Origin of the sequence: Amycolatopsis anabasis (assembly GCF_009765355.1) — a bacterium.
Classification (GTDB): domain Bacteria; phylum Actinomycetota; class Actinomycetes; order Mycobacteriales; family Pseudonocardiaceae; genus Amycolatopsis; species Amycolatopsis anabasis.
This window is the reverse complement of the sequence record NZ_VTHK01000012.1, coordinates 1-55,940: the sequence shown is the minus strand read 5'-3', so window position 1 is coordinate 55,940 and position 55,940 is coordinate 1. Positions and strand designations below refer to the sequence as shown.

Here is a 55,940-nt window from a genome sequence, read left to right as displayed (position 1 = left end):
TCGAAACCTGGGCGTCAGTCGGCGTGCTCGACCGAGGTGGGATCGAAGTAGGCCGTCACAGCCTCGTCGCCTTCAGCGAACCGGCGGCGAAGCTCCGCCAGCGCGGACTCGAACAGGGTGTTCAGGGTGCCCCGGTTCAACCGGCTGGCATCTTGCTGGTGGAGGAGCACCCTGCGCCGCGTCTGACTGATGTTCGGCCGCTCGCTCGTGATCCCGACACGGCCGCGCATCTCGACCTTCTCGCGCCCCACGACCAGCTCGGCCTCGTACCGCCGGGTGTGCATCGAGTGGTCCACCACCAGGCGAGCCTGTCGATACCAGCCGTCCGCGTCGGGCTGGCCGACGTTCCACTTCGCGGTGATGTGCCGATCGCCCGTCTTCACCACCGGATCCTCCGCCGGGCTGACGGTCGTGGGCGTGCTGTTTTCGCTCAAGGATTGCTCCCTTTTGATGCGGGTCCTACGGGTGGGATTCGGTGGCCAACGCTCTCGGCCCCACAACAAACATACCCACCGGGGGTATATGCCAGAAGTGATCAGGTCCGGCTGATCGAATCCGTGAGCATTTTGCTTATGCGGAAGTCATGGGTCGGCAGCAGATGTATTTCCTACTGCTGCAATCGAGAACGGGGCGGGGTCCTTCAGGGCCTGAGCGCGGCGCGGAGATCGTGCACGTTCCGGATCACACCGTTGTCGATGACGTAGTCGCAAGGGCGCGGATCCAGCCCGGCGGCATCCATGTCGACGTTGCGCGGGCGGACAAAGTGGAGCTTGCGAGGGTCGGTGACGGTCTCGATCGTGGTGGTGATGCTGCGACCGTGGTCTTGGCTGCGGGTCTGGCTCACGGTCACGTAGGAGTGGTCGCGGCTGGAGCGGAGCTGCTCGGCGTTGCCCAGATGAATGGTGCAGACGATCCAGCGACCGGGCAGACCGTCCACGGTCACGGTGTCGTCAACTGCGATAATCGGTGTCATGATCATGCGTTCCTCTCCTGCGGTGAGTTGGTGGCTGGTAATGCGGCTGAGTTCTGACGATGGTCACTTTGGCCCGCGAGGATCGCGAGGATGCTTGCCGTGGTGCCCGCCCGGTGTTCACCCGCGCTGAATCAGGCGTGTTCGCGGTAGAGGCTGCGAACACGTTCGCGCAGGATCGACACGTGCACGTCATGCTCGACAGCGAGTGGCTTCCAGGCCAGCGAACGTCGATCGAAGTAACCGATCATCAGGTTGTACTCGTCGCGCGGGTTGAGCTGCACGATGATCCGGCGTTTCGGTCGATGCGCACCGAGAACATCGAACTGCACGTAGTCCCGGTCGAACGCACGCGCGTGTGCGCCCATGTCAGCCAGCAGCCATCGACCGAGCTGGGCCCATGTCAAGTTCACGTCGATGTCGCTGCCGGTGCCCAGATCGAGCGGCTCGGGCTTGACGGAGGCGGGCATGGTGGACTCCTTTTCCTTGAGAAATGGTGGATTGCGCATCAATCTGCCGGGCGTGTTCACCGGCTTCGGACACTCCCGAATCTACCCCTAGGGGGTACTTTGGTGCGGTTTCACGGGATCAGGTTCAGTTCTGGGGAACAGATTCGCGCCGTAGTCCGGTCTCGACCGGCTTCGCCCCTCGCCAGCAACGCGGTCGCCCGCGGCTGCCTCGTTGGACATCACTCGCACCTCGCGCAGTTCCACCAGGGGTGGAGGTGAGGTCCTCGCTCGCGTCGCGACACGGGCAACTGGCGGTGAGCAAGTAGTTGTGCGGGCACTCGGCGACCTCGGCGACCTCGGCGGCCGCCCGGCCAGCGCGGCAAATCCAGTGACCGGGGGATGGGCGGCGACGTCGGCGACGATCGGAGACGATAGATCGCCCGGGGCCCTGCGCGCGGGACGCGGTCGGGTGTGCTCATCGGAGTTCGTCGCTCTCGAGGGAGCGCCATCCTCAGCCCGGTCTCGATCCCGGGGACACCGCGCTCGACGGTGTTTCGACCCAGGAGCACACCCGGTCACGGAGCGGCCGAGTTGCAGGTGCAGCCCTGGCACTGTGCGTGGTAGTCCCGGTAGCAGTAGCCGCGTTCGTGCGCTCCGCACCCGCACATCTCGGCGGTTTCGCCGGTCCGGGTCACGTGCCCGGGGTGCACGTCGCGTATCCCGAATCGCGGGTATTCGCGGTTCTGGAGCCGTAGCCGGGCGCCGACCTCGATGATCAGGAACTGCTCGCAGTGCTCGGCGGTGATCGTTCCGTGGTAGTCGACCACCGTGCCGATCGTGAGCAGTGGCGCCTTGGTGCCTGCTCCCGGCTGGGGTCCGTGCGTGGTGCTGTCCATCGTTTCTCCTTGCGGTTGCGCGGTGTGTAGCCCGGTGATCTGGTTCAGCCGGCGCCGAGCATGAGCTGGTAGCTGGTGGCCGATACTTCCTCCAGGCCCCAGGGCAGGTTGGTGTCGCGCCACTCGTCGAAACCGGTGCCGTCGATGGAGTCGACGCACTCGAGCGCGAGCAGATGGCGAATCCGCTTGCGGCTGTTCACGCGGCCGCAGTGGATGTGCAGGCCGCGGCGCTTGCCCTCGCGGCAGATCTCGGCCATCTCATCGGACAGCTTGTATTCGGTGGAGCCCGCCATGAACAGGGCGCGCAGGTTCGGCCAGCCCCAGGGGATTCCGACGGCTTTCGCGCCGTCCTGCACGCACAACGCCAGCGGGAGATGTGACATGAATAGCGCCCAGTCTGCGAATCGGCGCGCCGTTGCCTCCGCGTCGAACGGCACGTCCGGGACGGTCACGAACAGCAGGTTCTTGTGCCACGGCGGGAGCGGCTTGGGCGGTGTCAGCCCCATCGCCGCCGCGTCCAGGCCGAGCGGCGCGAGCGGCGCGAGCCGTTCGACCTGCCGGAGCACCCTGCCCCACAGGGCCAGTTCGATGCGCTGGATCTGCTCAACGAACGCGGGAAGGCTCCATTTGGAGAACGCGTCGTTGTCGATACCCACGCGGAAGTCGGCATCGAGCGTCTCGCGCAGCTGGCCGATGTGACGCGGTCGCGCGAGCCTGCCCAGGTGCGTCGCACCCGCCGGGTACTGCTCCCGGCAGCGCAGCAACGTTGGCAAACCACCGCCATTGAGCAGGTCCATACCACTCACCACTCCGCAAAGTCCGTGCGATCGAGGGCGAACGCGGACCCGGAAACTCGGCGGCTTGCGGGTTGGATCGCGCAGGGGGATCGCTGTCCGAATGTGTGCCGTCGGCTGCGATTCGCGGGAACGGGCGCTGGCGCTGGCGGAATTGTGTGCAGCTTGACCGCACGGGAGCGGTCCGGCCTTTCCCTTGCCGACACCTCAAACATATACCCCGCCCGGGTATAGGGAGGTGTTGGAAGGCCGGTGAGATTGTCCGCTGAGCATTTCTTCTTCTGCTGTGTCACAACGAATTCGGTCGTGCGCACCTGACTGCGCTCGGCACCGCGCAGGCACCGGCTCCACGGGTTGATCCGTCCAGGTCCATCGTCCGCGGGCTGCTCGGGCAAACGGTCATGGGCGCCGGACATGGCGACGCCCCCGCGACGTCGAGGCGCTGCGGGGGGCGTTCGCACCGTCCGGGGACGAAGCGATCAGGACGCCGCGGGCTCGCCGTCCGATCCGTCGCGTCCGCTGGACACGAAGGCGACAAACTGTCCGGGGCGGCCGGTCATCCGCCTGACGACCTCGATCGCTCGGGCCCGGCAACCGAAACGATGGCAGACCCACCCTGAAGCATGTGGCTTGGTCAGCCCGGCGCGCAGGTCCACATGCGAGGACACCCTGCCGACGTGGTCGTCGCGGTGCGGGCAGCCGACCGCGTCGGCGTAGGCGTACCCGGCTGTGTCGTGGTCTTCGGCGAACGGTTCGGTCAGCTGGGCGACTACGGTGGTGCCGTGCCAGAAGTAGCGGGCCGAGCCGTTGCGGAACCTCCATCGGACCACCTGGAAAATGGCTTCCGGTGGTCCGTCGAGCACGTGGACTCCCTCGATTCGCTCGTGCGGTTGCCCGCCGGCGGCGCGGATCTCGTCGGCGGCCAGTTCGGCTTCGAGGATGCTCACTTCGGTCAGCGTGCGCGAGGCTTCGTGGCCGGGCGGTGTCGGCCAGACCTGCTGTCCGGGTGACGCTTCCTCCGCGCGCACGGGAGTCATCTCCCCGCGAGCTGGGGCCGATGCGTTGTCGTCGTGCTCGGCGGTGATCGGGCGGAACCAGAAGACACAGCTCGGACGTCGCGAATCGACTGACCTCGCGGCCATCTCGTCGAAGGTGATGCCGCCCATGTCGTCCCGGGTGAAGGCGTAGCCAAGACCGACTGTGTGGTAGAGCTCGTTCCCCACGGCGACGTGCAGGCCGTGGTCGTAGCGTCGGCGCGCTTCACGTTTGGTGCACGGCACAAGTTGCGCGGTCATGCCCATTGCATAATCTCTTTTCTGCTGGTTGGCGGATTTCTTCAATGCGCCTTGGCTGCGGGGGTGGTCGCCCGCTTCAACGGCGTTCCTCGCCGGACACGAACCAAGGATCACCCTGACCGTATACCCCGCCGGGGTATACGGTCAGGGTGATCGGGCAGCGAGATCGAACGCGTTGCAGATCGGCCTGGACCTGGACCACCTACCGCCGGGGGTGATGGACCGGGGCCGCGCCGCTGGCGTCGTGGTCGAACGCGGCGCTGCCGTCAGCGAAGCTGAGTCACCAGTTCACCGTCGCCGGTCTTCTCCCGCGGTGCGGCCGACGGCCCCGATGGTGGGCATGGGCAAGTCCACCACAACCGACCGCCGGGTCTCCTCGTCGGTGTGCCCGGCGTCGTGCGGGTCGTCGATCTGGGGAAGCTCGGGAGGGTCGATGAGGCGGTCGCTGATCCAGACCTGTTTGATGACCGCAATTTCCTCGGGGCTGATCAGCTGGTGACCGACGTCGGCCTGGAGGTCGAGCAGCCGATCGAGCACCTGTGCCCGGACGTCGAGGGTGAGTGGTCCGTTTCCGGGCCGTCCGTTGCGGCGTATCGGTTCGCGATAGCGCTTCGGGTTGTCCCGCAGTTCGCAGAGCCAGTCGCGGAACGCGGCCAGTCCGGCGTAGTCGTCGTGGCCGGAGCCAATGAATCCTTCGATGGATTTGTCCCGCTTGACCACGGTGCAGGTCCAGCAGCCGAACCGGCTGTTGCCGCACGGCTGCGTGGTCTCGTCGAGGGCAACCGCGCACTCTCCCGAGTTGGCTTCCTTGTAGAGGTTCTGGAGTCTGCGGTGGTGGCCGCCCCACGGTGCGGGTGTGAGTGCGAGATATTCCCAGACCTGCTCGGTGGTGAAATGCCGGATGACTGGCCAGAGGTAGGCGCCCTTGATGGTGCTGTGCGGGTTGACCACAGACTGCGCGGTGTGCTTGCGCAGTGACGCCGCCCGCGCGCCGGACTCGGCGAACCGGCTGCCGGTGAGCACCAGCGCGCCGCCGTGTCGGCTGATGAGCTGGCGCAGGAACGTGTTCGAGGGCCGGATCTTGAGCCGATCGGTGCACCACCTGAAGTTTCGGGTGGGTGCGGCATAGCCGTAGCCGATCAGCCGCACCCAGAACGTTTCGTGCAATTCAGGCCGCACCAGGTGGGAGGTGATCGGTAGGTTGACTGCCCGGGATCCGGTCTGGATCGCGTCCAGTTGCTCGGCGACGAACTGTTCGATCGCCGGGGTCTCCACCTGCGTGTCCGAGGACAAGATGAGCACCGGTCTGGTCCGCCGGGACGGCCGGACTCGCTTGATGGCCTCGCACACCAGGTGCGCGACCAGGGTCGAGTCCTTGCCGCCGGAGAAGGCGACCACCCAGGGCCGCTCGTCGGCGGCGTCCTGGTAGCGCGCCGCCAGTTCGGCCACCACTGAGCGCGCCAACTCGGCTGTCTCGACCTTGACCGCGGGTACCTCCAGCAGCGACTCCGTGGCCGCGTTGTCGACCTGTCCATGCTGGTCAAATGGTCGGTGGGGCACCGCGGGGATCGGGTCCGGGCCGCTGGTGTTCGGCGTGTTCATCGGATGAGCTGCTCCTTGCTTGCCATGGGTCGCTCGGCAGCCGGCCACGAGCCGGGGCACGTCTTGCGAGGTGGTTGCGGCGCGTGACCTGGTGTCGGGACCGGATGGGGCCGCCGACCCGCGCGATGGCGGGTTCCTGCGCGGAGCGGCGGCCAGATCACTGGGGAGTGAGTTGGTCAGCGTCGGGTCTTGTAGATCGCGCGCAGATCGCATATCGCGGTGATGAACATGACCAGTCCGACGATGTTGAGGCAGATCCGTAGTGTGAGGAAGCTGTCCGGGTCGCTGACCGTGAACAGCATGCCGGTCAGCAGCATGTGGATCGGGAACAGCAGGGCCAGAAGCATGCCGCACACCCGCTTGGTGCGCTCGGGCAAACGAGGGGAACGACGTTTCATCGAGGCGTGCTCCTTGAGCGTGGATTGGCTGGATAGGTCGCGGGGCGGTGGGCTCGCCCGCCGGATCGGCCAGGCGATTGGTCAGTGGCCGTGACGAGAAACGCGGGGGGAAGCCCAGATCAGGCCGATGAGGCTGGCCACCCTCTTCAGCTGTGCCGGTGTCGCGGCGGCGTCCAGCAGAACGCGCAGGCGTTCATCGCGGCCGCCCGCGGTCACGTGGTTGAACAGCGCCTGCTGTTCGTCGCTGGTGTAGGTCGCGGGGTCACGCCCGGATGCCAGCAGCGCCAGCGCCACGCGGCTGTCCGGTGACAGGGGATCGAGCCTGTCGTCCTGGTCGATATCGGCCGGGTCGGCTTGGGACCACTGCCAGAGGTCCGCGATGCGGTACAGCCCGCGCTCGTCCGGCCTGATCAGCTCCGGCTCGTAGTCGGCGTCGTCTTCGTACTCGCACTCGAAGATCAGGATCGTGTCGCCGCGCCATTCGGCCCGCCGGAGCGGGTTGGTGCCGCGCAGCCAGGTCAGGTTGAGTTCAGCGATGACCCACTCGGCGACGACCCGCCGGAACCCGGGGGTCAGCAGGGTGTTGTTCGGCTTGCCGAGTACGGCGGGGAAGTAGGGCGAGTCGTTGATGTAGACCAGGGTTTCCCCCGGTCGCAGGATCGGTGTGTGTGTTTGGGGTGCGCTCATGGCTCGGGTACGTCTCTCCGGTTTGGGTTTCGTTCGATCTATGGCGGCTGCGTCCGGGGCGTCACTCCCGTCGCTCAACCACTGCTGTAACCCTACGTCCACAAAGGTCAGATAGAGCCGTTTCTGTTGCCACGAAACCAAGTTTGGTACGTTTCTCGCGGACGGGTGGCGTGTGGTTTGGTCGGTAGCGGCACCCGGGCCCGGCGTCCGCTACGGCACGCAGGGCCCGGGTGTGGATGTGCGTGGGTGTAACTTGGAATCAGTATTCGACCTTGTCGTAGTCCCAGACGCATCCGTCGTGCTGGGACCAGAACTCGTCCTTCTCAGCTTCGTTTCCGGCGAAGATCACCGTGTTGCAGGGGCCGCACATTTCCACGGTTTTCCCTTGTGTGGCGAGCAGTTCGCGGATCTGCTCGCTTCGTTTCGCGCTGGATAACAGGTATTCGCCTTCGGCGTCGCTGGGTGCGCAGTAGCACAGTTCGTCGCATTCGCCGGAGACGAAAACACGGTGTTTCAATGGGAACTGCTCGGCGACGTCGAAATGAGGGACGTAGTCGGACAGGCGGGTGGGCAGCGGGAACGGGGTCGGCAGGGCGTTGGTGTCGCTCATGGGCGTTACCTCCTGGGGGTTCTTGCGAGCTGGGAAGCGGCGTGTGGCCGGACGGGCACCGTGCCGGGTGCCCGTCCGGGCCTGGAGCGTGCTCAGCGGATGCTGAGGGTTCCGTTCACGTCGCGGAACTGGGTGACCGGGCCGCCGACATTGCCGCTGACGGAGTTCCGCACTCCTGGTCGCAAACCCTTTTTGATCAGTGCGAGTGCCGCGTTCTCGCGGGGGAGTCCGTAGGTCCGGGCGAAGTCGTCGACTTCTTCGGTGACCGTGTCGAGGTCGACGGGAACCGTGGTGGCGGCCGTTGTCTCGCCGGTGAACGTGTCCCAGAGAACCTGCGAGGTCGTGCGGAGCACCGCGGGCAGGATCGTTTCCTGGTAGGCGGTGTCGAGTGCTTCCCAAATCGTGGCGAGCAGTTCCCGCAGTCCTGCGTCGAGTTCGGTACGCACGTCGTTGAAAGTTTCCTTGTCCCGGACGGTCCAGTTGTCGCCGTCGGGCTCGACAACGAGGACCGTTCCATCGGTCGTTTCGAACTGAAAGGTCGGTCCGGCCTGGTTCGGGTAGTAGGTCTCGTGGTTGTAGGCGACCTGCGTGATCCGGCCGCGGCCGCTGGCGGCCAAGGCACGCAGGCGTTCGACGTCGAGTGCGAAGGTGATGGCCGGTAGGGTCATCTGGGTCGTCATGAAGGTGCGTCCCTTTCGGAATGGCTTTCAAGGGGATGAATTTCGTTCGATCTGTGTAGCCGCTTCCGGGGCGTCACTTCCGTTCGTCGGCCACTGCATTCATGCTATGTCCCATTGAGACACAACTGGTCGTTTTTCGCCGTGGCAAACGGAATCGTGCGCATTTTCGTGTGGGCAAATGAAAGCCCGGTGTGCCGGGACAGAGGTTCCGACACACCGGGCGGGATGATCGCGCTGGTGTTAGGGGAGGCGAGCGACGGCGGTGAACTCCGCAGCCAAGTCTGTGAGCGTGGCGCTCAGCGCTGTGCGCCACGCAGTGGTGACCCCGGCCCAGAGCTGGTCGAGCGCGGCTTCCAACTCCTCGGTGTGTTCCTCGGTGAGACCGAGGTCTTCCAGGTCGACGGTCGATGCGGCGCGGGGATCGTCCAGGGTGAAGGGCTGATCGGTGGTGAGATGCCAGATGTCGTAGCTGGGAACGTACGGGTCGCTGTCGGCGCGCAGCACCAGGCGCTTGCCGGTCGCTGTGGTGAGTTCGATCTCTGGGTAGATCAGTCCTGTTCGGGTGGTGATGCTGGGATCCCGTTCGGTGGTTCGGCGGATGTGGTTGACCGTGCCGTAGTCCCGGAAGCCGGCCAGGATCCGCAGGTCCACCTCGGCCTTGGCGGCTGGTAGAGAGACGGTCCTGGTCGTCCCGGTCAGCACGATCGGCCCGTCATCGCGCAGGTCCTCCTCGTCTGCGTCCACTTCTTCGGCCTCCTTGTCCTTGAGTTCGTGGTAGCCGCGGAGGGTGAGCGGGCTTCCAGGTAGCTGAAGGAGCTCCTCGGCGGCGTCGGTCTGTCCGGCCTGCCAGGCGCGGAGATAGGCGGTCAGGTTGTCCCGGAGTAGGAAGGCGCTACCTCCGACGTAGAGCATCTGCTGGTCCCATGCGCCGTCCAGGCGGCGGTGCGAGGTTCCCTGCCGGTCCGCGGTGTCGAGGGTCTTCCGTGCGTCCGTGGCGCTCTCGCCGTTGGCGCGCAGGCGGTCGATGATTTCTTGGCGCGTTCCGGTCGCCAGCGGGATGCCGTCATTTCCGGACCACAGGGCGTAGAGGGTGCCGTCGCGCTCGGCAGCGATGACGTAGTCGGACATCAGCGCACCCCCTGGTACGGGCGGGCGAGCGTAACCTCGTACCGCGTGAACGCGGCTGCGTGGCCGGTGGCATCGGTGTAGCCGAGGGCGACCATCGCGGCCTGCCACGTGGTGAAGACGTCCTCGCGCTGCTCGGTGGCGCTCGGGCCGTCAGGCGCACCGCAAAACATGTCGAAGTCGGGGAGTTCCATGGGTTCGCTGACCCGCCTTTCTGGTGATGGATTTCGTTCGATCCGGCCGGATGCCCAGGGGCGTCACTCCCTGCCCGCCCGACGCCAATAACTATACCGGCCGAGGGTGGTTTTACCTGCTCATGAGTGGTGTCGTCGTGGTTTGATGTGCATCGGCACTACCATCGGGATCATGGGGGACAAGGAGGCGCTCAAACGCGCGGAAGACGAAGCGGACAGGATCTTGGCTTGGCGACGGCAGGCGATGGTCGCGCTGGCGCTGGCCTCCGAAGCGGCCCGGGACGACTCGGTGGTCACCAAGGCGGACGAGAAGGCCGCCGCCGAGCTGGCCCAGGCGAAACAACGCGCTGCGGAGATCGTGGCCAAGGCGGAGGAGGAGGGCGCGAAGCTGCGCGATGCGGCTCGCGCTGAGAGGGCCACCCGCGCTGACACCTGGCGGGAGATGTACGACCGCGCCCGGGCTGCGGGGTGGACGGCCAGGGAAATCCGCGACAACGGGCACGCCCCGCCGCCGCGAGCGCCGGCGCGGCGGCGCCACTCGGGGTCACGCCGCACTCGCGGCCCCGAGCCGCCTCTGGATGCGGGCGCGGCATCGATGGCCGCGCACACCAGCGCTGATCCGCTCCCGAGCAACCTGAGGACGCCGTAGGGGGTTGCCTCGCCCGGCCTGACCGCGTCGGTCTCGGGCTTGACGGCCGTATCCCTGGTGGTCGCTGTTCGAAAGTGTCTGGAACATGGCGAGGGGGCCGATCCCGGGCAGGCTCGGGGCCTGCCTGGGATCGGCCCCCTCGTGGGAACGTGCGGGTGATTAGAACGGGTCGTCCAGGTAGGAAAACTCTCGGTCGCCGTCGTCGAGCAGGTCCGCAAGCTCCTCCAGTTCGTCGGACTCTTCGGTGCCGATCACGCCGTTCTCCTTGTCGGCGCGCAGCATCTCCTCGAGGCGCCGGGCAGTGGCCAGGTCGTTGGTCAGGTCGGTGATCTCGTACTCACGCAGTTGGACCGGCTGGCCGTGGTTCTCGCTGCACACCCGGATTTGCGCCTGCAAGTGGCTCTCGATGCCGGGGCACTGGCCGGACTCGCCCAGTTCGGCGCACTGGGCGCATTTACCGTCCGGGGTGAACAGGGTGGGGTTGCTGATCCAGACCACCATGTACGGGCGCTGCTTGTAGTCCGCTTCGCCGGGGAACCGATTGACGTAGAGGACCGCCACGCGCTGGGTGTTGTCCGGGGCCTGCGCGTCGGCGGTATCGGACGTCTGCTCGGTGTCGGCCGGGGCGGAAACGGCAAGGGAAGACATGCTCATTCTTTCTCCTGTGATGAATTCGTTCGATCTATGGCGGGTGATTTCCGGGGTGTCACTCCCGCTTTCAACCGTTGCCATAACTCTATCTCAGTAAAGGCTGCGCTACCCCGTTTGTCGGTGTGTGAATTGTTTTTGTGTGCATTTTTGCCACGTGGGACCGGCGGCGGTGTCCGGCCCGGCGCTCCTTATCACGGCGCCGGGCCGGACACCCGAAGCGCTAGCCGCAAAGGTTGCAGATCGCAAGGTCGCCGGAGGCAACGAGGTTGGCCGTGTTCAGGATCGCCTGGCGCGCGGCGTGCTCGAACGTGGCCGGGGCCTGCGGGGTGTCGGACGGCACGGGGAAAGCACCGATCACGACTGCGCTGGCCAAGGTGTCCAGGTGACGCGCCAGACGGCTCGCCTTCCAGCCAGGGCAGCACGGTTTCATCGGCGCAGCCCCGGTGTGCTGGCAGGTGGACGTGGCGAGCGGGCCGCGCGGGAAGACGCCGAGCACCTCGGGACGCCGCCACGGCTGGCCCGGTTTCGCGGTCACCGCGACCGTCCAGCACAGCTGTCCCCGCGGGGACGCCAGTTCGGGAACCTGCCAGCGCAGGTGCCACGCCACGATTCGGGCCTCGTCCATACCCGCCGGGTTCTTCAGGTGCCAGAGGGTCCCGTCGGTGCGGGTGATGAGCGTCGCCGAATGCAGGTCGATGGGCAAGCAGATCTGTACGGTGCCGTGGGAGGTCTTGGCCAGCACCAGGTTCTTGTGAGCATCGGCGTAGGCGTCGACGCGGAGCCCGCGCAGCGCGGCGGCCAACGCCAGCAGCTTCCACCGGCGCGCGAGGACCGTGTGCCGCGCGGCCCGGCGGGGCGCTCCTCCCGCCGCCAGGGCGCGGTTGGCCTTCTCCAGGTGTTCCTCGGCGCGCAGGTCCAGGTAGGTGATCCGGTCCACCAGGCACCGGCACGGGGTCGCGAGGATGAGGTCGGCCTGGTCGCGGCCGCCGCCCTGGCACCGGCCGCAGTGCTTGACCGCGTACCTGCCGCCTTCCACGGGGACGAGGTCGGCCGTGCCGACAACACCGACATCATCCACGGTGCAGAACGGACGGCACACCTCGCCGTATTCGGCACCGCAATAGAAACAGCGGGACATGACAAGAAGCATGGGAAACTCCTGTGATGAATTCGTTCGATCTATGCTGCGGCGTGATTCCCGGGACGTCACCCCCGGGAATCACCCGATACTTTGACTCTATGCGCACCGCGCGCGAGGTGAGAGTCTTTGCGCTTCGTCGATTTGTTTCGCGTGCATTTTTTTCCGGACGGTTCGCAGACGTCCTGTGCCGGGGCGCGCTACCGATCTCGGGGTGAGGTGGCCGCTTCACCCGAAAACGGCCACCCCACCCCGCTGGGGTCATGCCGCGGTCAGCGTGGGATCGGTGAACTCGCCCCACTTCACTTCGAAATTCTTGCGCTGTTTGTTGATCGCGCCGGGCTTGCTGATGACGTAGAAGTGCTCGGTCATCGGATAGCGTTTCTCAGCCGGGAACTTGCGGATCCACGCTCGTTCGATGCCCAACCGCCCATCGATGCCCTCGCCCTTGGCGGGCACGGGACCGAACTCACGCAGCGCGGTGCGGGCATCGTCGAGCGTCCCGGTCGCCACCGCCCGCACGCTGCGCCACGGCGTCCCTTTCCGAGTCGAGTCCACCCTTTTGGGCCTGCGGCTGATCTGCTTGGCGGCGAAGGCGCGGCGCACCTCGTACACCGTCCACCTCGGAGTGTCCTCGATTGCGGCCGCAGCCAAGTCCAGTGCGTCGGTCAGGTCGTACTCGCGCGCCAGGTCATAGGCGCTGGTCGAGCTGCCCAGCACCATGCGCTGGTTGAGCGCCACCGAGTGCCGCTCGATCGCCAGGGCCTCGGCGCCCGCCTCGGGTTCGGCACGCCACCGGGCCACCAGTTCGGCCCGACTTCCCTTGGACAGCTGGAAGGGACAGAACCGACAGCACGACCTCGGGTACGGGAACCCCAGGCGCTCGGTGATGCCGTCCTCGTCCAGCAGTGCCGCGCAGTCGGATCTGTCGTAGTCCCACGTAATCAGGGGGTAGTCCGGTCTGCGGGAGTTCGTGCCGTAGTGCTGATCGCGCAGCATCCGGTACTGCTCGTCGGCCGAGAACCCGATGATGTGGCGGAAATCCGGCGCCAGACGTCCGGCCTTGATCTCATCAGCCAGGAACCAATCCAGCACGTCACCCTTCGCACGCGCGGAACACTTGCGCTCTTTGTGAGCGACCTGCGGCACGGTCCCGGCGCGCAGCAGTTCATCGGCCAGCGTCCAGTGATTCCCGCGCATGATCATCCGCTGCGGCGCGGTCGAGTCGTCCAGGATCTCGTAGCCGGAGCTTTTGAGCTGGCCTGCTCGGGCGATCTGCACGTACCGCAATCCGACTTCGCGGAACCAGGGCAACATGATCTTGTTCATGGCCTGTTCGGTGGAGTCGTACTCGTTGCCGGTCATGGCCGTGACGGCCAGGCAGTCCGACCAGTCGAAATCCCGTCTGGCCGGGTCGGTGACGTACTCGTGCACGATCTTGGCGCAGTCCAAGCCCAGGCCGATGCCGAGCGCCACCGTCGCGGGCCGACGGGTCATCGCCCACCTCCGGCCGCGTGCTCGTCGACGGACAGCCCGTGCTCGATCAGCCAAGCGCTGAAACGCTCGGCGACCTCGTAGGCGTTCCAGCGCCCGTTCGCGTCGGTGGTGATGTCCGCGACCAGGTCGCGCACCGCGGCCGCCGCCGCGCTCGTGTCGTCCGCCAAGTTCACCGGCTCAGCGCCCGAGTCCTGCGGCTGCGGAACGAGATCCAGCTCGTGGCCGGACGCGTCGTTGTCCGCAACCTCTTCCTCGGCAGCCGCTTCGGCGGCGGAACGGATCTCGGCTTCGATCTCGGCCACGCCGAGTTCGCTCAGCAGATACCCAATCTGGCTGTACAGACCACCGTTGTTGATATCGCTGGCGATCTGGCTGGCCACATCGTGGACAACCTCGTCGAGATCAATGGACTCGACGTCCAGGCTGAGGGCGAGGTCTACCAGGCGCTTTTCGTCGGCCGCTTTCTCGGCAGGGTCGGTGAAGGTCACCATGTTCTCCTTGGGAATAACAACAAAAGGGGAGAGGTTCAGCGGGTGGCGGGCGGGCCGGTTCCGTCCGGCCGGCCCGCCACCGACGCGGGTCAGGCGCGCGACGCCGCAGGCGAGAAGGGCGTGCCCGGCACAGCCCCGGACCGGTCGTTGGTGCTGCGGGCATCTGCGGGGTCTGCCCACATGTCCTCGGCCCGGAGCACGGCGACCGCGGCGGCGCGCACGTCGCCGTCGAACGCGGTGGCCAGTTCGCCCAGCGTGATGTCGTGCCGGTCGAGAGCGTCCTGGGAAACCGGGATGCGCTGGCGGAACGGACGCGTGACACCGAGGCGTCGCTGGTTTTCCACCTGCTCGAGCACGCCGTCGGCGAGACCGTGCGGCACACCGATACCGGTCTTCCAGGCGACCGCGCTCATCTCGATGCCGCCGGGGCCCACCAGTGCCTGACGGCCGTGGGGAACGGCGTAGCCGAGGACTGCGGGAACCTGGTGCCAGTGCGTGAGCGAGGTCAAGGGCCGGTACCGGCCTTCGACCAGGCCCCGGGCGTACTCCCGGGCGGCGAGCGCGACCTCGCGGTGCCAGTAGGTGAGCACCTCGCGCAGCAGCGCGGGAATCGTCGCCGGGATGACCGCCACCCGGTTGAGGTCCAGCGCGGCCGGAACGGCGGTCATGTCGACGTCGAACACGCCGGAGTCGCGGCGCGTCTCCTCCCAGCCGGGCAGGAGGAAGGCGGGACGGTGCTGGAGCACGCGCTCCAGCAACTCGCTGGCCTCCTCGATCACCTCTTCGGGATGGTCACGCGCGAAATCCGCGTGCCACAGTTCGCCGATCCGGCCGTCGTCGTGGATGCCGGTGATCCGGCAGACGTTCTCGGGCCGCTCGGAATCGTCGACCACCAGCCGGACGGCGGTGGGGAACCGATCGCGGATCACCGCGTAGGAGTGCTGAAGACCCCAGTGGGCATGCTCCCGGGCCGCGTTCAGCACGTTGTCGTAGGCAACGGCGGCGCGCTGCGCGACATCGAGCAGCGGAACCGTCGACGTGTAGTCACTTCGTCGAGCAGGAATAGGCATGACAGGAATTCACTTTCCACGGGTATGGATTCGTTCGATCTAGTGCCGGTACTCCGGGGCGTCACTCCCATTTCCCTGACACCAATTACTTTACTTAACAACACCCATGGGGAGGGAATATTATGCCTAGTCAACCCAATTTGAGAGCAGATTTCGTGAAGCTGTCCGGGCAATGGAGAAGCACTGTCATACGACCCGCGTGACACCGGGGCATTTCTTCGCAACAGGACAGCATTGGCCGGCCCCCGCGTGTGCGGGACCGGCCAATGCGACAGAGGGCGCCGATCGAGGTGGCGCGTGCGGGGTCAGCGACGACCCGGCTTGCTGGGATGCGGGCCGTGGAGCGACATCCGCGCCACCGACACCACCGTGGCCTCGCGGGCAACGGTCCGGCGGCGGCCGACGACGTACAGGGCCTCGTTGCTGCGCCCGCGGCGGGCCGTTTGACTCCGGCTGGTGGCACGCACCACGACCTCGTCGCGGTGGCCTGCCTGGTCGTCCAGCGTCACGCGGTGGTTGTCACCCTCGGTGTAGCTGCGCAGCCGCTCCATCGTGCGCCGGAGCGCGGCGGCGCGTTCCCAGTCGTTCGTGGTTTCGTAGCTCAGCTCGATCCGGCGGAGCACCGCGTCCAACCGCGTGATCGCGCTGAGCTTCGGTGTGGCCCTGGGCGGCGGCGCTCGCATATTTTCGGATCTCAGAAATGGGCATGTCCGGCCCCGCGTACGCGGGGCCGGACATGGGGTGGGTGTGTTGCTGGGTCAGTCCTCGGAGGCGTTGAGTAGCCAGCAGGGCCGTTGCTGCTGCGGTGTGAAGCCGAGGGCGTCGAGGGCCGCCGAGAGTTCGGCGTTCCAATGCTTCCGTGCGGTCTCGTCACCCAGATCGGCGTTACTCAAGTCCATGGTTTCGTTCCAGTCCTCCAGGCAGAAGGACTCGGCGCTGAGAATCCAACCTTCGACCCCGGATTCCCCGTAAGTGGTCAGCACGACACCGGTGCGTATCAGGGCCTCCATGCGCCGGGCTTGGTAGTCCGCTGCGTCGATGTCGGTGTCGGTGAAGCCCGCCACGGTGGTCAGCAGCCGATGTTCGACCAGGGCACGGAAGTCATCGTCGGTCGTGATCTCGTGGTCGAGCCAGGGGGCGGTCGGCGCGCCGTGTTCGGTCAGTTCGCGCACTTTCCAGTTCATGGGCCAGCCGCCCAGGTCGTAGCCGTAGTCGAATTGTACGTATGCCTGCATTGTGCGGTTTCTCCGTTCTTCGAGTGAGGGGCCAAGATGTGTTGTGCCTCGGCACGAGCAGCGCTGGGCCTGGAAGTCCAAGGGCGCCCGGGTGTCTCAGTTGGGGGCAAGTCACCCGCGGTCGGTGGCGGGGGTGGCAGGACTCCACGGCTCGAAGTCCGGCGGCTTCACATACTGTGGACCCTCACCGAAGTCGGCCGTCCAGCCTTCACTGTGGTGTGCGAGCACAACACCGATACCGCCGGAGACCAGATGCCGTACATGACTCGGCAAGGTTGAGTCCGCGTCGGTCGCGACAGGTGAACGCCTATCCCGAATCTCGTGGAACTCGAACAATTTGTCTGTGACCTGTTCGGCGAGGTACGAGGTCAGGCTGCCGAGATGCTCCAACACGACGTGTTCGACCGCGTCGCGACTCGATTCGGATAACACGATCGCGTTGACGGCTGCCTCGTCGCGCTCCGGCAGTCGGTCCGTGATTCCGCTCAGGTCGGCCAGGTTCCGTTCCAACGCCTCGACCTGCTTGCGAAGCCGGGCCAGTTCTTCGCCGCGCAACTGCGCAAGAAGGTTTGCCAACGCTGCCGTATCGCCTTGGCAGACGAAGCACCATCCGTCGTACTCATGGTTCGCGTGCTTGCGGAAGCGGTCCACGTCAGCGTTGCCAGACGGCTCGAATGCCGCATTGTCGAGGGCCTGCTTGTACTGCTCCCGCAGGTTCCCACCCGGCCCGGGGTTGTCGCCGCCGCCTGTCACAGAGGCAACGTGGCGACGGTGCGCCCGGCCAGCTTCCGCAGAACTGGACAGCATGGCCCACCAGTCGCCGCAGGAACAGCCTCCGGAATAGCTTCCGTAGTGTGGTCCGGAAATTGTCAGCCGATGCTCGGGGGTTTCGTCCAGGATCTCGACGATGCCGGGAGCCAGCACGCGTAAGCCCTGAGGCGTCTCCACTGCTTCCAGCACGGAGAGCATGATGGCGAAATTCTCCTCGATGGTTCCATTGGGTTTGTCGCGGTTCCTCCCACGCACTTGCTGGCAGGGTTTCGGGGCTGGGGTGGTCATGCTGCACTCGCCTCCGTGGCTCGGTGAGGTATTGGGCTGGCGGTTCTCCGTGAGCAGGGCCCGGGGTTTCGTTCGATCTGCCGTCGGCGCTTCCAGGGGCCGTCACCCCCGGCCGCGACCACTACCCACCGTATGTCCATAGAGGACGACTCAGCATCTTTTTCCTTGTGATGGCCGATTCCGTGAGCATTTTTCCCGTGGCTGATGGCGGGCCGAATGTTGGGAATTGCTGGCTGTGTGCCCGCGTGGTGCTTCCGCGGGTACACAGCCAGCGAGGGGGGAGATCTTCAGCCGCATCCGGTGCAGGCCAGGCACCCCGGGTCGGTGGTGTGGGCGGTGCTGGCCTTGAGCTTGACGGGCTGGTCGAGGTGCCTGCGGACGCGGGCCTCCAGGGCATCGAATTCCGGGTTCTGTTCGTCGAGCACCACACCGGGGTCCGGGCCACCGGGCTGGGCAGCCAGTTTCAGCAGGCGGCTCATCGGCAGGTCGAGCTTGAACAAGTGCCCGGTGCGCTGCTCGACTTCGTGGTAGAGCGCGGCCAGGCGGGGCCGTCGGCGGACCGCGAGGATGCTGTCCCCTTTGCTGCCGAGAATGCACAGCGAGCAGGACAGGCGGCTGGCGCCGGCGCGGTCGCCGCGGCCGGGCGCGGAGTCGTACCACCAGTGGTAGGGCACTCCGCTGTCCTCGATGGCCCGCCAGACCTGCGCGGTGGAGAAGTGGTGACAGGGAAGGTGCTCGTCGACATGACGGTGTTGATTTGACGTCGTGCACTGGTAGGTGGGGCGTTCGGCGCGGTGGGTACTCTCATCCGCGCGCAAGCCGAGCACGTTTAAGATGCGCACCGGACGATCGAGTTGCTTGCGCAGATGCCGCACGAGCGGGGTCAGAGCCGCCTTGATTTTCGTAGATTTTAGGTCGCTGGTGCACCAGCGACGGGCCGCGTCCGGAAACATTCCCTTCATCGCGACGTACTCGATCAAGGTCTGGTCTCGCCAGGTCGTGCCATCCAGCACGGTGCGGTGCGTCTCGATGTGACGGCTGGCAGGCACACCGAAATAGGTGCTTTGCAGGGCCACCAGTTCCCGGTTGCTGGGGTAGTACCGTCCTTCAAAATGAACGCCCGGAGCTTCCATCAAGCCGAGGTCTGCATGCACGGTCCACAGGCGGTCGAAGACTCCGGCGGCGCGGCACCGTGCCGCCATTTCCATGAGCGCGGTGACTCCGTCCTTGCCGGACAAGCCGACCACGACGATGTCGTAATCGCACAGGTCAGGCTCGGGCGCTGGAGTGATGGTGTGTTGAGGCAATTCGAGCAGGGGGAGCTGAGACATGGCAGCGGGCGCCTTCCTGTAAAGAGGCCGGGGGATTTCGCCCGTGATCGCGCGCTGAGGCCGGTGGGAGGAGTCCTCCCTGTATCTGGCTCTTCCCGTCGCCGGATTCCGGGATGTGCGCTCTCTGTGGCCGGAGATTGACCAGAACAGGAGTCCGAATGTGTGCGGAGTTCCGACTAGGCTCGGCTCGTCACGGTGTTTTCCACGCTATACGTAAATCCCGCCCAGGTCGTCTAATCCCGCTAAAGAAGTGAACTGGCGAACGTTTTTGATGGACGCGAAAGTGCAGGCCCGTTACGCGGTCACCGTGCGGGATTCCCTTGAGGCGGTGGCGGGTCGTACTGGTTGCGGGTAGCGGTAGACCCACAGACCCCGCGCGCCGTCGTCGATGGCGTTCGCGACGCTGGGCCGCTGGTGCCCGCCGCCTTTGGCGCCCCGCGAGACCCGGATGCGTTCGAATCCGTCGAACCGGTACATCTGGCCGGGTGTTCCGGGCAGGCTGGTGCTCGACACGGCTTCGATCTGTGGCTGCCCGCATAACTCGGCGCTGCGCGCATCCCAACGGGGGTAGGCCCCGAGCCACAGCGGGACAAGGTAGTCCCGGGCGATGCGCAACACCGCGCGCAGGCACTGCTGGTCGCGGCGATCCGGGCTTCGTGCGATCCGGGCGAGGTCGACGGTGTTGTACCGGTGCCAGCCGCGTTCTCTGAACTACGAGCAACTGCTGCGACCTACTGGGATCGATGCCTCGCTACTCGGATTCGTGGGTGAACAGACCTTCGCCGTCGTTGCCGCCGAGGAGGAAGGTGAACCGATTGAGGTCGGTGCGCAGCTCGGCGAGGTCGTAGGCCCGGCTTCCGACGAACCGGTCCAGTGACTCGGCTAACCGGTCGGGGTCGGTGGCGAGCCAGTCGTGCAGGAACTGGAGCAGTTCGGCCAGCTCGACGGCATCGTTGGTGTCCAGGTTCATGGTGGGTGCCGTCCTTGGTCAGCTGACCGTGTCGAGAGCGGGAGCCTGCCGCGTGGGCCGGGCGGGAAGGGTGGCGGTTCTGCCGATGATCTCTCCGAAGGTGGGGAGGCCGAGGTTGATGGTGGTGGCGCGGTGGGCGCGTCTCTCCAGGTAGGCGAGTTTGTCGTTCGCGGCGGACAGGCTGACGTGCAGGCCTTCAGCTTCGCCGAGCCAGCCTTCGCGTTCGGCTTCCTCGATTCGGTCGGTGAGGTTGTCGCGGATCTCGATCAGACGGGGTTTCTCCTTCGGGTCAACGCGAAGAAGCGGGCATCGGATGCAGCTGTGCTCGTGCTGGCAACTGGTCCCGTAGGCGCGGCCGCAGTCGCCCAGAGCGACCTTGCGCCGCTGGAAATGGCCGAGGAACTCGTCCCATTCCTCGTCGGTGGGGACCCGGTATTCCTCGGCGGGGCGCAGGGCTCGGCGGCGGGCGATGAAGGCCCGGTGGCCGTTGATGGCTTCCTCGGGATAGACCGCCTTGTAGCCCATGGTGGTGTTGATGTCCTGGTGCCCGAGGATGAGTTGGGCGATGTGGGGCGGCATCCCGTTCATGATGGCCTCGGTGGCGAAGATCCTCCGGAAGTCGTGCGGTTGGAAGTGCAGCGGCTGCCCGGTGGCATCGGTGAGGCCGGTGTCCGCGAGGATCTCGTTGATCGCTTTTCGGATCAAACTGGGTGAGATGGCACGGTTTTCGCCCCCGCTGCGCCATTGAAACAGCAGGGGCAGAGGTTCCATCCAGACCTTCTCCAGGACGTCGTGGAAGGGGACCAGCGGGACCGCGCCGTTGTCACGGCGGATGCGGCTGATGATCACGCTGAGGACGTCGGCCAGTTCGGGACTCACGACCAGCAGCCGCTCCAGGTCGGTCTTGGATGGGGCGATCTGGAGGAGCGGGATGCGTTCGCCACTGGTCGGAAGGATGTATTGGGTGATGCTGTGGTGGCTGGTTTCCAGCATCTCCTCAATTCGGGTGCCGGTGTGGCGGAGGAACTCAATTGCCGCCCATCCCCAGAAGGCCCGATGTTCCTCCTGCCCGAAGTACCGCCGTCGTCCGCTTTGGTCGTAGGCGACGACCGACGCGTTCGGGTCGCCGTCGTCCCTGCTAGCCGCCTTCAGGAAGGTCTCGCCAAGGACTGTGAACGAACTCCTGGCAGTGGCAGCGCGGACGGCTTCCAGCCGGGCCCGGGCGTCCCGGAGTCGCTGCTCGGCAGCGCGGACCAGGGTAGGAAGCACTGGCAGGCGTTCCCGGGTCCGTTGGTCCATCTTCGCCTTGACGCGAGAATCGTGCTTCTTGTAGCTGATTTCTCTGCTGCTGACGGGGTTGGGTGCGGCCCAGGGTCCCCAGCGGGCCGGGTCCTCCTGCGCCCACTCGGCGAGGTCGAGATAGAACCCGCGGACGTAGCTCAGGATGTCCAGGTAGCTGTCGCGAGGACTCCTCACCTCGAGGACCGTGCCGTCTGGTAGACGACGGCGGGTGACCTTGGTGCTTATCCGCTGTTTCCAGGCAGTCACGACCTCCTGGGGAAGACGTAACGAGTCGATGCGTGGATGGTGGTTCTCCAGGTCCTTCCAGAACATCGAGACCAGCGCATAGGCGAGGGTTTGCAACGAGGTGTAGTCCAAGGTCGGCTGACGTTCGGTGATGTAGTCGACAAAGAGGTCGCGGATCGGACGGCATTCCGGTCTGTAGCGGTCGACCAGCTGCTGGGGAGTTACCTGTCCGGAAAATTTGGTGAACATCCTGAGCGTGGCTGGAGCGTCTGACGGGAACAGACCCAAGTCCTTGAGCAGCGCGTAAAACTGGAACCGGCTGTGGCCTCCTCGTTTGAGCGTGTCGTGTTCGACCCGGCGAAGTTCGAGGCAATCCCCAACCGTGATGTCCGCGACGTGACCGCCCTTCGCGGTGATGATGGTGGCAATCTGCCCGAGCGCTGTCCGCCATCTCCGGGAGACCAGCATGTCCGAATCGCAGACTTCCGCGAGTCGCGCAAACCCGACCGGATCGCGGTGGGTAGCGATGGCCTCTCGGAACTGCCAAGAGCGGTGAGTCTGCATGAGAAATTCCAGGTCGGGGCGTATGACGTCCGCCGCCAGCAGGCAAAGCAGCCCACTTTTCAGTTCCGCCGACCTGGGCCGCTCTCCCCGGCCGTCCAACCAGGTCACCAGAACCTGAAGCCACTGGGAGCCCAGGGACGAGGCAGAGCTGGCCTGCCACCGCTCCTGCCAGGTCGAACCCGGAAAGGTCTCCAACCACCGCAGCAATCGCTTGACACCATAACGCCGCGCGTCCTGCGTCCTCCTCTCCCCGGCCCGCATCTGAGGTTGATCGATGAGAGTGAGGATCTCGGCCCTGCTGGCGGCAGTCGTCGGCCAACTGTCGGGCCGGGTGCGAGCAGGGAACCGAAGCACCAGCTTTCGAGCCGCCTCGCCGTGGAAAGTGGCTGGCGCGTCTGCCCCGGTGTCGACTTCAGCTGATTGGTCGAGGGTCTGTGCCCTGTCGGTCACGACCGTCCCCCGAATAGGACGTTCAGGGAATCCGGGTTGTAGCCCGAACTTGGCGGCGCCGCAGTGGGTGCGGTTCGGCCCTCGGCCCGCCGTCGGTGGTGGGCCAGGGCGCTGGCGATGACGTCTTCGGCGGTGGGGGTGGTGTAGATCTGGGTGGTGCTCAGGCTGGCGTGGCCGAGGATCTGCTGGACGTCGGTGATCGGCATGTCGGGGTCCTGGGCCATCCGGTAGGCCCCGGTATGCCGCAGATCGTGCGGCGAGTAGTTCGAGCCGAGCAGGGCCTGGGCGCGGATGAGCATGGCGCGGGCGGCCGGGTAGGTCAGCGGGCGCCAGGGCCGCCGCAGCGTGCACCACAACGGCTCGGTCCGGCCGCGGGGAGCACCCTTGCGCCAGAGTTCTTCCTGGTAGAGCCGCAACCACACGAACGCATCCGGCGACGCCGGCAACCACTGAAACGCCCCGCTGCCCTTCCGGGTCACCCCGATGACCTGCTGGCCCGGATCGGCGTGCTGCTGAGGGACGGTGAGCAGTTCCTCGGCGCGGGCGGCGCTGGAGACCCAGAACGCCAGCAGCGCCCGGTCCCGGTGGTGGTTCAACCCGGCGAACAACTCGGTGAACACCTCGTCGGGGATCCGCTTCGGGATCCGCTGGGGTGTCTTGGGCCGGTAGCGGCCGGTCCGCTCCTTCTTGAACGGCTCGAGCGGGTTGTGGTGGGCGTTCGCCCTGCCTTTCCGGCGCGAGCGGTCCAGCGGGAACGGGTTGATGATCGGCCCGGTCCCCACCTGCAGGTGGTAGTCGTAGAACGCCCGCAGCACCGTCTCGGCATGGGCACGGGTCGACGCCGCGTACTTCCTGCCCGGCCTCGACTTCCCAGTCACCGGATTCACGGCTCCCGACGACCGCCGCGGCGCGGAACGCGGGGGCTCGGGGTTGTCCTTGTGGCGCCAGTGGGGTCGGACGGGTTTGTCCGCGATCCGCATCCACCGCATGAAGTCCCGCGCCTCCACGCGCGTGGCCCGATTCCAGGCCACGTCGACCGCGTAGAGGAACCGCCACCACCGCAGAAGGTCGTTTCCATACGAGTAGACCGTCGACTTCGACGCGTCGGCCGCCTGCAGCTCGGCGAAGTACGCGGCGACTGGACGAACCACGACGTCATCAGCGTCGAGGAGCAGGTAGGGCTCCCACGCATCGCCCGTGCCGGCCAACCGGCCGACTTCTGGCAGCACAAGCGCAGCCAGATCCCGTTGATCTCCCAGAGCAGGCATGGCGCGGGAAGCTAGCAGAAACCCCTTCTGAGCTGCAAAAACTGTCCCATTAGTTCAGTCAATACACGCGCCTTGCACACGCTCGCGTTGATGGTGCTGGCCAGCACGACGATGGCCGCACGCCGACCTCGGTCCTCCATGACGAAGGCCAGGCTGCCGAACGGGCGCGTGTAGGGCCTGCCAGTGGGGTGCTCGTCAGAGGGCAGATGCAGGGGATGCCGCCAGGCGATCAGCAGTTCTTCCGCTTCTGCCACCCCCACCTGGTAGAACGCGACCACAGGTGACAATCGCAGGGCCAACTGGCGACTCATCGCTTCTCTCCTTCCGCGAACGGAGTGAGGTTCAACGGGTTCAACATCGGTGTCCTCCACTTCGGACGGTCGAGGCGTGAGTTCCCAGGGCCTGAACCGCGGCGGGTCCGGCCGACTCGCGGTCGAGGCCGGACCCGCACACGGCTGAGGCGGGGGTTACATGCCGATCCCGAAGAACACGGTGTAGCTCCTGCGCCGCGTGTGGCCGCCGGTGCCCACGAGCTGGACTGGCCGGACGATCCGGGAGTCGAGTGCGATGCCCTTGAGCTCGCGGGGTCCTACGGGACGCTGCGCAGAAACCGGGTTGCGGGCGGCGGGTGGGAAGGTGATCTCGTAGACCGCGTCGCTGCCGAGGTAGTTCTCGTCTCCGTCCGGGGCGTAGTGCGGCCAGCCAGCTGTGGCCGGGTTGGCCACCTCGAGCACGATGTCCACGATCGTCTCGACGTCGGCCCGCTGCCGGGTCCAGTGGTCATCGATGAGGCCGTGCGGTCCGCGCGGGCCATGGACGTTGTCGTGCCACACCGGCTGCCGGGTTCCGTCGTAGACGGCCAGCAGGATCGATTCGCTGTTGTTCTCGAACCAACCGCCGAGGTCGACGTGGATGTGGGTGGCGTCGGGCACGACGCTGCGGATCCGGTCCGCGATCTCGTCGCGGGCGAGGCAGCTCAGCTCGGTGGTCGCGGTCTCGACGCGCTGCTTGGCCACGACCAGCGCGTCCTGCTGGAGACCGGCCTGGACGTTCGGACGGAAGCGCGCGATGCCGCGCTCGCGGGACCGCAGCCGCGCGCCAACCTTCCCGTTCGGCGACGCGGCGAACACGGCGCCGGTCACGCTATTGAAGACCCGGTACTTGCCCAGATGCGGGCGGGGCCGATCGGTCCTCGGGTGCCAACGGCAGATGTGGTCGTTGCGGTGCGGGCCCGCCGGGTCCGGAAGGTGGCGCGGGACCGGGATCGCGTAGGGGGCAAGTTCGGTGTCGCAGTACGCGCATGCGGGAAGCCACAGTTCGAACTCGCCCAACTGCTTGGGCTGGCTGTCCCAGCCGATCGGCGCGGGGTGGAGGGCGACGTGGCCGGCGCGCACGATCCGGGGCGTGTGGCCTGGTTCGCGGTAGACGGTGACCAGCTCGTCCGGGTGGCGGCGTTCGACGTCAGGCGGCGCGGAGACGAACAGGGCGTCCAGGTCACCGTTGTCGTCGGTGAGCATGGCCATTTCGTAGTCCTGGTACTCGATGTTCACGATGGAGCCCTTCGTGGAGTGCCTGCGGGGTCACGCGGCAAGCAAGCTCGGCGCGGTGATCGGTTGCGTTGTGAGAGGCAAGGGGGTGCCACCGGCTTCGCCTGGGCCAGCGGCAACCCTCGGCGGACCTAGCGGCCAGCCATACAGGTACGACCGCGGGATCGGGTCACGCGCAGGAACGCCGTGGCGGCGGCGGGGAAGTCGTCGGCGAAGGCGGCAGCGAACCCGGCCAATGTCAGCCCGGTGCCGGTAAACAGGTCGCCGGGCAGGTCGAGCCTCACGCCGAGCGGGGTGTCCTCGCCATGGGTCTCGCCGGTGCGCGGGTCGGCGACCAGACCATCGACCAGACCGTGAATCAGGCCGATCCCCTTGCGCCACGCCTGGTAGCCGATGACCGCAGAGCGGTCGCGCGAGACGCCGCGCGGCCCGGCCTCCGGCGTCCACCCCTCATCGGTGCTCAGCATGGTCGTGTACTCAGCGGGACTGCCGAGCGCGGCCGCCAGCGACTCGTACTGAAGCCAGTCGGTCACGGGGGCGACCCGCCCGGAGACGATCCCGGCCGCATAGGCCGCGGCCGCGCGATGCTCGGGCTGCTCGTCCGCGCCCAGGTAGCGAGCCAGAACGGTCTCGGTGTCGGTCAGCTTGATCGGAAAGATCGGCAGGTGGCAATTGACTCCTTTGGCCACTCGCTGGCCGCACCTCGTGCGGTGCTTCAGTAGATCCTCGAGGAGAGCTTCGCGCTCGCCCGGGGTGAGCACCACCCGCTCGGTTTCGATCCAGTCGCCTGTGCCCGGGCGTTCGTGCCCGACGTGCAGCACCGTGGAGCCCTCGAGGGTGAACGTGATCTTGCCGATCACGCTGCTGCCGCTCGTGGTGATCGCCACGTGGTCGTGTGGGTCGCCCTGATGCTCGGCGGTTCCAGCCCCGAGTCGTTCGGGCACGTGGTCGAGCACCATCGCGAACGGCACGGAATGGTCGACAATTGTATTTACCATCAGACGATACGCCTTTCCGGCAGGGATTTCGTTCGATCTATCGTCGTTGGTTCCGGGGGTGTCATTCCCGTTCCGCTGACACCTCTGACTTTACGAGACCAAGGGAGGTTAAGGCTCGGATTTTCGTGTCAGGAATCTATTTGTGCGCATTTGTCGGGCTGTGGGTCGCGTAGATGGCCCGGCCTCCCGTTCGGGAAGCCGGGCCTGCGGTGCCGGTGGTCAGGCAGGGTGGTGCGGACTCCGTACCTGGCGGCACCATGCACTGAGCGAGGCGTGCATCTCGCCGAGCACCGGGTGTTCCCGGTATCGAGCCCCCTCGCCCGATTCCAGCCATTTGTAGAGTGCGGTCGCGGCGTCCGGGGGCAGCGTGATGGTCAACGGCACCTCGGGTTCTGCCATGAAGTCGTAGAGGGTACCAATCCCTGGCTGTAGCGACTATTTCGGCGAGCGCGGTGTGTTCCCAGTATCAGGGTCCCTCGGACGACATCGTGAACCATTCGTAAAAGCCCGCCGCTCGGTTCTGTTCCGTCAGCGTGATTGTCCACGTCATGGTGTGCTTGCCTTTCTTCTCGATCAGGGGGTGTCCGTTTGTTGTCGACTGCGCCGCCGCGGGAGCGGTGCGCCGTGCGGTCCCCGTGGGGCGGCTGGAGCGGGTCCAGCCGCCCCACGGCGCGGTGCTCAGGCAGCGGTGGGGTAGCCCAGGGATTCGCCGATCCGGCCGTAGAGCCATTCACTCGCAGGCGGGGTGACCGCGTTCCCGAGTTGCTTGGCCCGGGCCCGGCGGGTGCCGGTCATGGTGTAGTCGGCACCGAACGCCATGGCGGCCTGGATCTCGTGTGGTTCGAGCATCCGGAACGTGCAGTCCTCGATCTGGATCTTCGGGCGCATCTCGTGGTCGACCAGTCCTTGATGGCCTCCGGTGCTGAAGGTGCTCGCCGGTTCGGAGATCGGCGTACGCATCTGTCCGTCCTGCGCGTCCCGGGTGCCGGTCACGAGCAGGTGGTGGAACCCGTTGGCACAGAACGCGGCAAGGGGTTCGGTCACGCGGCGGACCTCGCGCTTGCTGCCGCCGCCGCGCAGCGTGGCCACGAACGCGACCCCGTACCGGTCGCGGGTGGTCAGCGTGCCGATCGGCGCGCTGACCGGGGTGGCGCTGGACGCCGTGCCGTAGTAGGGCACCAGCAGCGCGGTTTCAGCGCGAGTGGTCAGGGTCCGTATCGGCTGGGTGACCGGCGCGGCCTGCTTGCCCGCGCGGCCTTCGGTGGGGATGAGCATCGCGCTCCCAGGCAGGGACAGCAGGCCCTCGGTGTCCCGGGTGGTGCGGGTGCGCATCGGGTCGGTGACCGGGGTCGTGTCGTCGTTCCAGGTGCCGCCAGCGGGGACCAACTGAGCAAAGGCGAAGCGGTCGATGCCGAGCTGGATGCGGGCCATCGTCGCCGGTTTCAACGGCTTGTCGCGGTCGCCGATCCGTTGGCCGGGCATCGACCAGTCGATCGCGGTGAGAGCGGGGGATACGAGGGGTGCCACCTCGGCGCCTCGGCAGCTCAGTTTCGGGCAGCGGTAGAAATACTGCTTGCCGTACCGGCCCCAGCGTTCTTCCGGCCACGCCTTCGTGCGCGGTTTGAACATCTGAATGCCCTCGACCACTTCGTCGCAGGAATAGCAGTAGGACTTCGGGCGCAGCGCGAGGTCCGGGGCCTTGTTTCCTTTAAGCCAGAACACCACGTAGATGCGGTCGCGGGATTGCGGCGCGCGGCCGGTCAATGCGCCGGGAAAATGCATCGAGTTCGCGTAGACGACGTGGTGCTCGTAGTCCATGGCGTGCATCGCGGACAGCCAGGATTTCCACATCACCCAGTTCACGGCCTCGACGACGTTTTCGACGACGACGACCTTGTACCGGTGGTGTTCAGTGAACCGGACGACGTCCCACATCGTCGCTCGCGAACGCTCGGCCGCTTCGATCGGAAGCGTCTCGCCGAACATGTCCGGCTGGAGAACTGCCTGCTGCAACGCCCGCTTGACTCCCTTGGCTCCTGAGTGGTTGGTGCACTCGGGCGAGGCCCAGAGCAGTTCCGTCGTGGCGAAGTACCGAGGGTCGATCTGGGAGATGTTGGCGACGACGTGATTGATGTTCGGGAAATTAGCGGCGTGTGTTTCTATGGCCTGTTCCCAGTGGTTGGCCGCGTAAATGGTTTCCAGCCAGGGGTAAACGGCTCCGCCTTGCGCTTCGCCGCCCGCGCCACAAAAGAGATCAGTCGCAGTAAGCACAGGTGTACCCACCTTTGAATTGAGGAATTTCGTTCGATCTATGAAGTCGGCCGAGTCGTCACTTCGGCGTCACATGAACAAAATTACCAGCAATTCCGGCGGTTCACGCAAGATAGGCAATGCAGGATTGTTTTGAGTGCAGATTTTCGGGAGGTGGGAGCCTGATTCCCGAGATGTGTGAACGAGTGGCACCATTTACTCGGACGGTTGCGGGTGCGGGGTGGCGATCGGCGCGTGCGGCCTGGGCACGCCTCCCGGCTTCGCGGGCGGGCGCCGCGCTACACTGCTGGTTCGGATTCAGGGCCAGGCAGGGAGTGCGCTTTTGCGCACGAGCCTTTCGGGTTGATGGATTCGTTCGATTGGTGTGGGGCGGCTGGTAGCCGGGCCGTCAACCCTTTAGCCGCTTCGGCGGTGGTGCCATTCCGCCCCACACCTCCTCCTCGACGGCCTAGTTCCGGCGCGTCGTGGTGCGCACGGACAACCCCGGCGCTGGTCGGCACCGCACCGGTGCCGACCAGCGGACTGGTCACACCCGTTCGGGCTGGAGGTGGGCGGCCATGGTGGCCAGGCGGGCCAGCACTGCTTCGCAGTCGCCGCGGGCGCGGTGGCCACCGTCGAGCCGGACGCGCGCGAATCGGCCCTTGTCCGGGTTCCACTCGCCGTTGAAGGCGGCGTACTGCTGCATGGCGCAGTCGATCTGGCGCACGCGCTGCCACCAGGTCGCGGTCCGGACGTGATGGCAGTGCAGGTGCCATTCCGAGCCACAGGATGGGGCGGTCTCGCTGGGGTGCAGGGCGCGGTGGTGGCGGTCGAGTTCGCGGGAGAGGACCCCGGTGTCGAATGCGGCGTGGTAGATCACTAAGCGCCTGCCCGCCAGTGCGTGTTCGAGCTGGGGCAGGATCTGGGAGAACGTGGGCGCCGCCGCCACGTCGGCGTCGGTGAGGCCGTGGACCGCGGTCGCGTCGGCGGGGATGGGGATCTGTGGGTTGACCAGGGTGTCCAGCAGGACCGCGCCGTCGGCGTCGAGCGCGGTGATCTCCACCGCGTAGCTGCCCACCAGACCGGTGGTCTCGCAGTCGAGGACTGCTATCCCCGGGTCGGCGAGGACGTCGGCGGCCCAGGCGGCGGCCGCGTCCCGTTCGGCGGTGACGCACCGGCACGGGGCCGTCGAGACGGCGTCGGCGCGGCCACTGCCGAGGCACAGCGGGCAGTCGCTGACCGCGCGCGTCTCGGGGACCACGGGTTTCGGACTGCACGCGCAGGTGGGCAGGGGTGAGTCGTCGAGAAACACGATAAACTCCTGGGAATTCGTTCGATCTATGCCTGGGTTTCGCGGGGTGTCGGTCCCGAGTAAATCCCGATATTTCTATTTTAGAATCGAACGTTAATCCTGTGGTGTTTTTGCCCGACGACTATTTTGTTCTGTGTGCAATTTAGCGATGCTGGCGCGCGCCCTGGTGTGTGGGGCGGGTTCTCCTCGTCGTGGTGCGCTGCCAGCGAGCGCGCCGGCAGCACCGTCGCCCTGGTTGACGCAGTCAGCGCCGTGTTCGGTTGCGCAACTGGGGCACCGCGGGAGTGACGTGGGTGGTGGGGCGGGGTGTTTCGCGCAGCGGCGCGAGCGTGGGAAGTTGCCGGGCCTGGTCCGTACCGTAGGTGTAGTAGGCGACGGCGACCGCGATCCATGGCGCCCATTCACCGCTGATCCGCAGGTCTCTCACCGGCCCGTGTCCGGGCAGGAAGGACAGCGTCAACGCCGGGATTCGGGGGAGCAGCGTGAGGTTGGTGATCAGGTCATAGTTGAAGTTGGGCCCATCTCCGCCGGTCAGACACCAGAGCCGGTGTGTGGTCACTACGACGCTGTCGATGCGGTATTCGTACCACTGCGGCGCGGCCATCGCCCGGGCTTTGCGGCGCCGGTGGATCCGGCGCATCGCGGTACCGATGAGGAAGCCTCCGACGAACTCCGGCGACCCGGCAGCGAAAGCGGGACCGCCCGGGGTGACCTGGACGGCTCTGCTCTCGAAACGCTCGTAGCGCAGGTATTCCCCGCGCAGTCGGGAGAACTCGGCCACTGTGTACTCGCCGCGCTCGCGTCGATTCTGCAACGCGGGTGGCGGAGGGATCGGCTCGCGTTGGGTGCCGACCGAGAATTTGCGCTCGAGGTCGACCGCGTCCCGCCACGCGACTCCGTTCTTGGTGCTCCGCATCGCCTTCCCCTCCTTGCACGACCTGTCAAGCCCCTCACACACCTTAGCCGGTCGTTGTGGTTTCGACGTCGGAACGACGGGCCGCTGGCCCGTCTCAACCCCGGCCCGGAGCGGTGGCTGTGCGTGGTGGGTAGCAGTGTGTTTCGCTCCACACGAAGCCCGCAACTGTCTGTTATGGCTGCTCAACCCGGCGAAGTGGCACTTGACGCAGAGTAGTTTTCGGGGAAAGAGTGGATCTTAGCGTTCCACCGCGTCCGGCTTGTTCAGCTGTACGGCGAGGTGGGTCGCTGGCCGGTTCGGGGGGAATCGGCCACGGCCAGAGGTTGGGGGACCTCATGCAGATCGTCGTTTCGCGCGGGCTGGCGTGTTCGCCGCCCGGTTCACCGTCGGTGTCACCGGATGCCGACTCTGCGGTATCCGGTCTCCTTTCCGCCGTGGCCGCCGCTCACACCTCGGCCCGGCGCGTACGCGCGGCGCCGGGCGCGCTCTCGCGGTAGCGAGCACGTCCACGGCGAGCGTGCTGACCTCCCGGATCCACAGGCAAAGCGCAGATCGAGCCGGAAGGTCTCAGAGGAAAATCGAGGGGGAAATTGAGACATGACAGCCGAGGTGACGATAGCGCCGCCGATACCCGGCGCTGCACGGTCAGCGACGCCAGCGGCCGCGGGCGCGCCGGTCGCGGCGGACGTGGTGCTGACCTGGGATCGATGGAGCGGCTGGGCGCATCTGGCGCGGCATCGGCGGGGCGACAGCGCGAAGCCCGCGTTCGCCGGATTCGCGCAGGTGGCCGATCCCGAAACGGCCGAGGATGACGTGCGGGCTCGGCTGACGGCCAGCGGGCTCACCGTGATGTCGGCGTACTCCGTCGACGAGCAGCTGGTGGAATTCCGGATCGCGCCCGAGGGGAGTTCCCGATGAGCCTCGACGCGACCACGCCGCCCACCCCGCACCCTCGATCGTCAGGGGCAGAACCCTTTCACACCAACGTTTCCGCGCTGCCGCCGGTGCGTGGGGTGCAGCAGCAGGTGCTGATTCCCGCCGTGCATTCCGGGGTGGCGCCCGTGCGCGGGCTCTCGGCCGGGGTGGTGCGGATGCCGGGCGGGCACAGCACCCAGGCGCACGAACACGCCGAGTCCGAGATCGTCGTCTACGTCCATCAGGGCATCGCCGCCTCGCTGTGCGGCGAGGAGATGGAACCGGTGCTGCATTGGCCCGGCTCGGTCATCTGGATCCCGCCCGGGGTGCCGCACGCGGCGCTGAACCTCGAGCCGGAGGAGGAGGTCGCCGCGTTCGAGGCACGCACCGATCAGACCTTCGGCGACGACACCGTACTGCGCCCGGATCTGGACGACCTGGTCGCCGAGCGGGTCCGGCAACTGCGCCGTGATTACGCGCTCGGGCAGCTCAGCATCGACCTGGCGCACAGCCTGACGCCCGAGACGGGTGTGGACCTGTGGGAGTGAACAGCACGGCCGCGGCGCCGGTCGTCGTTGCGGGGCGGGAGGTCCCGGCAGCGGTGAGGATGTCGGGCAACGAGTCGCACGCCGGTCCGCTTCCGGCCGCCATGCGCGCGATGATGCACGCGGCCAGCGGGGCCCACCGTTATCCCGACACCGCGAGTACCCGCCTGGTCGAGGCTCTCGCCACGCACCTGCGGGTCGCGCCGGAGATGGTGGCGGTGGGCGCGGGATCCTCGGCGCTGCTGCAGCGGCTGGTCGACATCGCCTGCGGCGAGAACGGGCACACCGTCGTGACGCCGAGCCCGGCGTTCGGCGCGTACGGGCTGTTCGCGGCGAACGCCGGAGCCCCGCACCGCCAGATCCCGCTCACACCGGATGGCACAGTCGATCTGGACGCCATCGGCGCCGCGCTCGATCCGCCGACCCGGATCGTGCTGCTCAGCAACCCGCACAACCCGACCGGCACTGTGCTCGACAACGGGCAGCTGCGGCGGTTTCTGGACACGGTGCCCGACCGCGTCCTGGTCGTGCTGGACGAGGCGTACGTCGAGTACGCCACACCGGGCGTCGTCGACGGCGTGATGCTGGCCAAGGCGCAGTGGACGGCGGGGCGGGACAACGTCGCCGTGGTCAGGACATTCTCCAAGGCCTACGGGCTGGCCGGGCTGCGTGTCGGCTACCTGGTCGCGCCACCGATGCTGGCCGCCGCCGTCGCGGCGGCCGCGCTGTCGTTCGAGGTCAGCAGCATCGGGCAGGCCGCCGCGCTGGCGTCGCTGGCCGCGCAGGGCACGTTGCACGCTCGCTGCGAGCTGCTGGCCGGCGAACGTGCCCGGGTGCTCGCGGCATTGCGGGAGCAGGGGTTCGTCCCGCCGGACTCGCAGGCCAACCACATCTGGTTGCCGGTGGGGGAGGACGCCGCCCGGTTCGCCGAGCACTCCCTCGGCTTCGGGCTCACGATCATGGTCTACCCCGAGCAGGGCGTGCGGGTCACCCTCGGCTCGCGCGCCGACAACGACCTGTTCCTGGCCGCCGCCCGGGCCTGGACGTCCGGAACGAGGGACTGACCATGGCTCCCGGCCGACACTCGCTCGCCCACCACGTGCCGTGGTCGCGGTTGGTCCGGCTCGCCATCGGCACGCTGGCCATCGGGGTCGGCATCACGCTGCTGCTGCGGTCCCGGCTCGGGCTGCTGCCGTTGGACGTGCTGCATCTCGGTGTCGCCCAGCGGTTTGGATTCAGCGTCGGCGGCGGCATCATCGCCACGCAAGCGCTGATGCTGATGGCGTTCGTGCCGCTGAAGATCCGGCCCGGGATTGGCACGATCGCCGGGTTCCTGGTCCCCGCTCTCGTCACCGACGCGTTGCTGGGCTGGATTCCCGTGGTCGACTCTGTCCCGGTCCGCATCCTGCTGCTCGCTGCGGGCGCGGCCTGCTTCTGCGTCGGCGTCGCCGTCTATCTCACCGCCGCGCTCGGGCCGTTGCCCCGTGACGGGCTCATGCTCGCGCTGGCCCGGGGACGTCCCCGCCGCGTCGCCGGCGTGCGCATTGGCCTCGACGCCGCCTTCCTGTTGCTCGGTGGCCTGCTGCTCGGTCCCTCGTTCGCCTGGCACAGCGGAACGGTGGGCGTCGGCACGCTGGCGCTGGCGCTGACCTGCGGGCCTGTGATCGCGTGGCTGCTCGGCCGCTTCCGCCACCGGTGCCCACTCCAGCCCAGTTCGATACCCGATACCTCGATGGGCGCGACGACGTCGACGGGTCCCGGCCAGCACCCCGTACTCAATGCGACGAACGGAGCTTCCCATGACAACCCCGCGTGAACCGGCTTTCTGCAGCCTAAGCAGTTTCTCCTCTCTCCCAAGGGATTTCGCATGACGACAGAACCGTCCGAAACGAACACCGCGCCCGCGGACCTAGAGGATTTGCTGGGGGCGTGGGTCGGAGAAGTCGACAAGTTCGCCGAAGCGAACCGACTCACTCGTGAGGAAGCGGTGCTCGCGCTGGTCAAGAAAGCACTCACCGAACCGGGCGTGCGGAACTCGATCAGCGGCAGCACCATCACCGGCCCCGTCGTCCAGCTCCGCGACCACAAGGGCCAAGGCCCCCTCACCTTCTAGACCACCAAGGCCGCCACGCGCGTCGGTCGTGCCACCACGTGTTCTTCCGAAAGGACCCGAGTCATGTCGATCTCCACCGCCACCAGCACTACGCCCACGCGCTGGAGACCGTGGCCGCCTCGCGTCCACCTGGCGGGTTCCCTGCCCAGTCCGTACTGCGCCGACCCTGCTGCCGCGATGAGCTGGTTCCTCAGGCACGGCGCGCTACCGATGCGCTGACCAGCGCAGCAGCATGACGATTGAGGAAGCCTTGTGCCGACAATCAGTGTGATCACCGCCGTGCTGGATGGCGTTCACCAACATCTCGCAGCGGCGTACGAATCCCTTGTGCAGCAGGACCTTCCGGCCGGGTGGGACTGGCAATGGGTGGTGCAGGAGGATGGTCGCAGCGGACGCCCGCTCGCCGAGCTGCCCGACGATCCGCGCATCTCGACCGGGATGGGTGAGCACGGGCGCCCGGCGGCCGCTCGCACACTCGCGCTGAGCCGAGCGACCGGGCGGCTGATGCTCTCGCTCGACGCCGACGACCTGTTGCCCGTCGGCGCGCTCGCCCGCGCGATCACCACGCTCACCCGCCGCCCGGACTTGGGGTGGTGCGTGGCCCCGGCGCTGGATCTGTTCCCCGACGGGCGGCTTCGGTTCGGTCCCCGTGACCCCGCGTCGGGTCCGTTGCCGCCCGGTCGTCTCGCCGCTGGCGAGGCATCGGGGCTGTTGCCCGTCGTCGGCGGGACACTAGTGACCTACACCGCGCTGGTGAGGGCGCTCGGCGGCTGGCCCGCGTTCACCCGGGACGAGGACGTGGCGCTGCTGCTCGCCGTCGAGGCGGTGGCGCCGGGCTGGATGCTGGCCGAACCCGGCCTGCTCTACCGGCAGTGGCCGGGAAGCACGACCGCTTCGGACCCCGTGGACAACCGGGTACCCAGCGCGCCTTCACCGGCCCGGCAGGTATTTCTCGAGCGCGTCGACGCGCTCGCGCAGCTGGGTTGGCGCTGGCCCGGGAACCTTGTGGGGCGCAATCTCACACGAATTGACCGGATCAGCGCGGGCGCCATGCGGTGAACGGAGACGAATTTCGGTCCCGGCGTGGGCCCCTTGCTCACATAGAGCACCAGCGGAGGAAACCGTCGTGTTCGTGTGGACGTTGTTCGCTACAACATTGACCTCGCCGGGGAGAACGCCGAGGAGCTTCGCGACGTCTTCGTGCCCTATGTGGAACACGGCTGCCGGATAGGTGCGGCCGGAGACGATCCGTCCGGCGCCACCACCAGGTCGTCGCCGGGGGACACAACGGCGGCCGAAGTGCCGCGTCCGAGGTGGCGAACCGGTGCCGAACTCCACGATCCGGGCGTCAGGGCACGGGCCTGCGGCCGCGTCGTTCCGGGGCGTTCAGGCGGGTGTGAGCGTGTAACCGGGCCAGGACACGAGCGTGCTGTTCCTGTTGGACGTGATGTGGGAGTGCGCGGCCATGTGTTGCAGGGCGTCCAGCGCGCAGTTCGGGTCCTCTCGGACGAGGTCGCGCGCTTCTTCCGTCAGGGCCCGAGCGAGGGCGGCACCCACGACGAATACGTGCTCCACGCACGGCAGGACCACCGACCAGCAGGGAGTTCCGGCCGACGGGTCGGCGATGGAATGCAGGTCTTCGGCTCCTAGATTGGCGTACTGGAGCGCTTTGAGCACGGTTTGACGATTCAGCACCCACCGCACGTCCGCAGAGCCCTTTTGTGCCGTGGCTCGTCTTGCCTTGGACAGCGCGACTTCCGAAGTGGTGTAGTTGCCTGATTCCGGTTCGGGAGCCCCGGATGCGGACAGGCGCCTGAGCAGCCGGGCTTCGTCACAGGCACCGCCCTTGGCTGGATCCACCAGCTGTTGCAGGGTCTCGCGCGCGAACTGTTCGAAGTATTCTGGTCGGGTATGAGGCCATCTCGGCTCTCCGAATGTGCGGCCCTGCACGTAGAACGGGGGCGGGGCGGTGCCGGCCGGTGCGGCGGTATCGCGCGCTTGCGGGGTCACGATTCTGCTCCTTCGTCGGTGACGTGTCCGGCGCAGCGGCGGAGGATCTGCCGTGCGCGGGCGAGGTCGGGGGATTCGCCGAATGGGGTCAAGGCGTGGTCGGCGCGGCTGGCGAGGGTTCGAACGGCCTGCCCATCACCGTGAGTCTCGGCGAGGGCGGCCTGGGCAAGGTCCAGCCGGGCAAGGTTGTGCGGGTCGTCGCCGAGCAGGGGGCGCGCGCACCTCAAGGCTCGGTCGGCTTCGGCGAGGTGTCCACGGGCGTGCTCGACGATGCCGAGTTCGAGCTGGGCTAGCCCCTGGGCGTGGTCACGCCCCAGTCCGGCGTACAGGTCGGCCGCCCAGGCGTGGAAACGCGCGGCGGCGGGCAATCCGGCGCGGTCAGGCCGGGCGGTGTGCACGAACGCCAGCGTCTTGGCCGTCTTGGCCATCTGGCGCGGGCAGCGCGAGCGCCGAACGTGGGCCAGGCACAGCCCGGTCAGAGCATGGGCACGGCGGAGGTTGCCGAGCCACGCGTAGCGGCGGGCGAGCCGGCGCAGGAACCTGAACTCCAGGTCAGGATCCGCGCGGTGCCGCGCAGCGGTGAGGGCAAGAAGGTCGGCGGCGATGCCGATCTGGTGATCGCCGTGCTTGATGGTTTGGACATCGAGGGCGTGGGCCAGCGCGAGCACCTCGCGGTGAAAGCCGTTCTCCAGCGCCATCCGCGCGATCCCGAGGACGGCGTCGACCCGCTCGGCGAGCCAGGTGAGCGCGGCGCCGGGATCGTCAAGCCAGGAGGGCAGGGACATTCGTCGGGCGGGTGCGGGTGGAGTCCAGGCGAGTTGCGTGCGCGTGGGCATGACGGTGCGCGCGGCGTGGCGGACGGCGTGGACCCACCAGAGGATGAGCCGCTCGCGTACCTGCGGCGCCTCCGGACGCTGCAGAGCTTGGAGTCGCGCATGCTGGTGGACGTCGGGATCGGCGCGGTAGACCTCGTCGTCGAGCTCCAGCACCAGCATGCGGTCGCGCAGCCGCCGGAGGGTGGCGTGGGTGCGGGAGCGGGTGTAGCCCGCGGCGAAGGCTACGGCGGCGGCATCGAATGCGGCCCCGATCTCTGGCAGGCCGCCGATCGCGAGGTACACCGCGCGTTCGGGGCCGGTGAGTTGGTGGTAGGCGACCTCGAGCGGCTCGGCTGTCGTATGTTCCATTGTGGACAGATTGTTGTGGTGCGCGGCGGCTTGCGGTGCCAAGAGTTCCCGTAGCGAGGTGCCGGAGGCAACGGCGCCCACTACGTGGTTGACGACTGCGGCGGTGAGCCCGCCGGTTCGGGTGGCGACCACGGCGGCGAGGTCAGTGTCAACCTCGCCGATGCCGGGGAACACGGTGAGGACCTGGTGCACGCCACGCGTGTCCAACGGCGGCACCGGTAAAACGTTCGCGCCCAGCGCGATGAGGTCTCGCAACGGGTACCTGGTGGTGACGAGCGTGAGGCTGGAGGACGACGACGGGACCAATGGCAGGACCTGGGCAGCGGTGGTGGCGCCGTCGAGCACGACCGCCAGCCGCGGCCGGGTCGCGGTGACCGACTGGTACAGCGCCTCCCGTTCGGTGGGCGAGTCCGGCACTTCGCCGGCGGGGACGCCGAGCGCACGCAGGAACATGCCGAGCACATCGGCGACCTCATGGTGTGGCTGCGCGCAGGTGCGGGCGGCGAGGTCGACGTACAACTGCCCGTCGGCGAACGCGTCGGGGTAAGAGGCGAGATGAGAAGTGAGCCATCCGGTTGCCAACGCGGTTTTCCCCACCCCGCTCAGTCCAGTGATCTGCACCATCCGGCATCGGCCGGTGTCCGACTGCGCGATGTGGTCCAGTGCGGTGCGCTGCTCACCTCGGTCGCCGAGCAGACCGTGGCCGCGCACCTGGCGGGGCGTGACCTGGACTGGACGCCACGGCTGCACGATCACGTCGCCATGGACGTGCCCGGCCTGCACCACCGGTCCGGACACCGAGCCCAGCACGGTGAGGCTGCTGTGCTCTCCACTCACGACGTCGGCGACCTCCGCTTGAAGGGGTGGACTACGGCGATGGTTTCCCCGGTGGCAGATCGGATAGGGCGGGCGGCCGTCCCCGGACGTCCGGTCGTTCCGGGGCCTTGCCAGCCACGGCGGGCAGGATCCGGGTGAGGCGGTTGTCCCGGATGACTCCGTGGTCGCGGTCCACCACCGGCCAGATCGGCCTGCGGGCCCGCCGCTCGGCGTGTTCTCGGACCAGGATCTGCTGCACCGGAATCGCGTTCGGGTTGGCCTGGTATTCCGCGCGGCGGCGGCGCAGGACACGAATCCCCAGCGCTATGAGGTACAGCACGACGGGGGCGAGCACGAGCATCAAGAACAGCACCGGTCGGAACACGATCGGCCATCAGCGGATTGCGGCGGTGTCGCCAGCTGCGGATCCGGCAGCCAGATCGGTCGTCATGGCGAGAGCGCCCAACAGGAACGGCGCTGCCGGGCTTGGCAACCGGCGGCTTCCCGGTGAGATGGAAATCGCTGGCCGACGCCAGCCGAGCGGTCGCAGATGCCGGGCGGGCGAGGCCGCCCGTGGGCACTGCACCCTGCGCCACACGGGGTCGGGCGCGGAGCCATTGGGACAGTGCCGCACGATGTTGTTGTCCCGGTGTGCTCGGCGGGCGGGCCTCACGTCGAAGTCACCCGGTCGTCGGCGTCGGGCTTTGAGCCATAGTTCGCCAGATCTGCGGTCGGCCCAGGAAAGCTGCTCTGGGAGTTGTCGTTGGTGCGCATGGGTTCGCTCATCACTTGCGTTGCCTGAACGAAGGTCGGTTTTTGCGGGCCACGGCGGCCAGCAAGAACGGTCCAGCCTGGCCGTCGTGTTTGGTGTGCGGCGTGGCAACCGGGTCGGGGCGCCACTGAAAGGCCGGTACGATCCCGGGTTCCAGCACTGCCCAGCTTGGCGTGGCGAACAAGTCGGCCACCGCCTGCGGGGTGGCGGGCCGGACGGGATGGGAGGTCGCCTTGAACGCGATGTGTGCGCGGCGTGCCCGACGCGCCACTGCGGGATCGGCCGGGACTACGGCGAGGTGGGTCAGCACGCACATGCTGCCTGGCGCAAGTAACGCCTGGTAGTCCCTCAACAGTGCGGCCGCCTGATCGCGGTGGAACTGATGGAGAAGTCCGGCCAGGATCAGGCACACCGGCCTCATGATGTCCACTCCGGACTCTTCACACAGCAGATCGTTGATGTGGCGCGGGTCGCACACATCTCCGTCGAGTAAGTCGAACAACCGCGGAACCGGTGCTCGGTCTTGGTAACGCTGCCAGTGCGCGCGAACCGGCGGGTCTGCCTGCACGAGAAGCGCGTTCCTCGTCCGGTGGTTGCTCGACGCCTGGTTGGGCCCGTTGCGGCGGATCAGGTCGGCGATGACTGCGGGCACGGACCCCTCGCTGGGCATGCCGGGGTGCAGATCGACGAACTGGCGGATTCCCGCGTCCCAGGCCGCGGTGGTCGCGCGCCGCACAAACTCGTGGCTGTGTACAGGCAGGCGACTCACGGCCGGCCACAGGTCCCGGATCCGCTCAGCGGCCATTCTGTCGGGCGAAGGGGTCCATTCCGTGGCCGGAATCGCGTCCGTGCCGGAGTCCTGGATCCGGTGGCGTCGTTGCCAGTGGTGGACGATCCGCCCCGAATGCGGTTGGTCGAGATACCCATCCGGTAGCTCGTCCAACATCGCTGTCGACGGCGATGGCCGGGTGCTTATCGTGCCGACGTCCGGTGTGAGGCGCACTGCTACTCCTGGTCCTTGTCGAACACGTCACCCTCGTCGGTCTCCACGGTTCCGTGTGCGTTCGTGTGCCAGCTCATGTCGTCGCACCGCCTCCTTCCTGTCAAAGTGCCCGAGCCGGTCACGGCCGCATCACTACGACCGGGCATGCCTGGTGTGGTCCGTGCGTCCGCTCCAGACCCGCCCGGGTTCGTGATGTCAGCGGCGACCCCTTGGCCGCTCATCGGGACGTGGGTCCTCTGTCGAACAGTTCCTTGAGCGCGCCGTTCAGTTGGGTGCGTAGTTGCTTGACCGCGTCGTCACTGAGAAGCGCCGCGGTGGTCGCGCCGCAACCGATCCGTAGCGTCGTCACCAGCGCCTCGGTGCCTTCTTTTCGACGGGCGAGCACCACCGGCACCTGGTGGCCCTTGACCCGGCCCAGCAACGGGACTTCCTTCGATTGCCGGGACCGGTGCACGGTCGCGAGTTCGCAATACAACTGCGTCGCATGCCAGACCGTGAGCCATACATCCGCAGCATCCTCACCGCCGATGCGTAACCCGATCCACTCACCCGTCCTCGCGGTGGAGGGCCCGGTGGCGATCCGAATTCGGCTCCCCGCCAGGTCCGTGGCGTCGATCATGCTCTGGGAATGCCACTCCGGCGTGCTCACGGCCTCATGATCGACCTGTTTGACCAGGGAAAACAGACCGCCGCGTGACCATTTCGCCACTGCGACGCAGCGCTTCTATCACTCAATGTCATAGAAACCCCGGCCTGCGCGATGAGTAGGCTTCGGTTCGTGCCCCTGGATCTGAAGCCGTTCGACGAGTACGTGAGCTCATTGCCCCGCAAGCGCATGTCCGCTGGCGTCCTCTACCGCGATCAGGACGACCGGATCCTGCTGGTCGAAACGACCTATAAGGAGCATTGGGACATTCCCGGCGGTGTCGTGAATGAGAACGAGGCTCCGTGGGACACGGCGGTACGCGAGGTCCGCGAAGAGATCGGCATTACCCGCCCGCTTGGCGCGCTTCTAGTGATCGACCACGTCCATGCCGTCGACCGCATGCCCGAGGGCTTGGCCTTCATATTCGATGGCGGCACCATCACCGAACACGAGGTGTCCGGCCTGCAGCTCCGCGACGGTGAACTGCGCGCAGCTTTCCTGCTCCCGCTCGCGGACGCCCGGTCCCGCATGAAGCCTGCGCTGGCAGGTCGCCTGGAGGCCGCACTGACCGCAGCACGCGGTAAGGGGCTGGTGTTCTGCGACGACGGAACACCACGCACCGAGCTATAGTGATCACCCCACGTACGCGCGAGTGGGTCAGGAGGTGCGATGGCCGGGGGAGACGCGCTCGGGGAGAACCTCGCCCGCCTGCGCAAGGCGCACGACATCTCGCAGGCCGAGCTGGCGACCGCCGCGGGCCTCAGCCTCAGCACCGTGGCGAAGATCGAGCAGGGGCACCGTGTGCACTGCCGCCCGGACACCTTGCAGAAACTCGCGGACACCCTGGGAACGACCGCCGACAGGCTACTCGGCAACGTGCTCGTCCCCACCGCGCGTGATCTGGACGTCGCCGCCCTGCGCCGCGCCATCACCGCAAGCGAGCACGTCCCAGGCCTCGTCGACGACTTCGCCGACGACCGCGAGGTCCTCACCCTCGGCGAACTCACCCGCACCACGCACCGCGCGTGGCGCGCCTACGTCGACGGCCGCCACCACGACACCATGCTCGCCCTACCCGTCCTGCTGGTTGACGCCCGCCGCCTTGTCCGCAACAGCTCCGGCAGGGAGAACGCGAGCGCCCACCGCATCCTGTCCACCGCCTACCGGCTCGGCGCGGGCATGGCCGGACGCATCGGCTACGAAGACCTTGCCTGGTCCTCCGCCGAGCGTGCGCTGGACGCCGCCCGCCAGTGCGATGCGCCTGAGGTCGAACGGGCCATCTCGCTGCGGTACCTGGCCTGGGCTCTGGTCCGGCAGGGACGGACCGCCGAGGCAGAACGGGTCGCGGTTCAAGCGGCCGAGCAGATCCAGCCCGCGATGCTCGACCGCGACTCGGACCGCGCTGGCGTGTTCGGCAACCTGCTGTTCAACGCCGCGAGCGCGGCGTTGTTCGCCCGACCCCAACGCGTCGACCGGGCTGAGGATCTACTCTCCGAGGCCCGGGCGGCCGCTGTCCGCGCCCGCGCGGACAGCGCCACCGAAGCGGGCATCTTCGGTCCCCGAGTGGCGGCGCTGCAGCTGGTCGACTGTGCAGCCCGCGCGGGCGACCCGGAACGGGCCCTCCGGCTGGCCGCAGCCGTTCCGCGCGCCCGGGGGAAGGTGCCCGCGTTCTGGGAAGCCGGGCACCAGCTCCGCCTTGCCTCGGCAGCCACAGCCCTCCGCCAGTACCGAAGCGCCCTGCGCCACCTCGCCACAGCCCGCGAACTCGCACCGGACTGGGTAAAGTACCAGCCTCTGGGCAAGGCCACCATGCACCGCCTCGTTGACCGGGCGCCGCGGCGGCAAGGCGAGACCTTCGCGCGCCTTGCCACCCACTACGGCGTCATCGACATGGCGAGTTGACCGAGCGTCGGTGAACAACTGATTCCGCGCGGCTCGCTGATCTAATTGAGGGCCCGGGCGGCTGGTGACGTGGGGCTCCGCGTCCTGTCGCTCGGTTTCGTCGCCAGTGTTGCGCCTACACCCGGTGCTCCGAGCGGCCGGGTTCTGTCCGGGGCTGGGGCCTACCGTGGGTTCGTCAGGGGCTCACGGCGCCGCAGGTGACGAAACTGCTCACTAAGCGACCGTGAGTTGGGGGCGCGAGCGGGGCTGGGTGCCTGGGGAGGATCGCGGTTGAGGCGGCTGAGCCTGAGCCAGGGGATCGTGCCTGAGCAGTGTGCACTTTCGAGTGAGATCCACAGCCCCTTGGTGTGGTTGTTGCGTTCCCTCGGGCCGCCTACCGTCGGTGGGCGGCTCCATCGTGGGGCCGAGCAGGGCGATGGAACACACGGTGTCCGTTTTCTTGCTGGCAGCGCCACCGGCGGCTGGTGTGCGTTGTCCAGCTCCGCGCCGAACAGCAACAGGGAGGCGCAGATGACCCGCAGCCACCGCACCACGAGGCCGCCGTCGTCGCGTGAGGTGTTGTGCGTGACCGTGACGATGCCCCAGCCTGGCGTGGTGGTCGTGACGGCCACGGGCGAGATCGACCTGTCCACCCAGGGAACGTGGTCAGCGTGCCTGGTCGACGCGCTTGACCCGCCGCCACCCGCGGTGCTGGTCGCGGATCTGAGCGAGGTCGCGTTCTTCAGCTGCGCGGGCGTGACCACGCTGATGCGGGTCGAGGCCAAGGCCGAGCGTGCCCACGCCGACTTCCGTGTCGTGGGCGGGCACCGGCCGGTGCGCCGCCCGCTGGAAATCGTGGGCCTGACCGAGCATCTGCACCTGTTCGACACCCGGGCGGCGGCGCTGGCTGCCTGAACAACCCAAGGAACCTGTCGGGCTATCGGATGTCGGCGGCGGCCAGGTCGGCGAGCAGGCTGTCGAGTTCGTCGACGCTGGCGGTGGCGATCCCGGTCCGGATCAGGGTGTGGAAGGCCTTCACGCGTTCCCACCAGCCGGTTGTGCGGCATGGGAGCGGGCCGGGGATCGGCATGCCGTTGGGCAGGGTGCCGATGCGGAAGGCGCTGACCCGGCGGGTCACGATCGAGTGTCGGCTGTGCAGCCAGAACCGCTCGTACACCACCGGCCCGCCGCCGTCGGCCGCAGCCTGGAACAGCTCTTGCCGGTCGAGCCGCACGTACCCGCGCCGCAGGATTCCGGCGGTGCCGCGCTGGTGGACCGGGATGATTGTGGTCGTGCTGTCGCGCACGTTCCACCGCACCCGGTCGTCGGGGCCGGGCAGTTGCCGCAGCAGCGCCCGGTAGCGGTCGGTCATCGCCGGGCTGGTGTGCCGTTCCTCGGCGAACCCCAGCCACGCCAGCCAGCTGGCCGCGGCCAGCAGCAGCGTGAGCGCGCCGCCGAACGTCACGGCTGCGGCGAGTTCGCGCGTCCACAACGCCAGGGTGGTCATCACCAGCAGGAACGTCAGGCAGACGATCGGGGCCACGAGGTAGGTCAGGCGCAGCCAGCGCGGCGCGGTGGCGGTCGCGTGGGCCATGAGGCTCGCCCCCGTTCGGTGCACATGCAGGTGATGATCCTGGACGTCGCCCGAACACCCCTACCCGTTACCTCACCGGGCTGCGTCCGATGTGGCCTGGTGGCCCGGGTCAGCCCAGGCGGTGGGCGTAGGTGGGGTGCTGGCCGTCCCAGCATTCGGCGAGTTCGCGCACCAGCCGGGTGCAGGTCCAGCACACGGTCCGGTCCGTCCAGTCCTCGGCCTGCCCGGCGGCGACGCGCAGAACCCGTTCAGCCGTGCGGCTGAACGCGCTGATCGCGGCCACCGCGGCGTCGGCGCCGGACCCGGTGAGCGCCTCGTCCACCTCGCCGGGACCGGGCAGGGCGGCCTCGTGGATGGCGCGGGTGCGGGCCAGGTGCTCGGCCAGGGCGTGCTCGACCGCCTCGGCGTTGCGTCGCCGGGCCCGCCACCGCGGATCCCGGGCAGCGGCCAGGCCGCAGCGGGCCGCGGCGCGCACTCCGTCGCGCACGGTCTGCAGCACTCCGTCCACGTCGGCGGGCGCGAGGACGTCCAGGGCAGCGGTGATCACCGCCAGCTGCGCGGCCTCTCCACCCGGTGCCGCAGCCTCGTCGAGTGGCACGGCACAACCTCCTGTCACCACATGACTGGCCCTGCGCGGACCGGTGCGCGGTGCACCCGGCCCGCGACCAGCGGCACACCTCCTACCCCGCGCGACGCGCGGGGTGCCCCTGGTGCCCGCCCGAGTTGTGCGTTGGGGTGAGCACCAGGGGCCGTTCGTTTACGTTATGCGGCATCCGGCAGGACGGCCGGATGAGTTGCGCCGGGTGCACCGGTTTCGGGTAGTCCGGCTACTCGAACGCTGGCACCGGCCTGTTGGGCGATCGCTCCGAGGATCCAGGTCGTGTGACCGGGGAACATCGGGTTACTCAACACAGCGTCGGTGGCGCACCTGGGTTCTCCGTGCGGACCGTCCGGGCCCCGGCTGACCGTGCCGACCAGGTACCACCAGCCGTCCCAGCCCCGCTGCAGTGCCCCGGCGCCCGAGTCGCCGAAGCAGTACCCCGACCGCTTCCGGCGGTCGTTGACGTCGCGGCCCTTGAGGACGCAGATCTCGTCCACGCCGATCTCCGCGCCCCGGCAGTCCCGCGACGTGGGCACCGCGCCGGGCGCGTCCGCCTCGTGCAGGTACCGCGGCACCGGCCCTTTGCCCAGATCGTCGACCGAGTGCAGACCCCAGCCGATCTCCCGCACCGGCCGGCGTGGGTCGACCATGGCCAAACCCGCCGGTCGGATCGTGGTGATCAGGCGATCGAAGGTCAGCAACAGCAGGTCGCCCTTCACAGCACCCGGCTTCAGCTTGTTCCACAGCGGTGACTTGCTGATCCGTGCGACGCGCCGCTCTTCGGTGCCGTGGTGCCGGTCGTGACTGCCGAATACCACACGGAACAGTGCCGGATTCTCCCAGTCGATCGGCGGACCTTCCGCCGCGACGTCGGACCGGTTCCCTTCGTGTCCGTCGTACCGGAAGGTTTTCGACCCGCCCGGTTCGTCGTTGGTGTGGCAGTGGGCAGACCCGAGAGCGTGCCAAGCCGTGATCAGCGTGACTCCGCAGCTGTGCCAGCGCGGATCGCCCTTGTGCTCCAACTGGACCGACCCGGCGAAGGCGTATTCCTCCGTTGCCGGGATGCCGCCCACGATCGCGTTCGCGGGACCGGCAAAAGCCAGGGTGACCGCGACAAGCAATGCCGCGGCGAGACCACCCACTTTTCTCCACATTGTCACAATGAATCCACCTCTGTTCTGTTCTCCTTCTTGATCCCAGCCGGTTAATCGGCCGAGTTTCGGACGTCACGACCGCCGCGTCCTGGGGAGGCGGTCAAGACGCCTTGCCATGACATCCCCGAATGCGCTGTCTTCGTGGGTTTGGTGGGGCTTCCTCTGGCAGCAGGGCCAACTCCTGGGTGTAGACACTGGTGAGCATCCTGGTGGCCGCGCGATTGCGTAGTGGGGCAAGCAATCGGTTTCCTATTTCTCAAGGAGGATGATGGCGCGTTCGGCAGTAGCGGTTTGTGGCGAGCGATAGCGGGGATCGAGTGAGCAGGCACCAAAGATGAGACAGTACGCGAGCTTGTGGCTGTCGAGGGTCGCTGCGTGCTGTTCCAGCAGGCTGAGAATGCGTGGGAAATCGGGGCGGCACATTTCTATCTCGATCACGTAGCATTGGTGTTCGGCGCAGCCCTCAGTGACCCCGCAGGTGGTGATCGTGGCCCGCCACGTTCCACCGGTGAGGGCGATTTCAACGCTGAGTTCGCTCATGCCGTGATCAAGCGGGTCGCATGCGCGGACCCGGCCGTCGTGGAACTGACCCTGAAAGCCCCATCGGAAGACGAAGAGGGCTTCGGTCGTGCCGAACCGTTGCGAGCAAGTCCACCCGCGCCGCTCGAAATAGAGGATCCAGGGGTCCGCGGTGGCGCAGATGCCCGGTGGGTTCGGAATTCCGCGGGCGATGCTGGCCGGGCCGTGGGCGGGCAGTCGACGGCTGGTGTCGACGGTGTGGGGAATGCTCATGCGGTCCTCGTCGAATCGTTCGGACACGTGGTTGGGAAAGGGTGTGCTGCGCTCGCGGGGTCGGTGTGTTCGGCGCAGCGTCGGAGGATCTCGCGCGCTTTGGCGCGGGCGGCGGGTTCCCCCATCACGGCCAGGGCGTGGTCGGCACGGAGGGCGAGTTTCCGGGCGGTGGCGTAGGAGTCGCGGTCCGCGTGGGTGATGGCGCGGGTGAGCGCGATGTCGGCGCGTGCGATGTCGACGCGCGCGCGGTTGTAGGTGTCGTCCTCGGCGTCGAGTAGCTGGTGTGCGCGATGCAGTTCGCGATCGGCGTCGTCGAGCCGGCCCAGGACGTGCAGCATGATGCCGAGTTCGGTTCGGGCGAGCCCTTCGGACCGCGGTTTCCCCAGGCGGGCATACAGGTCGGTCGCCCTCTCGTGGAAGTGCGCGGCGGTGCGCGCACCGGCTTGGCCGGGTCGGGTCGCGTGGACGATGCCCAGAGTCTTGAACGCTTTGGCGAGGTGACGAAATTGGCCAGTGCGTCGCGCGTAGGCGAGGCACTGCCCGGCCAGGGAGTGAGCGCGGCCGGTCTGACCGAGCCAGGCGTGGTGCCGGGCGAGTCGGTTGAAAATGGTGAACTCGAGGTCGGGATCCGCGCACCGCTGCACGGCGTCCAGTGCCAAGGCGTCCACGGTGCGGCCGAAGTCGTGATCGCCGTGCTGGGTGACCAGCACATCGACCGCGTCAGCGAGAAGGACGATCTCGCGGTGCATCCCGTGATTCCCGGCGCACCGGAGCAGGGGAACGATCGCGCCGGATCGCTCGGCGAGCCAGGCGAGCGCGCTTGAGGGTTCCCGAAGGCGCGGTGGCAACGCGACGCCACGCGAGTCTGGTGCGTCGTAAGCACGTTGGGATCGCGAGGGCATGATCGTTCGGGCGGCGAGTCGGACCGCGTGGACCCACCAGTGCACCAGGCGCCACACCGCTACCGAGGGGGTCGCGACCCAGGGTCGGCTGTTGAAGAATTCGTGGGCGTGCTCGTGGATCGTGCGGTCCATGCGGTAGACCCCGGCGCGCTTGTCGACCTCGTGGACGAGCAGGTGGCCAACGAGCCTGGTCAGCATGTCGCGGGCGTGGTCCACGTTTCGATCGGTGATCGCGGCGGACGCTTCGACGTCGAACGCGGCGCCGGTGGAGGGAAACAGGCCGAGTATCGCGTAGAAGTCACGTTCGGGTTTGGTGAGCGAGGCGACCGCAGTGTTCAAGGCCTGGGCGGGTTCAAGCATCAAGGTCTCCATCGGGGGTTCCTCGTGGCCGAGATGGGTGGAGATACCGAGGTGGGCCAGAAACTCGGGTAGGGGGCCGCCCCAGGTGCAGGCGGCGACGATCAGGTCGGCGACGGTGCTGGCGAGTCCGCCGGTGCAGACGGCCACCACGCTGGCCAGCGTGATGTCGTGGTGGTAGCCGGGGCCCAGGAACGCCTCCAGCACCTGGTGCACCCCGGCACCGTCGAGCGAGGGCACCTCGAGGCGTGCCGCGCCGAGGGCGACGAGTTCGGGCAGAAGCCGCTCGGTGGTGACGAGGGTGAGGCTCTCGGGCGCGGAGGGCAGCAGCGGCAGAACGTGCGTGGCGCTGCTGGCGCCGTCGAGCACCACCGCGAGCCGGAGCGCGGCGGTGACCGACCGGTAGAGCGCCTCCCGTTCGACGAACGCCTCGGGGACCTGACCGGCCGGGACGCCGAGTGCACGCAGGAACATGCCCAGAACGTCAGCGGCTGCTGATCGCGGGTCCGTACCGGCTTGGGCGCGCAGGTCGATGTAGAGCTGCCCACCGGGAAAGGCGTCTGGATGGTCGGCGATGTAGCGGCGCAGCCAGCCAGTCGCCAGCGTCGTTTTCCCGCTCCCCGGCGGACCAGTCACTTGCACGATGCGGCTGCGGCCGTGGTCGAGCCGCGCGATCCGTGCGAGTGCCTTCTGCTCGGCGCCGCGGTCGGCGAGCAGGACGTGTCCGGGGAGTTGCCGGGCCGGGATGAGGCACGGCTGCTGTGCCGTGAAATGGATGTCGCCGATCACGGTTCGCGCCTGCACCACCGGCCCGCCACCCCCGGCCACCACGTTGGTGACGTGGCCACCCATCACCACCACCACCGGGTCATCGGTGCCGCGGTGGCGGGCTGGGTCGACGGTGTTTCCTCGGCGGCACAGCCGACGGCAGAGGCACGGTCGGTGGATCCGCGGGTATGGCGGGCAGGACGCGCGTGGGCCGCTCCGTGATCGGCACGTCGAGATCCTCGGTTGGCCACTGCGGTTGGGGTGAGTCGCCGTAGCGGACACGGTCGATGATCGAGTCCACCGAATCCTCGTCGCGCAGCCGAAACCTTCGGCGCTCCAGGTCGTCGCGTTGGAGTTTTCGGCGCACAACCACTACCAGGGCGGCCACACTGGCCACGGCAACCAGCACAGCGCCACCGGCCAGCAGGGGAAACAGCACGGCATCGCACACGGCATACGGCCCTCAGCAGGAAGTTCAGTATCAGAAACAAAGGGGGTTCCGTGCTCGGTGGTTTGATGTGACAAGGAAATCGGTGACGGGCTCATCCGCAGGTTCGGCTTGTGGCTGCCTCTGCGGACGAGCCCGCACCGGTCAGCGGGTCCCGGCGTGGTCCAGCGGGATCCGGCCGACCAGCCGCGCCCCGGAGGGGATGCCACCATGGCGCGGCGGTGAAGCGGATCAGACCGCGCGGCATGGCCCGGGACCCATGGAGGCCAGATTCCGGCCACCCGTGCGGGCGGCCCGGATTCGGCATGGATCCCGTACGGGGTGGGCCTGTCGCGATAGTGTCCGGCCCGCCAGTACGGCGACGGCGGGAAACACCGCACCGGCCCGCCCGCGGTTGCCGATGATCTCGGCGCAGTCCGGGCAGATGCTGATCACGCCGCCCGGGGACTCGCGGTTGGGGGCGACCTGGTGCAGCTTCCCGCACAGCGTGCGCACCACCGCACCCGTGGCCGGTTCAGCGGCGCCGGTGTGGTGCTGCTGCCGATCGTCGGTCACGGGCTGGTAGTCACCATCGTCCAGGCTCCACCTTGACGCGCCGATGCCGCGCACGACCGGCGCCGTCGGGCTTGGTGGTGTCCGGCCGGTCCCGCCCGCAGGCCCTCGGTGGTCGAGCTGAGACGGCGCGGGGCAGATGCGGATCGCCGTGTAGCGTCGGGTCGTGCCCACGGCGGGCTCGCGGGCGGGACTCAGCATCGCGAACTCACCCCGTCACGCTGCGGGTGCGGGCTCGAGGCGCGGCCGCTGCACCGGATGCGAGGCGCCCGGATGCGGCACCTCGATGGCCCGCACCAACGCCGACGGCGGAGCCCCGCCGGTGCGGGCGGTGTCGTAGAGCCACTGCCCGTGCTCCGCGGCGCTCGTGTACACGGCAGGCGAGAGACCGCACCGGCGGTCCGCAATCCGGCTGGCGATCCCGATCAGCTTCGGAACGCCGTTGACCACTTCGACGCCCGCGGTCCCGGAATCGCCGTAGCACACCCCGTCCCGCCCGTTCGGGTTATCCAAGCAGATATCGCCCTTTCCGATCACGCCGTCGCAGCGCGACGGAGGGACGACGGTGGTCTCCAGTTGCTGCAGCCGCCGCGGTGGCGTGCCGTTGCTGCTGGGCTGGTCGTAGCCCCACCCGTAGGCGATGACCTCCGCGCCCGGCCGGGCCGGTTTCGGTGCGAGCTGGATCTGCTGCACGTCCACCGCGTGGTCGAGCTTGAACAGCGCCACGTCGTTCGGGCCGCCCCACACATAGCCCTGGGGCACGTAGATCGCGGTGACATACGCGATCTCACCGCCGGTGTCGCGGAATTTGCTGCCGACCCGGACCCACAACTGCCGGTCCTGCACCGGAATCGCCGCGACCTGCGGATCCACCTGCAACTGGGTCGCGGCCTCACGACTCGGCGCCTGAACGCCGCAATGCGCGGCGGTCACCACCCATTCGCGAAACAACACAGCGCCACCGCAAAAGAACTTCCCTTGCACGCCGCCGCGCACGTCGGCGTGCAGGGCCGCAACGTAATCGGTCTGACCGACCGCCTCATGGCCACCGACAATGCGCGTGCTCACGTCATCGTCTGCGGCCGCGGTGCCCGGGAACAACATCGATCCGGCCAGCGCGAGCACCGCCATCGCGCAGCGCACTCTGAATCTCACCAACTACCTCCCGTTCTCGCGGTTTCCTATTCCACGGCGCACACCAGTTGCCGTAGTTCGTCGCCACCGGTCATTGCCCGGGGAAAGGGCGTGCCGGTGAACAATTCGGTGTCGCCCCGCCGAGGCGATCTATCCGGGTGGCGCGGGGAACGACAGGTGCAGGGAAGGCTGAAGCCGACCAGGCGGCGGACCTCGAGTACAGCCGCGCCGTTCCGCCACCCGGTCGGCAGGATGGGGACGCTGCCGCCGCCCGCGGGAGGCGGAGGTGGCTGCTCGGCGGCCCCGGAGGGGACGAAACGAAGACGAGGGAGCGCGGACAGGCATAGCATGCAAGGCAGCCACCGGAACCGGAACCACGGGAGCGGCCCGCCGGGCGGAATGACCGGGATCGACGCACCGCAGACTGCTCGCCGGTACGGACCGTTCGGGCCTTGCTGGACCCGGGCTTCGCACACCAGGATGTGCCGCGGATGCTGAAGCGCTCCAGCGCTCAATGGTTCCGCGGCTACGCAGATCACGACGATGCCTTCCGAGATAGTAGGGCGGAGAGAGACCGGCAGGCGCGGCAACAAGAACGAAATTCGAGTTCTTCAGCGCCCTCGCCGGGCTCCCGCCATGGGGAGCGGGTGGGATGCGATCACCCTAGGTACCGGCGCGGTAACTTGGTTGTGGATAAGCGTTGACAACTTCTCGGCAGTCGAGGAGGCCGAAACTGTCAACACCGACGGGAGGTCATCGATGTCGCCTTCGTCTGCGCGCTCGCCGCTGGCTGCTGCGCGCTCCCTGGGTATGAACCCCGACCGAACCGCCAAGGTCCTCAAACAGCTCCGCGATGAGCGGGAAATCAGCCAGCGCGACCTCGCTGCCGCCACGTTCGTCGATAAGAGCACGGTCTCCTGCTTCGAATCGGGCAGCCGCTGGCCGCAGGACCGGAACTGGGTGGAGCAGGCCGACCGCGCACTGCGCGCTGGCCATCGACTTCTGGACGCGTGGGATGCCGACCAGCGGCAGATCGCCGAAGCCACCAACACAATGCGGCTACTTGTCGAGGGGCAGCGAGAGTCCGAACGCCTGCTGGCGATGCCCGATGTGGCCGATGCCGACGAGCTGCACCAGTGCATCGCCGACCTCGCGATCCGCGCCCGCAGAGAGCCAGCCGCAGAAACTCTGGAAAGTACCGAGCGGGTTCGACAGGAACTTGTCCGCCGGCTACGGCAGCGTCGCGGCCCCACTGCCCGCGACGCGGAGCTCATGGTTGCCCTGGGCAGGGCATGCGGCATCCTGGCCTACACGGTGCTCGATCTTGGACAACCCCACGCCGCCAAGATCCACGCCGCCGCTACCTTGGCCCTGGCCAACCGGGCCAACCACGACGGCCTACGCGCCTGGGCTTACGGAACGCAGTCGCTCATCTATCGCTTCGCGAAGGACTTCGAGAACGCGCAGAAGGCGGCATCCGATGGGCTCCAGTACGCGGGCTCGGGCACCTCTCTTCCTCGGTTGCGGTGTGGCCTGGCGCAGAGCACCTCCAATCTCGGCGACACCGCTCGGGCGATCGAACTGCTCGATCAGGCGGCGCGCGATCGCGAAACGTGCGGTACCGATGAAATCGGCGGCCTGTTCACCTTCACCGAAACAAAACAGATCTACTACGGCGGCAGCGCTTTGATCTGGGCGAGAGACCCGTCTGCGTTGCGGCGCTCACTCGCCTCGTCCTCAGAGGCGATCGCGCACTGGAAACACCAGCCCAGCCCAGGCGACGAGATGCTTTCCCAGGTCTACCTCGGGATCGCCAACGCCAAATTGGGTGAGCTAGACGCGGCCGAGTCTGCGTTGCGTCCCGTCCTGGACCAGCCGATCGACCGGCATTTCTCGTGGGTACGCAAGCGGCTGCATCAGCTGGCGGATTATCTCAAAACCCACTATCCGGGCGCGGAAACGGCGATTTCGATGAGGGAAGAACTGCAGAGCTACACCCACTCGGATTAGCGGGAGAGCGACCGGAAAAGCCAGGGGAGCACGTCGCCGAGCACCATCTCGATGGCGAGCCGGATTTCCGAGCGGCGATCGGTGCGCGCTCTATGGCACCTCGCAGGTATCGACCTGGGTGCCGTAGTAGGCGAGCACGCGCTGGGTTGCGCGGGGCGGCAGCGGCGTGCCGCCGGGCGGGCCGTCCGGGACACGGACGTGGACCTGGCGGGCGGCGGCGTCGACCAGCAGGTCGATCATGTCGGCGGTATCGGGTGCCCCGGCGAGCACCAGGTCCCGGTACAGCGCGTCCGCGGGCAGCACCTCGAGCACGATCGCCTGTTCGTCCACCTGGTGTACCGCGTCGCGGTACACCAGGAGCCGTTCGATCACCAACCATGGCGTCATCGTCGGTGCTGCGCCGCCACCCCGCACACGCGGGGTGGCCTCCCGACCCATGTGCCGCTCGGCCGTACGGCATCCCCGCACGCGATCACCAAGCTCGCCGTCACCGGTCCGGTCCTTCCAGCGGGTCAGTCGGGCGCGGGTTGGCTGCGGCCTCGTCTGCGGGACCACGCTGGTTTCGGGGTTTTCGAACCGGGTCGTGCTTTCACACCCCACGCGGCCAGGACGCGGCTGGACCACAGGGCACTGGAGCCCGGGCGGTGCTGCGTCCCGGCCGGCACGGCATCAACCGGAAGGTAGAGCCCTTTGCGGGCGCGGAAACGGGCGAACCAGCCGGATTTGTTGCCGGATAGGTTGATGTGCTGCTGGACGTATCCGGCCTCGCGGGTATATCCGCGCTCGGGGTCACGGTGGAGCACCCACCAGCGGTGCTTGTCCGCGTCGCCGGAGTATCGGGCCAGGTGCCATCCCTCGCCCAGTTTGTCGGCCAGGTCGACCGTCTCGTCGGGGTTCGGCCGGGCCTGATCGGAGGTATCGACCGGCTCGGGGGGTGGCTTTTCGAGGGTTTCGCCGTGGGCGGTCAGGATGCGCTCGAAGTTGCGCAGGCAGCCGGTGCAGGTCGGTGCCGCGGTGGTGCTGAGGCCGAGTCGGACCGGGGTGGTGCGCTGGCCGGTCTCGCACAACGGGCGTCCTGGCCGATACGGGCGCCGGACTTTCAGGGCTGCGGCGGGCACGATGTGCCGGGGCCCGACGGGATTGAACGGGTCGGCGCCACGGGTCTGCGTCCGCACCGTCGTGGCGACGGGGAACTTCGCCTGGTTGTGTTCCCACCGTTGTTGGACGTCCGGGTCGGTGTCCAGCCACAGTTCGGTCCCAGTTGTCCGGAAGTGGTCCAGGAGCCGGTCGACCACCGCCCGCGCCACGGGATGCGTCCACATGTCCTGGCGGAAATGGTCGTTCTCCAGGTACGTCCGGGTCGGGAACCGGCCGATCTGGTAGCGAGCCTCGGCTTCCAGCGCGGCGGCCAGGTCGTGCTCGCCGACCTCGGATGCGGTGAACCGGGCGCGGAACTCGGCGTCGGCAAAGGCCAGCACCTGGTGCCTCCTGCGGGGTGCGGGCAGGACCACCAGCCACTGACCTCGCTCCACCTCCGTTCCCGCCGCCTGGTGACCGGGACCGTTCTCCTTCGGGCGCAGGGACACGCTGCCCCGGTCGTTCGGGTACCGCCGGAAGTTCTCGTCCGGGATGTAGCCGAGGATGCGGGCCAAGCCGTAGACCACCGCGTCGCGCACCGGGTCAGACTTCTCCGGGTAGCGGACCGCCAGCACGCCGCCGGTCACCTCATACCGCAGCGGCTGCTCGCTGGCGCTGCTCGGATCGGCCACTGGGTGCTTCCCATCGGATCGGCCGGATGCGTCGGGTGCGCGCGGGGGATCGGCGGGCTCCTTCCGTCGGGGCCCCGACGCGGATTCAGGGACGGCTTGCACGGATGGTCTCCTTCGCGGTGTTCGGAGGTGATCGGATTCGGCTCTGCCCAGGCGACGCTCGTCGCCCGGGGTGGTGTCGCGGTCATGGCCGAGTGGGCAGCGGTAACTCGGTGGCTCGTTCGGGTAGTTTGGCGGCGGACACCTCGGGTTGCACACCGACCCGTCCAGGCCGTCGTATTGATCCCGATCTGGATCGGGATCCGGGCACGCAGTGGACAGCAATCTAGGCACTCCGCACTGTTATGGCGATGCCACGTCGAGTGCACCTGGCTGGGCGCAGCGGCAACCGCGAAGTGAGTCCACCACGAGCGCGCGTTCGCCCGGGCGGACGTCGCCGACTGAACTTCGTGGCGTCATGTCGGTCGTCGGCGCGTTGGTTGAGCATCCACATGTGGTCCAGCCAGGCGTTGGCTACTTCCATCGCTTCAATCGGCCGCGCGCCGTGCGAACATCTCCGCAGACCCGTGATAATGGCACGAACGACTGTGGATGCCGTACTTCTCGACTCGGCGATGTCCTTTTTCACCGCTTGGGCCAGGAGGGCGAAAAGGCGGTCTGTGCTGTCCGCGGCGGCGAGAAACCCCTTTCGTCCGGGTGGTGAAGTCAGACTGGACGTTAGGGCAAGGCGCTCGTCGTCCTCTTCGAGGTATAGGCCTTCTGGACGCTGCTGGTCGTCCTCGCCTGCGAGGGCGACCTCAAACACTGGCAGTTGTCGTCGCTTCGGAGGGTTCTCCGCCAGTTCAACGAGCTGTCTGTGTAGCGAAATCACCTGGTCTAGCCCGGTCAATTCTCGGATTGCCAAGGTCTCCTCGTCCTCATCGCGCTGGATCAGCGCAAGCACGTCGATGTTCATGGCGTTCCCTTTCATCGAGTGAGGTTCTTCCGTGCGGTGGCGCACGTTCGTGGGAGGTAGCTCTCCCTTTTCGTTGGCGAAATCGGCGAGCTTGGCAGGCACCTAGTTGGGTTTTCCTGCCGTAGTCACTGTCCGGCGCCAGTTGTCGAGTTCTTCTGGTTTGATCAGCACGTCGCGGGCCTTGGACCCTTCCGACGGGCCGACCACGCCCCGGCTTGCCAGCAGGTCCACCAGGCGGCCCGCCGTGGCGAAGCCGGCCCGCAGTTTCCGCTGCAGCATCGAGGTCGACCCGAACTGCGAGGTCACCACCAGCTCGGCGGCCTGCAGCAGCACGTCGAGGTCGTCGCCGATGTCCGGGTCGATCTCCTTCTTCTCGCCCGGTTTCGCCGCGGTGAC

General features: G+C 67.6%; 60 protein-coding genes. 11 read left to right on the top strand and 49 right to left on the bottom strand.

What is annotated here, in order from left to right:
* Positions 1-14 precede the first annotated feature (14 nt).
* From FXO23_RS17665 to FXO23_RS17605, 13 genes are all read right to left on the bottom strand, one after another.
* Positions 15-434, bottom strand: a complete 420-nt coding sequence (locus tag FXO23_RS17665; protein WP_158886208.1) for a hypothetical protein — start codon at positions 432-434, stop codon at positions 15-17.
* 206 nt (positions 435-640) lie between these two features.
* Positions 641-979, bottom strand: a complete 339-nt coding sequence (locus FXO23_RS17660) for a hypothetical protein (protein WP_158886206.1) — start codon at positions 977-979, stop codon at positions 641-643.
* A 125-nt stretch (positions 980-1,104) separates the two neighbouring features.
* Complete coding sequence (locus FXO23_RS17655) at positions 1,105-1,440, bottom strand: hypothetical protein (protein WP_158886204.1); 336 nt, start codon at positions 1,438-1,440, stop codon at positions 1,105-1,107.
* 554 nt (positions 1,441-1,994) lie between these two features.
* Entirely contained in the window at positions 1,995-2,315 is a 321-nt protein-coding gene (locus FXO23_RS17650; protein ID WP_158886202.1) for a hypothetical protein, read from the bottom strand.
* Between the two features lie 44 nt (positions 2,316-2,359).
* Positions 2,360-3,112 carry a hypothetical protein gene (locus tag FXO23_RS17645; protein ID WP_158886200.1) on the bottom strand — a complete coding sequence of 251 codons (753 nt, stop codon included), beginning with the start codon at positions 3,110-3,112 and terminating at the stop codon, positions 2,360-2,362.
* Positions 3,113-3,588: 476 nt separating this feature from the next.
* Positions 3,589-4,518, bottom strand: coding sequence for a hypothetical protein (locus FXO23_RS17640; RefSeq protein ID WP_158886198.1), 930 nt, complete (start codon positions 4,516-4,518; stop codon positions 3,589-3,591).
* A gap of 174 nt (positions 4,519-4,692) precedes the next feature.
* Positions 4,693-6,006, bottom strand: coding sequence for a DNA phosphorothioation system sulfurtransferase DndC (gene dndC, locus FXO23_RS17635; RefSeq protein ID WP_158886196.1), 1,314 nt, complete (start codon positions 6,004-6,006; stop codon positions 4,693-4,695).
* 176 nt (positions 6,007-6,182) lie between these two features.
* On the bottom strand, positions 6,183-6,404 hold the full coding sequence (locus FXO23_RS17630) for a hypothetical protein (RefSeq protein ID WP_158886194.1): 222 nt from the start codon (positions 6,402-6,404) through the stop codon (positions 6,183-6,185).
* An 81-nt stretch (positions 6,405-6,485) separates the two neighbouring features.
* Entirely contained in the window at positions 6,486-7,091 is a 606-nt protein-coding gene (locus tag FXO23_RS17625) for a hypothetical protein (protein ID WP_158886192.1), read from the bottom strand.
* Positions 7,092-7,350: 259 nt separating this feature from the next.
* Positions 7,351-7,701, bottom strand: a complete 351-nt coding sequence (locus FXO23_RS17620) for a hypothetical protein (RefSeq protein WP_158886190.1) — start codon at positions 7,699-7,701, stop codon at positions 7,351-7,353.
* A gap of 92 nt (positions 7,702-7,793) precedes the next feature.
* Positions 7,794-8,381: a hypothetical protein gene (locus FXO23_RS17615; protein ID WP_158886188.1), complete on the bottom strand. Its 588-nt coding sequence runs from the start codon at positions 8,379-8,381 to the stop codon at positions 7,794-7,796.
* Between the two features lie 240 nt (positions 8,382-8,621).
* Positions 8,622-9,509 (bottom strand): hypothetical protein, encoded by an 888-nt coding sequence (locus FXO23_RS17610; RefSeq protein WP_158886186.1) that lies wholly within the window; start codon positions 9,507-9,509, stop codon positions 8,622-8,624.
* Complete coding sequence (locus tag FXO23_RS17605; protein WP_158886184.1) at positions 9,509-9,700, bottom strand: hypothetical protein; 192 nt, start codon at positions 9,698-9,700, stop codon at positions 9,509-9,511. Before FXO23_RS17605 ends, FXO23_RS17610 begins: the two co-directional genes overlap by 1 nt.
* Before the next feature lie 145 nt (positions 9,701-9,845).
* Between FXO23_RS17605 and FXO23_RS17600 the strand changes: the two genes are divergently transcribed.
* On the top strand, positions 9,846-10,349 hold the full coding sequence (locus tag FXO23_RS17600; RefSeq protein WP_218952082.1) for a F0F1 ATP synthase subunit B family protein: 504 nt from the start codon (positions 9,846-9,848) through the stop codon (positions 10,347-10,349).
* A 159-nt stretch (positions 10,350-10,508) separates the two neighbouring features.
* Here FXO23_RS17600 and FXO23_RS17595 read toward each other — a convergent pair whose 3' ends face one another.
* The 20 genes from FXO23_RS17595 to FXO23_RS17500 form a co-directional block, all read right to left on the bottom strand.
* A complete protein-coding gene (locus tag FXO23_RS17595) occupies positions 10,509-11,081 on the bottom strand; it encodes a hypothetical protein (RefSeq protein ID WP_218952081.1) in 573 nt (190 codons plus the stop codon).
* 139 nt (positions 11,082-11,220) lie between these two features.
* Positions 11,221-12,138: a hypothetical protein gene (locus FXO23_RS17590; protein WP_158886178.1), complete on the bottom strand. Its 918-nt coding sequence runs from the start codon at positions 12,136-12,138 to the stop codon at positions 11,221-11,223.
* 261 nt (positions 12,139-12,399) lie between these two features.
* Positions 12,400-13,614 (bottom strand): hypothetical protein, encoded by a 1,215-nt coding sequence (locus FXO23_RS17585; protein WP_158886176.1) that lies wholly within the window; start codon positions 13,612-13,614, stop codon positions 12,400-12,402.
* A 17-nt stretch (positions 13,615-13,631) separates the two neighbouring features.
* On the bottom strand, positions 13,632-14,126 hold the full coding sequence (locus FXO23_RS17580) for a hypothetical protein (protein ID WP_158886174.1): 495 nt from the start codon (positions 14,124-14,126) through the stop codon (positions 13,632-13,634).
* Between the two features lie 89 nt (positions 14,127-14,215).
* On the bottom strand, positions 14,216-15,196 hold the full coding sequence (locus tag FXO23_RS17575; protein ID WP_158886172.1) for a hypothetical protein: 981 nt from the start codon (positions 15,194-15,196) through the stop codon (positions 14,216-14,218).
* 305 nt (positions 15,197-15,501) lie between these two features.
* Positions 15,502-15,879 (bottom strand): hypothetical protein, encoded by a 378-nt coding sequence (locus FXO23_RS17570; protein WP_158886170.1) that lies wholly within the window; start codon positions 15,877-15,879, stop codon positions 15,502-15,504.
* A gap of 75 nt (positions 15,880-15,954) precedes the next feature.
* A complete protein-coding gene (locus tag FXO23_RS17565) occupies positions 15,955-16,431 on the bottom strand; it encodes a hypothetical protein (RefSeq protein ID WP_158886168.1) in 477 nt (158 codons plus the stop codon).
* Between the two features lie 111 nt (positions 16,432-16,542).
* Positions 16,543-17,490, bottom strand: coding sequence for a hypothetical protein (locus FXO23_RS17560; protein WP_158886166.1), 948 nt, complete (start codon positions 17,488-17,490; stop codon positions 16,543-16,545).
* Positions 17,491-17,777: 287 nt separating this feature from the next.
* Entirely contained in the window at positions 17,778-18,821 is a 1,044-nt protein-coding gene (locus FXO23_RS17555; protein ID WP_158886164.1) for a phosphoadenosine phosphosulfate reductase domain-containing protein, read from the bottom strand.
* 294 nt (positions 18,822-19,115) lie between these two features.
* Complete coding sequence (locus FXO23_RS17550) at positions 19,116-19,334, bottom strand: hypothetical protein (protein ID WP_158886162.1); 219 nt, start codon at positions 19,332-19,334, stop codon at positions 19,116-19,118.
* A 238-nt stretch (positions 19,335-19,572) separates the two neighbouring features.
* Entirely contained in the window at positions 19,573-19,791 is a 219-nt protein-coding gene (locus tag FXO23_RS17545) for a hypothetical protein (RefSeq protein ID WP_158886160.1), read from the bottom strand.
* A gap of 18 nt (positions 19,792-19,809) precedes the next feature.
* A complete protein-coding gene (locus FXO23_RS17540; RefSeq protein WP_218952080.1) occupies positions 19,810-22,332 on the bottom strand; it encodes a site-specific integrase in 2,523 nt (840 codons plus the stop codon).
* Positions 22,329-23,540, bottom strand: coding sequence for a tyrosine-type recombinase/integrase (locus FXO23_RS17535; RefSeq protein WP_246257457.1), 1,212 nt, complete (start codon positions 23,538-23,540; stop codon positions 22,329-22,331). The genes FXO23_RS17540 and FXO23_RS17535 overlap by 4 nt, the downstream gene beginning before the upstream one ends.
* 71 nt (positions 23,541-23,611) lie before the next feature.
* The gene (locus FXO23_RS17530) at positions 23,612-23,911 is read right to left on the bottom strand and encodes a hypothetical protein (RefSeq protein ID WP_158886156.1); all 300 of its coding nucleotides are present in this window, start codon (positions 23,909-23,911) and stop codon (positions 23,612-23,614) included.
* Positions 23,912-24,067: 156 nt separating this feature from the next.
* The gene (locus FXO23_RS17525) at positions 24,068-25,150 is read right to left on the bottom strand and encodes a hypothetical protein (protein ID WP_158886154.1); all 1,083 of its coding nucleotides are present in this window, start codon (positions 25,148-25,150) and stop codon (positions 24,068-24,070) included.
* Between the two features lie 128 nt (positions 25,151-25,278).
* The gene (locus FXO23_RS17520) at positions 25,279-26,118 is read right to left on the bottom strand and encodes a hypothetical protein (protein WP_158886152.1); all 840 of its coding nucleotides are present in this window, start codon (positions 26,116-26,118) and stop codon (positions 25,279-25,281) included.
* Positions 26,119-26,364: 246 nt separating this feature from the next.
* Positions 26,365-26,544 (bottom strand): hypothetical protein, encoded by a 180-nt coding sequence (locus tag FXO23_RS17515; RefSeq protein WP_158886150.1) that lies wholly within the window; start codon positions 26,542-26,544, stop codon positions 26,365-26,367.
* Between the two features lie 279 nt (positions 26,545-26,823).
* Complete coding sequence (locus FXO23_RS17510) at positions 26,824-28,416, bottom strand: DNA cytosine methyltransferase (protein ID WP_158886148.1); 1,593 nt, start codon at positions 28,414-28,416, stop codon at positions 26,824-26,826.
* Positions 28,417-28,942: 526 nt separating this feature from the next.
* Positions 28,943-29,707 carry a 3'-5' exonuclease gene (locus FXO23_RS17505; protein ID WP_158886146.1) on the bottom strand — a complete coding sequence of 255 codons (765 nt, stop codon included), beginning with the start codon at positions 29,705-29,707 and terminating at the stop codon, positions 28,943-28,945.
* Between the two features lie 244 nt (positions 29,708-29,951).
* Positions 29,952-30,623 carry a hypothetical protein gene (locus tag FXO23_RS17500; RefSeq protein ID WP_158886144.1) on the bottom strand — a complete coding sequence of 224 codons (672 nt, stop codon included), beginning with the start codon at positions 30,621-30,623 and terminating at the stop codon, positions 29,952-29,954.
* A gap of 597 nt (positions 30,624-31,220) precedes the next feature.
* Between FXO23_RS17500 and FXO23_RS17495 the strand changes: the two genes are divergently transcribed.
* From FXO23_RS17495 to FXO23_RS17470, 6 genes are all read left to right on the top strand, one after another.
* Entirely contained in the window at positions 31,221-31,541 is a 321-nt protein-coding gene (locus FXO23_RS17495) for a hypothetical protein (RefSeq protein WP_158886142.1), read from the top strand.
* Positions 31,538-32,086 carry a cupin domain-containing protein gene (locus FXO23_RS17490; RefSeq protein WP_158886140.1) on the top strand — a complete coding sequence of 183 codons (549 nt, stop codon included), beginning with the start codon at positions 31,538-31,540 and terminating at the stop codon, positions 32,084-32,086. The genes FXO23_RS17495 and FXO23_RS17490 overlap by 4 nt, the downstream gene beginning before the upstream one ends.
* A 59-nt stretch (positions 32,087-32,145) precedes the next feature.
* Positions 32,146-33,147 (top strand): aminotransferase class I/II-fold pyridoxal phosphate-dependent enzyme, encoded by a 1,002-nt coding sequence (locus FXO23_RS17485; RefSeq protein WP_158886138.1) that lies wholly within the window; start codon positions 32,146-32,148, stop codon positions 33,145-33,147.
* Between the two features lie 2 nt (positions 33,148-33,149).
* On the top strand, positions 33,150-33,899 hold the full coding sequence (locus tag FXO23_RS17480; RefSeq protein ID WP_158886136.1) for a YczE/YyaS/YitT family protein: 750 nt from the start codon (positions 33,150-33,152) through the stop codon (positions 33,897-33,899).
* Between the two features lie 51 nt (positions 33,900-33,950).
* Positions 33,951-34,196 carry a hypothetical protein gene (locus FXO23_RS17475; RefSeq protein WP_158886134.1) on the top strand — a complete coding sequence of 82 codons (246 nt, stop codon included), beginning with the start codon at positions 33,951-33,953 and terminating at the stop codon, positions 34,194-34,196.
* Between the two features lie 252 nt (positions 34,197-34,448).
* Entirely contained in the window at positions 34,449-35,255 is an 807-nt protein-coding gene (locus tag FXO23_RS17470; protein WP_158886132.1) for a glycosyltransferase, read from the top strand.
* Positions 35,256-35,582: 327 nt separating this feature from the next.
* On the opposite strand, the gene FXO23_RS51050 is transcribed toward FXO23_RS17470, so the two are convergent.
* The 5 genes from FXO23_RS51050 to FXO23_RS17445 form a co-directional block, all read right to left on the bottom strand.
* Positions 35,583-36,206 (bottom strand): hypothetical protein, encoded by a 624-nt coding sequence (locus tag FXO23_RS51050; protein ID WP_218952079.1) that lies wholly within the window; start codon positions 36,204-36,206, stop codon positions 35,583-35,585.
* Positions 36,203-38,227 (bottom strand): ATP-binding protein, encoded by a 2,025-nt coding sequence (locus FXO23_RS17460; RefSeq protein ID WP_158886128.1) that lies wholly within the window; start codon positions 38,225-38,227, stop codon positions 36,203-36,205. The genes FXO23_RS51050 and FXO23_RS17460 overlap by 4 nt, the downstream gene beginning before the upstream one ends.
* A 31-nt stretch (positions 38,228-38,258) precedes the next feature.
* Complete coding sequence (locus tag FXO23_RS17455; protein ID WP_158886126.1) at positions 38,259-38,579, bottom strand: hypothetical protein; 321 nt, start codon at positions 38,577-38,579, stop codon at positions 38,259-38,261.
* 412 nt (positions 38,580-38,991) lie between these two features.
* Positions 38,992-39,981, bottom strand: a complete 990-nt coding sequence (locus tag FXO23_RS17450) for an SAM-dependent methyltransferase (protein ID WP_158886124.1) — start codon at positions 39,979-39,981, stop codon at positions 38,992-38,994.
* Between the two features lie 217 nt (positions 39,982-40,198).
* Positions 40,199-40,630: a hypothetical protein gene (locus FXO23_RS17445; RefSeq protein ID WP_158886122.1), complete on the bottom strand. Its 432-nt coding sequence runs from the start codon at positions 40,628-40,630 to the stop codon at positions 40,199-40,201.
* Positions 40,631-40,759: 129 nt separating this feature from the next.
* Between FXO23_RS17445 and FXO23_RS17440 the strand changes: the two genes are divergently transcribed.
* The 3 genes from FXO23_RS17440 to FXO23_RS17430 all read left to right on the top strand — a co-directional run bounded on the left by FXO23_RS17440 (position 40,760) and on the right by FXO23_RS17430 (position 43,423).
* Positions 40,760-41,257, top strand: coding sequence for an NUDIX domain-containing protein (locus FXO23_RS17440; RefSeq protein ID WP_343034491.1), 498 nt, complete (start codon positions 40,760-40,762; stop codon positions 41,255-41,257).
* 39 nt (positions 41,258-41,296) lie between these two features.
* Complete coding sequence (locus tag FXO23_RS17435) at positions 41,297-42,529, top strand: helix-turn-helix domain-containing protein (RefSeq protein ID WP_158886120.1); 1,233 nt, start codon at positions 41,297-41,299, stop codon at positions 42,527-42,529.
* 564 nt (positions 42,530-43,093) lie between these two features.
* On the top strand, positions 43,094-43,423 hold the full coding sequence (locus tag FXO23_RS17430) for an STAS domain-containing protein (protein WP_158886118.1): 330 nt from the start codon (positions 43,094-43,096) through the stop codon (positions 43,421-43,423).
* A 22-nt stretch (positions 43,424-43,445) separates the two neighbouring features.
* Here the strand turns inward: FXO23_RS17430 and FXO23_RS17425 are convergent, their stop codons facing one another.
* From FXO23_RS17425 to FXO23_RS17395, 7 genes are all read right to left on the bottom strand, one after another.
* Entirely contained in the window at positions 43,446-44,102 is a 657-nt protein-coding gene (locus FXO23_RS17425) for a hypothetical protein (RefSeq protein WP_158886116.1), read from the bottom strand.
* A 109-nt stretch (positions 44,103-44,211) separates the two neighbouring features.
* Entirely contained in the window at positions 44,212-44,700 is a 489-nt protein-coding gene (locus FXO23_RS17420; protein WP_158886114.1) for a hypothetical protein, read from the bottom strand.
* 164 nt (positions 44,701-44,864) lie between these two features.
* On the bottom strand, positions 44,865-45,857 hold the full coding sequence (locus FXO23_RS17415; RefSeq protein ID WP_158886112.1) for a S1 family peptidase: 993 nt from the start codon (positions 45,855-45,857) through the stop codon (positions 44,865-44,867).
* A gap of 249 nt (positions 45,858-46,106) precedes the next feature.
* A complete protein-coding gene (locus FXO23_RS17410; protein ID WP_158886110.1) occupies positions 46,107-46,649 on the bottom strand; it encodes a hypothetical protein in 543 nt (180 codons plus the stop codon).
* Complete coding sequence (locus tag FXO23_RS17405; protein ID WP_158886108.1) at positions 46,646-48,760, bottom strand: ATP-binding protein; 2,115 nt, start codon at positions 48,758-48,760, stop codon at positions 46,646-46,648. Before FXO23_RS17405 ends, FXO23_RS17410 begins: the two co-directional genes overlap by 4 nt.
* 595 nt (positions 48,761-49,355) lie before the next feature.
* The gene (locus tag FXO23_RS17400) at positions 49,356-49,877 is read right to left on the bottom strand and encodes a hypothetical protein (RefSeq protein ID WP_158886106.1); all 522 of its coding nucleotides are present in this window, start codon (positions 49,875-49,877) and stop codon (positions 49,356-49,358) included.
* A 15-nt stretch (positions 49,878-49,892) separates the two neighbouring features.
* Positions 49,893-50,807, bottom strand: a complete 915-nt coding sequence (locus tag FXO23_RS17395) for a S1 family peptidase (RefSeq protein ID WP_158886104.1) — start codon at positions 50,805-50,807, stop codon at positions 49,893-49,895.
* A gap of 813 nt (positions 50,808-51,620) precedes the next feature.
* On the opposite strand from FXO23_RS17395, the gene FXO23_RS17390 reads away from it, so the two are divergent.
* On the top strand, positions 51,621-52,820 hold the full coding sequence (locus FXO23_RS17390) for a helix-turn-helix domain-containing protein (RefSeq protein ID WP_158886102.1): 1,200 nt from the start codon (positions 51,621-51,623) through the stop codon (positions 52,818-52,820).
* A gap of 90 nt (positions 52,821-52,910) precedes the next feature.
* Here FXO23_RS17390 and FXO23_RS17385 read toward each other — a convergent pair whose 3' ends face one another.
* The 4 genes from FXO23_RS17385 to FXO23_RS17370 form a co-directional block, all read right to left on the bottom strand.
* The gene (locus FXO23_RS17385) at positions 52,911-53,207 is read right to left on the bottom strand and encodes a hypothetical protein (protein WP_158886100.1); all 297 of its coding nucleotides are present in this window, start codon (positions 53,205-53,207) and stop codon (positions 52,911-52,913) included.
* A 125-nt stretch (positions 53,208-53,332) separates the two neighbouring features.
* The gene (locus tag FXO23_RS17380; protein WP_158886098.1) at positions 53,333-54,589 is read right to left on the bottom strand and encodes a hypothetical protein; all 1,257 of its coding nucleotides are present in this window, start codon (positions 54,587-54,589) and stop codon (positions 53,333-53,335) included.
* Positions 54,590-54,914: 325 nt separating this feature from the next.
* The gene (locus tag FXO23_RS17375) at positions 54,915-55,646 is read right to left on the bottom strand and encodes a hypothetical protein (protein ID WP_158886096.1); all 732 of its coding nucleotides are present in this window, start codon (positions 55,644-55,646) and stop codon (positions 54,915-54,917) included.
* On the bottom strand, positions 55,647-55,940 hold a 294-nt coding region (locus FXO23_RS17370), incomplete at its 5' end, for a DNA translocase FtsK (protein ID WP_281356544.1).

Excerpts from the sequence above, each read along its gene's own strand:
- FXO23_RS17395 (WP_158886104.1), bottom strand. The coding sequence starts at position 50,807 with ATGGCGGTGCTCGCGCTGGCCGGATCGATGTTGTTCCCGGGCACCGCG.
- FXO23_RS17545 (WP_158886160.1), bottom strand. The coding sequence starts at position 19,791 with ATGAACCTGGACACCAACGATGCCGTCGAGCTGGCCGAACTGCTCCAG.
- FXO23_RS17475 (WP_158886134.1), top strand. The coding sequence starts at position 33,951 with ATGACGACAGAACCGTCCGAAACGAACACCGCGCCCGCGGACCTAGAG.
- FXO23_RS17650 (WP_158886202.1), bottom strand. The coding sequence starts at position 2,315 with ATGGACAGCACCACGCACGGACCCCAGCCGGGAGCAGGCACCAAGGCG.
- FXO23_RS17605 (WP_158886184.1), bottom strand. The coding sequence starts at position 9,700 with ATGGAACTCCCCGACTTCGACATGTTTTGCGGTGCGCCTGACGGCCCG.
- FXO23_RS17390 (WP_158886102.1), top strand. The coding sequence starts at position 51,621 with ATGAACCCCGACCGAACCGCCAAGGTCCTCAAACAGCTCCGCGATGAG.
- FXO23_RS17590 (WP_158886178.1), bottom strand. The coding sequence starts at position 12,138 with ATGTCCCGCTGTTTCTATTGCGGTGCCGAATACGGCGAGGTGTGCCGT.
- FXO23_RS17415 (WP_158886112.1), bottom strand. The coding sequence starts at position 45,857 with ATGTGGAGAAAAGTGGGTGGTCTCGCCGCGGCATTGCTTGTCGCGGTC.
- FXO23_RS17490 (WP_158886140.1), top strand. The coding sequence starts at position 31,538 with ATGAGCCTCGACGCGACCACGCCGCCCACCCCGCACCCTCGATCGTCA.
- FXO23_RS17425 (WP_158886116.1), bottom strand. The coding sequence starts at position 44,102 with ATGGCCCACGCGACCGCCACCGCGCCGCGCTGGCTGCGCCTGACCTAC.
- FXO23_RS17530 (WP_158886156.1), bottom strand. The coding sequence starts at position 23,911 with ATGAGTCGCCAGTTGGCCCTGCGATTGTCACCTGTGGTCGCGTTCTAC.
- FXO23_RS17625 (WP_158886192.1), bottom strand. The coding sequence starts at position 7,091 with ATGAGCGCACCCCAAACACACACACCGATCCTGCGACCGGGGGAAACC.
- FXO23_RS17580 (WP_158886174.1), bottom strand. The coding sequence starts at position 14,126 with ATGGTGACCTTCACCGACCCTGCCGAGAAAGCGGCCGACGAAAAGCGC.
- FXO23_RS17565 (WP_158886168.1), bottom strand. The coding sequence starts at position 16,431 with ATGCAGGCATACGTACAATTCGACTACGGCTACGACCTGGGCGGCTGG.
- FXO23_RS17495 (WP_158886142.1), top strand. The coding sequence starts at position 31,221 with ATGACAGCCGAGGTGACGATAGCGCCGCCGATACCCGGCGCTGCACGG.
- FXO23_RS17435 (WP_158886120.1), top strand. The coding sequence starts at position 41,297 with ATGGCCGGGGGAGACGCGCTCGGGGAGAACCTCGCCCGCCTGCGCAAG.
- FXO23_RS17655 (WP_158886204.1), bottom strand. The coding sequence starts at position 1,440 with ATGCCCGCCTCCGTCAAGCCCGAGCCGCTCGATCTGGGCACCGGCAGC.
- FXO23_RS17385 (WP_158886100.1), bottom strand. The coding sequence starts at position 53,207 with ATGACGCCATGGTTGGTGATCGAACGGCTCCTGGTGTACCGCGACGCG.
- FXO23_RS17575 (WP_158886172.1), bottom strand. The coding sequence starts at position 15,196 with ATGCCTATTCCTGCTCGACGAAGTGACTACACGTCGACGGTTCCGCTG.
- FXO23_RS17660 (WP_158886206.1), bottom strand. The coding sequence starts at position 979 with ATGATCATGACACCGATTATCGCAGTTGACGACACCGTGACCGTGGAC.
- FXO23_RS17515 (WP_158886150.1), bottom strand. The coding sequence starts at position 26,544 with ATGGCAGAACCCGAGGTGCCGTTGACCATCACGCTGCCCCCGGACGCC.
- FXO23_RS17405 (WP_158886108.1), bottom strand. The coding sequence starts at position 48,760 with ATGGGTGGCCACGTCACCAACGTGGTGGCCGGGGGTGGCGGGCCGGTG.
- FXO23_RS17645 (WP_158886200.1), bottom strand. The coding sequence starts at position 3,112 with ATGGACCTGCTCAATGGCGGTGGTTTGCCAACGTTGCTGCGCTGCCGG.
- FXO23_RS17615 (WP_158886188.1), bottom strand. The coding sequence starts at position 8,381 with ATGACGACCCAGATGACCCTACCGGCCATCACCTTCGCACTCGACGTC.
- FXO23_RS17595 (WP_218952081.1), bottom strand. The coding sequence starts at position 11,081 with ATGGCAACGGTTGAAAGCGGGAGTGACACCCCGGAAATCACCCGCCAT.
- FXO23_RS17410 (WP_158886110.1), bottom strand. The coding sequence starts at position 46,649 with ATGAGCATTCCCCACACCGTCGACACCAGCCGTCGACTGCCCGCCCAC.
- FXO23_RS17500 (WP_158886144.1), bottom strand. The coding sequence starts at position 30,623 with ATGCGGAGCACCAAGAACGGAGTCGCGTGGCGGGACGCGGTCGACCTC.
- FXO23_RS17570 (WP_158886170.1), bottom strand. The coding sequence starts at position 15,879 with ATGCGAGCGCCGCCGCCCAGGGCCACACCGAAGCTCAGCGCGATCACG.
- FXO23_RS17600 (WP_218952082.1), top strand. The coding sequence starts at position 9,846 with ATGTGCATCGGCACTACCATCGGGATCATGGGGGACAAGGAGGCGCTC.
- FXO23_RS17610 (WP_158886186.1), bottom strand. The coding sequence starts at position 9,509 with ATGTCCGACTACGTCATCGCTGCCGAGCGCGACGGCACCCTCTACGCC.
- FXO23_RS17555 (WP_158886164.1), bottom strand. The coding sequence starts at position 18,821 with ATGTCTCAGCTCCCCCTGCTCGAATTGCCTCAACACACCATCACTCCA.
- FXO23_RS17560 (WP_158886166.1), bottom strand. The coding sequence starts at position 17,490 with ATGACCACCCCAGCCCCGAAACCCTGCCAGCAAGTGCGTGGGAGGAAC.
- FXO23_RS17480 (WP_158886136.1), top strand. The coding sequence starts at position 33,150 with ATGGCTCCCGGCCGACACTCGCTCGCCCACCACGTGCCGTGGTCGCGG.
- FXO23_RS17400 (WP_158886106.1), bottom strand. The coding sequence starts at position 49,877 with ATGCTGAGTCCCGCCCGCGAGCCCGCCGTGGGCACGACCCGACGCTAC.
- FXO23_RS17485 (WP_158886138.1), top strand. The coding sequence starts at position 32,146 with ATGTCGGGCAACGAGTCGCACGCCGGTCCGCTTCCGGCCGCCATGCGC.
- dndC (WP_158886196.1), bottom strand. The coding sequence starts at position 6,006 with ATGAACACGCCGAACACCAGCGGCCCGGACCCGATCCCCGCGGTGCCC.
- FXO23_RS17620 (WP_158886190.1), bottom strand. The coding sequence starts at position 7,701 with ATGAGCGACACCAACGCCCTGCCGACCCCGTTCCCGCTGCCCACCCGC.
- FXO23_RS17630 (WP_158886194.1), bottom strand. The coding sequence starts at position 6,404 with ATGAAACGTCGTTCCCCTCGTTTGCCCGAGCGCACCAAGCGGGTGTGC.